This is a genomic window from Hyunsoonleella rubra, assembly GCF_042684665.1.
Lineage (GTDB): Bacteria > Bacteroidota > Bacteroidia > Flavobacteriales > Flavobacteriaceae > Jejuia > Jejuia rubra.
This window is the reverse complement of sequence record NZ_JBHULY010000039.1, coordinates 403,700-461,370: the sequence shown is the minus strand read 5'-3', so window position 1 is coordinate 461,370 and position 57,671 is coordinate 403,700. Positions and strand designations below refer to the sequence as shown.

General features: G+C 38.8%; 42 protein-coding genes (2 of these 42 running past the window's edge). 26 read left to right on the top strand and 16 right to left on the bottom strand.

The annotated features are described in order from the left end of the window. A protein-coding gene (gene cas9 / locus ACFSR8_RS16345) for a type II CRISPR RNA-guided endonuclease Cas9 (protein ID WP_380294003.1) crosses the window boundary here: on the bottom strand, nt 1–140 show its start. Its footprint begins 4,171 nt before the window's first position; 140 of the gene's 4,311 nt are visible here — the first part of the coding sequence; it begins with the start codon at nt 138–140; its stop codon lies beyond the left edge, outside the window. A 451-nt stretch (nt 141–591) separates the two neighbouring features. Beyond that, entirely contained in the window at nt 592–1,212 is a 621-nt protein-coding gene (locus tag ACFSR8_RS16340; protein WP_380294001.1) for an L-threonylcarbamoyladenylate synthase, read from the bottom strand. A 72-nt stretch (nt 1,213–1,284) separates the two neighbouring features. On the opposite strand from ACFSR8_RS16340, the gene ACFSR8_RS16335 reads away from it, so the two are divergent. Genes ACFSR8_RS16335 through ACFSR8_RS16325 form a run of 3 tightly spaced genes read left to right on the top strand, consistent with a single transcriptional unit; the run spans nt 1,285 to nt 4,130 of the window. Next, nucleotides 1,285–2,163, top strand: a complete 879-nt coding sequence (locus ACFSR8_RS16335) for an alpha/beta hydrolase fold domain-containing protein (RefSeq protein WP_380293999.1) — start codon at nt 1,285–1,287, stop codon at nt 2,161–2,163. A gap of 39 nt (nt 2,164–2,202) precedes the next feature. Then, nucleotides 2,203–3,168, top strand: coding sequence for a retropepsin-like aspartic protease (locus ACFSR8_RS16330; protein ID WP_380293997.1), 966 nt, complete (start codon nt 2,203–2,205; stop codon nt 3,166–3,168). Then, on the top strand, nt 3,165–4,130 hold the full coding sequence (locus ACFSR8_RS16325; RefSeq protein WP_380293995.1) for a glycogen-binding domain-containing protein: 966 nt from the start codon (nt 3,165–3,167) through the stop codon (nt 4,128–4,130). Before ACFSR8_RS16330 ends, ACFSR8_RS16325 begins: the two co-directional genes overlap by 4 nt. A gap of 10 nt (nt 4,131–4,140) precedes the next feature. On the opposite strand, the gene ACFSR8_RS16320 is transcribed toward ACFSR8_RS16325, so the two are convergent. Both ACFSR8_RS16320 and ACFSR8_RS16315 read right to left on the bottom strand, forming a co-directional pair. Next, entirely contained in the window at nt 4,141–4,818 is a 678-nt protein-coding gene (locus tag ACFSR8_RS16320) for a hypothetical protein (RefSeq protein WP_380293993.1), read from the bottom strand. Between the two features lie 136 nt (nt 4,819–4,954). Next, nucleotides 4,955–7,303, bottom strand: coding sequence for an ATP-dependent helicase (locus tag ACFSR8_RS16315; RefSeq protein WP_380293991.1), 2,349 nt, complete (start codon nt 7,301–7,303; stop codon nt 4,955–4,957). A 129-nt stretch (nt 7,304–7,432) separates the two neighbouring features. On the opposite strand from ACFSR8_RS16315, the gene ACFSR8_RS16310 reads away from it, so the two are divergent. Both ACFSR8_RS16310 and ACFSR8_RS16305 read left to right on the top strand, forming a co-directional pair. Then, nucleotides 7,433–9,001 (top strand): FMN-binding glutamate synthase family protein, encoded by a 1,569-nt coding sequence (locus tag ACFSR8_RS16310; RefSeq protein ID WP_380293989.1) that lies wholly within the window; start codon nt 7,433–7,435, stop codon nt 8,999–9,001. Nucleotides 9,002–9,006: 5 nt separating this feature from the next. Then, entirely contained in the window at nt 9,007–9,528 is a 522-nt protein-coding gene (locus ACFSR8_RS16305; RefSeq protein WP_380293987.1) for a DUF7935 family protein, read from the top strand. A 64-nt stretch (nt 9,529–9,592) separates the two neighbouring features. Here the strand turns inward: ACFSR8_RS16305 and ACFSR8_RS16300 are convergent, their stop codons facing one another. Further along, nucleotides 9,593–10,507, bottom strand: coding sequence for a patatin-like phospholipase family protein (locus tag ACFSR8_RS16300; RefSeq protein WP_380293985.1), 915 nt, complete (start codon nt 10,505–10,507; stop codon nt 9,593–9,595). Nucleotides 10,508–10,689: 182 nt separating this feature from the next. Between ACFSR8_RS16300 and ACFSR8_RS16295 the strand changes: the two genes are divergently transcribed. Beyond that, nucleotides 10,690–16,797, top strand: coding sequence for a PKD domain-containing protein (locus ACFSR8_RS16295; protein ID WP_380293983.1), 6,108 nt, complete (start codon nt 10,690–10,692; stop codon nt 16,795–16,797). Nucleotides 16,798–16,802: 5 nt separating this feature from the next. Then, nucleotides 16,803–17,807, top strand: a complete 1,005-nt coding sequence (locus tag ACFSR8_RS16290) for a PorP/SprF family type IX secretion system membrane protein (protein ID WP_380293981.1) — start codon at nt 16,803–16,805, stop codon at nt 17,805–17,807. Between the two features lie 90 nt (nt 17,808–17,897). Here ACFSR8_RS16290 and ACFSR8_RS16285 read toward each other — a convergent pair whose 3' ends face one another. After that, nucleotides 17,898–19,883: a M1 family metallopeptidase gene (locus tag ACFSR8_RS16285; RefSeq protein WP_380293979.1), complete on the bottom strand. Its 1,986-nt coding sequence runs from the start codon at nt 19,881–19,883 to the stop codon at nt 17,898–17,900. A gap of 71 nt (nt 19,884–19,954) precedes the next feature. On the opposite strand from ACFSR8_RS16285, the gene recG reads away from it, so the two are divergent. Continuing rightward, the gene (recG, locus tag ACFSR8_RS16280; protein WP_380293977.1) at nt 19,955–22,057 is read left to right on the top strand and encodes an ATP-dependent DNA helicase RecG; all 2,103 of its coding nucleotides are present in this window, start codon (nt 19,955–19,957) and stop codon (nt 22,055–22,057) included. Between the two features lie 403 nt (nt 22,058–22,460). On the opposite strand, the gene rpsA is transcribed toward recG, so the two are convergent. Then, on the bottom strand, nt 22,461–24,305 hold the full coding sequence (gene rpsA / locus ACFSR8_RS16275; RefSeq protein WP_380293975.1) for a 30S ribosomal protein S1: 1,845 nt from the start codon (nt 24,303–24,305) through the stop codon (nt 22,461–22,463). Between the two features lie 690 nt (nt 24,306–24,995). Between rpsA and ACFSR8_RS16270 the strand changes: the two genes are divergently transcribed. Then, complete coding sequence (locus ACFSR8_RS16270) at nt 24,996–25,373, top strand: LysM peptidoglycan-binding domain-containing protein (RefSeq protein WP_380293973.1); 378 nt, start codon at nt 24,996–24,998, stop codon at nt 25,371–25,373. Between the two features lie 54 nt (nt 25,374–25,427). Here the strand turns inward: ACFSR8_RS16270 and cmk are convergent, their stop codons facing one another. From cmk to ACFSR8_RS16250, 4 genes are all read right to left on the bottom strand, one after another. After that, on the bottom strand, nt 25,428–26,123 hold the full coding sequence (cmk, locus tag ACFSR8_RS16265) for a (d)CMP kinase (RefSeq protein ID WP_380294060.1): 696 nt from the start codon (nt 26,121–26,123) through the stop codon (nt 25,428–25,430). Nucleotides 26,124–26,251: 128 nt separating this feature from the next. Then, entirely contained in the window at nt 26,252–27,271 is a 1,020-nt protein-coding gene (gene porQ, locus ACFSR8_RS16260) for a type IX secretion system protein PorQ (protein WP_380293971.1), read from the bottom strand. 246 nt (nt 27,272–27,517) lie between these two features. Further along, nucleotides 27,518–29,968, bottom strand: coding sequence for an endopeptidase La (gene lon / locus ACFSR8_RS16255; protein ID WP_380293969.1), 2,451 nt, complete (start codon nt 29,966–29,968; stop codon nt 27,518–27,520). A gap of 173 nt (nt 29,969–30,141) precedes the next feature. Beyond that, entirely contained in the window at nt 30,142–30,813 is a 672-nt protein-coding gene (locus tag ACFSR8_RS16250) for a rhomboid family intramembrane serine protease (protein ID WP_380293967.1), read from the bottom strand. A gap of 63 nt (nt 30,814–30,876) precedes the next feature. Between ACFSR8_RS16250 and ACFSR8_RS16245 the strand changes: the two genes are divergently transcribed. After that, on the top strand, nt 30,877–31,767 hold the full coding sequence (locus ACFSR8_RS16245; RefSeq protein ID WP_380293965.1) for a lysophospholipid acyltransferase family protein: 891 nt from the start codon (nt 30,877–30,879) through the stop codon (nt 31,765–31,767). A gap of 64 nt (nt 31,768–31,831) precedes the next feature. Here the strand turns inward: ACFSR8_RS16245 and glmM are convergent, their stop codons facing one another. Continuing rightward, nucleotides 31,832–33,220: a phosphoglucosamine mutase gene (glmM, locus tag ACFSR8_RS16240; RefSeq protein WP_380293963.1), complete on the bottom strand. Its 1,389-nt coding sequence runs from the start codon at nt 33,218–33,220 to the stop codon at nt 31,832–31,834. Nucleotides 33,221–33,300: 80 nt separating this feature from the next. On the opposite strand from glmM, the gene ACFSR8_RS16235 reads away from it, so the two are divergent. From ACFSR8_RS16235 to ACFSR8_RS16200, 8 genes are all read left to right on the top strand, one after another. Beyond that, nucleotides 33,301–33,897 carry an acyl carrier protein phosphodiesterase gene (locus ACFSR8_RS16235; protein ID WP_380293961.1) on the top strand — a complete coding sequence of 199 codons (597 nt, stop codon included), beginning with the start codon at nt 33,301–33,303 and terminating at the stop codon, nt 33,895–33,897. Then, nucleotides 33,894–35,597 (top strand): gamma-glutamyltransferase, encoded by a 1,704-nt coding sequence (ggt, locus tag ACFSR8_RS16230; RefSeq protein ID WP_380293959.1) that lies wholly within the window; start codon nt 33,894–33,896, stop codon nt 35,595–35,597. The genes ACFSR8_RS16235 and ggt overlap by 4 nt, the downstream gene beginning before the upstream one ends. Nucleotides 35,598–35,666: 69 nt before the next feature. Further along, nucleotides 35,667–36,365 carry a hypothetical protein gene (locus ACFSR8_RS16225; protein WP_380293957.1) on the top strand — a complete coding sequence of 233 codons (699 nt, stop codon included), beginning with the start codon at nt 35,667–35,669 and terminating at the stop codon, nt 36,363–36,365. 128 nt (nt 36,366–36,493) lie between these two features. After that, nucleotides 36,494–39,328 carry an excinuclease ABC subunit UvrA gene (uvrA, locus tag ACFSR8_RS16220; protein WP_380293955.1) on the top strand — a complete coding sequence of 945 codons (2,835 nt, stop codon included), beginning with the start codon at nt 36,494–36,496 and terminating at the stop codon, nt 39,326–39,328. A gap of 13 nt (nt 39,329–39,341) precedes the next feature. After that, the gene (locus tag ACFSR8_RS16215; protein ID WP_380293953.1) at nt 39,342–40,031 is read left to right on the top strand and encodes an LOG family protein; all 690 of its coding nucleotides are present in this window, start codon (nt 39,342–39,344) and stop codon (nt 40,029–40,031) included. Between the two features lie 113 nt (nt 40,032–40,144). After that, on the top strand, nt 40,145–42,976 hold the full coding sequence (locus ACFSR8_RS16210) for a metalloprotease (protein ID WP_380293951.1): 2,832 nt from the start codon (nt 40,145–40,147) through the stop codon (nt 42,974–42,976). 155 nt (nt 42,977–43,131) lie between these two features. Continuing rightward, nucleotides 43,132–45,543: an alpha-ketoacid dehydrogenase subunit alpha/beta gene (locus ACFSR8_RS16205; protein WP_380293949.1), complete on the top strand. Its 2,412-nt coding sequence runs from the start codon at nt 43,132–43,134 to the stop codon at nt 45,541–45,543. A gap of 71 nt (nt 45,544–45,614) precedes the next feature. Then, nucleotides 45,615–46,094, top strand: coding sequence for a hypothetical protein (locus ACFSR8_RS16200; protein WP_380293947.1), 480 nt, complete (start codon nt 45,615–45,617; stop codon nt 46,092–46,094). A gap of 33 nt (nt 46,095–46,127) precedes the next feature. Here the strand turns inward: ACFSR8_RS16200 and ACFSR8_RS16195 are convergent, their stop codons facing one another. From ACFSR8_RS16195 to ACFSR8_RS16185, 3 genes are all read right to left on the bottom strand, one after another. Further along, the gene (locus ACFSR8_RS16195) at nt 46,128–47,033 is read right to left on the bottom strand and encodes a TIGR01777 family oxidoreductase (RefSeq protein WP_380293945.1); all 906 of its coding nucleotides are present in this window, start codon (nt 47,031–47,033) and stop codon (nt 46,128–46,130) included. 150 nt (nt 47,034–47,183) lie between these two features. After that, a complete protein-coding gene (mnmD, locus tag ACFSR8_RS16190) occupies nt 47,184–47,897 on the bottom strand; it encodes a tRNA (5-methylaminomethyl-2-thiouridine)(34)-methyltransferase MnmD (RefSeq protein ID WP_380293944.1) in 714 nt (237 codons plus the stop codon). Nucleotides 47,898–47,899: 2 nt separating this feature from the next. Continuing rightward, nucleotides 47,900–48,400 (bottom strand): DUF4920 domain-containing protein, encoded by a 501-nt coding sequence (locus tag ACFSR8_RS16185; RefSeq protein ID WP_380293942.1) that lies wholly within the window; start codon nt 48,398–48,400, stop codon nt 47,900–47,902. A 92-nt stretch (nt 48,401–48,492) separates the two neighbouring features. Here ACFSR8_RS16185 and ACFSR8_RS16180 point away from each other — a divergent pair, with 92 nt between their 5' ends. After that, nucleotides 48,493–49,560 (top strand): branched-chain amino acid aminotransferase, encoded by a 1,068-nt coding sequence (locus ACFSR8_RS16180; RefSeq protein WP_380293940.1) that lies wholly within the window; start codon nt 48,493–48,495, stop codon nt 49,558–49,560. An 84-nt stretch (nt 49,561–49,644) separates the two neighbouring features. Here the strand turns inward: ACFSR8_RS16180 and ACFSR8_RS16175 are convergent, their stop codons facing one another. Next, nucleotides 49,645–50,031 carry a pyrophosphohydrolase domain-containing protein gene (locus ACFSR8_RS16175; protein WP_380293938.1) on the bottom strand — a complete coding sequence of 129 codons (387 nt, stop codon included), beginning with the start codon at nt 50,029–50,031 and terminating at the stop codon, nt 49,645–49,647. A gap of 307 nt (nt 50,032–50,338) precedes the next feature. Here ACFSR8_RS16175 and ACFSR8_RS16170 point away from each other — a divergent pair, with 307 nt between their 5' ends. The 7 genes from ACFSR8_RS16170 to ACFSR8_RS16140 form a co-directional block, all read left to right on the top strand. Further along, the gene (locus ACFSR8_RS16170; protein WP_380293936.1) at nt 50,339–51,430 is read left to right on the top strand and encodes a hypothetical protein; all 1,092 of its coding nucleotides are present in this window, start codon (nt 50,339–50,341) and stop codon (nt 51,428–51,430) included. A 288-nt stretch (nt 51,431–51,718) separates the two neighbouring features. After that, nucleotides 51,719–52,282 (top strand): hypothetical protein, encoded by a 564-nt coding sequence (locus tag ACFSR8_RS16165; RefSeq protein WP_380293934.1) that lies wholly within the window; start codon nt 51,719–51,721, stop codon nt 52,280–52,282. Between the two features lie 333 nt (nt 52,283–52,615). Next, a complete protein-coding gene (locus tag ACFSR8_RS16160) occupies nt 52,616–54,136 on the top strand; it encodes a tetratricopeptide repeat-containing sensor histidine kinase (RefSeq protein WP_380293932.1) in 1,521 nt (506 codons plus the stop codon). Beyond that, nucleotides 54,133–54,756 carry a response regulator transcription factor gene (locus ACFSR8_RS16155; RefSeq protein ID WP_380293930.1) on the top strand — a complete coding sequence of 208 codons (624 nt, stop codon included), beginning with the start codon at nt 54,133–54,135 and terminating at the stop codon, nt 54,754–54,756. The genes ACFSR8_RS16160 and ACFSR8_RS16155 overlap by 4 nt, the downstream gene beginning before the upstream one ends. A 79-nt stretch (nt 54,757–54,835) precedes the next feature. Beyond that, nucleotides 54,836–55,552, top strand: coding sequence for a hypothetical protein (locus ACFSR8_RS16150; RefSeq protein WP_380293928.1), 717 nt, complete (start codon nt 54,836–54,838; stop codon nt 55,550–55,552). Nucleotides 55,553–55,721: 169 nt separating this feature from the next. Continuing rightward, nucleotides 55,722–57,059 (top strand): DUF5723 family protein, encoded by a 1,338-nt coding sequence (locus tag ACFSR8_RS16145; protein ID WP_380293926.1) that lies wholly within the window; start codon nt 55,722–55,724, stop codon nt 57,057–57,059. Nucleotides 57,060–57,261: 202 nt separating this feature from the next. After that, on the top strand, nt 57,262–57,671 hold the 5' end (the start) of the coding sequence (locus tag ACFSR8_RS16140; protein ID WP_380293924.1) for a T9SS type A sorting domain-containing protein. The gene runs 1,750 nt beyond the window's last position; the window shows 410 of its 2,160 coding nt (coding positions 1–410); it begins with the start codon at nt 57,262–57,264; its stop codon lies beyond the right edge, outside the window.

The following is a 57,671-nucleotide window of genomic DNA, read 5'->3' as shown; positions in this document are numbered from 1 at the left end:
CGTGTTGGCGAACTATAGCCTCCTTGTCCTTTCACCATCCCAGATGAAAATGTAACAACTCCTTTATTGGAAATTTGGTCATCATTTCTAATTGCCCATCCTAATGATGAACTTCCTAAATCTAATCCTAATTTTGACATATTATATTTTTTCTTATTTTTACAATTCTGAAAGACAATTCACAACAAGGCTTAAAAGCCACAGAAAATTCTAAACGACTGCTTCGGTAGTCGTTATGTTTTAGCATCATCTTTATTTTTTAGTAACATCTCACTGGCAAACAATCAAAAACATTTAAAACGACGTTTGTTTGTTCAAACGTCGTTTTCTTTTTAATGGCTAATGATTCTTATAAGGAGAACTTAAATGTAGGAAAAAATAATAAAAAATTGTACGTGTTTCTAAATAAATACAGACTTTTCTTCTGCGCTAGGGATTGCAACGGCATCCTTTTTTGCCCGAAAAAACAATAACTGAAAAAACAAATAACATGCAACTTTTATTGATGCAATCTGGATTTGATAAAGATTAATGCAAAAAAGATATAGTGAAAAGCCCGACCCCGAGTACTCGGGGTAGCGCCCAAAAAAATTAAAAAATCTCCAAGCTACCCTTTCCTTCCCTAAGAACAATGGGTTCGTCCTCGGATAAATCAATAACCGTAGAAGGTTCATTTCCCCCGTAACCTCCGTCAATCACCAAATCCACAAGGTTGTCCCATTTTTCTAAAATCAATTCCGGGTCTGTAGTATATTCCAAAATTTCATCTTCATCATGAATGGAAGTAGAAATGATTGGGTTGCCAAGTTGTTTTACGATATCTAGCGCAATATTGTTATTGGGCACCCGGATACCTACTGTCTTTCGCTTCTTGAAAGGGTTAGGCAATGATTTAGAACCTGGAAGGATAAACGTGTATGGTCCCGGCAATGCCCTTTTCAAAATTTTAAACACCGATGTATCTATTTGCTTTACATAATCGCTGAGATTGCTTAAATCGTGGCACACAAACGAAAAGTTAGCCTTCTCCAACTTTACGCCTTTAATCCTTGCCACTTTTTCCAGAGCCTTAATGTTAGTAATATCACAGCCCAACCCATAAACCGTGTCCGTTGGATATATAATGACACCGCCTTTTTTCAGCACCTGTACAACGCGATCTATTTCACGTGGATTTGGGTTTTCCTCATATATCCTAACAAATTCGGCCATAATATGTATATTGCTCCTGTGTTTACAAATTAAGTATTTATTTTAATGCCTTGGTCATAAATTTTTGAACTTATGGATTTTTTAAAGCGTTTTATTTTAAGTATTATCTTTTTAGTTGTTTTTGTTGGGTGTAATGAGGATAATTTTGTCGAAGCGGTCATTGACACTCCAATAGAGGTACTGGACGCCTCAGTGCCTTACGAGGCAAAGGACGTTTCTTATGGGGATCATGAACGCCAGAAATTTGACTTGTACCTGCCTGCAAATAGAAATGCAAACACCAAGATTATGATTTTGATCCACGGTGGTGGCTGGACATCCGGAGACAAAAGTTCTATGGAACTCATAAGGCAATTGTTTCAGCAGAACATTCCAAATCTTGCAATCGTAAACATGAATTACAGACTGGCAGACGAAAACACCAGACCCTACCCGATGCAGATTGAGGACATTACCAGTTTGGTCAACTTCTTGAAAGAAAGTAAGGTCAACTACACGATTTCAGAAGACATTGGTTTCACAGGGACAAGTGCTGGGGCTCATTTATCATTACTATGGAGTTATGCCTTTGACACCAATAGCAAAGTAGACATGGTCTGCAGTATCGTAGGGCCAACAAATCTTAAAGACCCTGCATATTTGAACAACTCCGATCCAGCACTTGCGGAACTGCTGGATTTGTACCTTACGGATACCTCTCTTGAGTTTTTAGAAGAGGTCAGTCCTTTGCATCAAGCTACGGCCACAGCTCCCCCGACGATTTTGTTTTACGGAGGCCAGGACCCTTTAATCCCAACAACCCAAGGTACGGATTTGAGAGATAAACTGGAATTGCTCGGGGTAACCCATGAATTTACCCTTTATCCAAATGCCGGACACGGTTGGGACGATGCAGTTTTGCTTTTGGATACTTGGACAAAACTAAAAGCCTTTACCGAAACGTATTTGTAATAGCATGTAACATTTTGAGGCTCAGGTAGTCTATAAGATATGAGACAGCCAATTTTAACCATAACCCTTTTCTTTCTTTACGTTTGCAACACTTTTGCCAATGGGGGCTACAACCCTCCTATTCTATTTTCAAAGGCTGAGATTCTTAATGAAAATACCACCAGAATTCCTTTCAAATTGGTGGATCATTTAATGGTTGTGGAAGCCGAACTATTGGATCAAAAAGGCAATTTTATTATCGATACGGGCTCAGAAGCCATGATTTTGAATAGAGTCCATTTTGGGAGGCTTTATGATTTCCAACGAAATTCCAGCAAAACTTCCGGCGTAAACCAAGTTTTGGACCATTCCTACAGAAGATATGTCAAGGAATTTGATTTGAACGGTTTTGTCTATCATGACAAGGTTTCTGACGTTATCGATTTATCCCACATTGAATCTAGTAAAAAGATTAAATTATTAGGTATAATTGGCTATAATATCCTAAAGGATTACGAAGTTTTCATCGATTTGTATTTGAACCAAATCACGCTGACTAAAGTGGATAAATTCGGTAACAAGCTGAACGACAAAGTGTATTTGGAAAAAATCGTGGACAGCATCGATTTCACATTAAAAAAACATACCATTGTGGTCAACGGCTTTATCAACAATCAAAAGGTGAAACTGGGAATTGACACTGGGGCGGAATTCAATCAAATCAATAAAAGCGTCAACAGAAAGGCGAGACGTTACTTTATTCCAAAGAAAAGATTAAAACTACAGGGCGTAAGCGGTAAAAGCATTCATGTTTTGGCAGGGAAATTGCATCGTGTTAAATTAAATGATAACATTTATTTTGGGCCGATGTTTACCGTGCTAACAAATCTCAATGCCATGAACGAAGCTTTTGGAACGCAACTGGATGGCATTTTAGGCTATGAATTTTTTGCACAAAAACGGACCATAATCAATTATCAAAAAGAAAAATTGTATTTTATCACCTATCCGTTAAGTACGCAATGAAGCAATTATCGGCATATTTCTTTTTAATTTTCTCTTTTGTAATCTTAAATTTTCAGGCGCAGAGCCAAGATTTTAAAGGCTATAAAATCGAAAACGACACCGTTGTTTTTAGGTTTGATGTAAGGGATTATTCCAAATTCACAAAAGAAAAGACCGGTCAGATTTTAGAATTTGCCGATTTGGATATCGTAAACGTGGCAGTTTCAGGTGACTTCAATTTATGGTCGCGGGACCATTGGCAAATGCAAAAGGTTTCCGATTCGCTTTTCGAACTGAAAAAAAGCATCCACGATTTTAACGATGAATTTTCGTGGGAATTTAAATATGTCATCAATAACGCCTATTGGGCGGAACCTTCCAAATACGACCCCAATTCTTCCAAGGCCCTAAAAAATGGAAAACGGTTGCGTGGTATTTATAATCTGAAAATGTACACGGCCTATCCAGATGAGGATGGAAATGCGACTTTTAAATTAAAAGGCTATAAAGATGCCAAAAAAGTGATTGTTGCTGGCTCATTTAACAAATGGAACGAGCATTTATTTAAAATGAATAAAACGGATGATGGCTGGGAACTGACATTGCAAATGAAGCCTGACCGATATCAATACCGTTATATCGTGGACGGCCAGTGGATGGAAGACCCTCATAACCCCAATAAAACTAGGAATGAGTTCCACGAGTATAATTCCGTTTTAGACATTAAACAATACACAACCTTTAAGTTAAAAGGTTACACAAACGCTGAAAAAGTAATACTGGCAGGCTCGTTCAATGGGTGGAACGAGCGCCAACTGGAAATGGAAAGAAAAGAATACGGTTGGAAATACACTCTTCCCCTTTCAGGAGGCAAGCACCACTATAAGTTTATCGTAGATGGCAAATGGATAGTGGATCCTGATAACCCTGTAAAGGAATATGATGGTGATGGGCATGTTAATTCAGTAAGGATGGTAAAATGATTTCCTTTCTTTATCGCATTCTGTTGCCTTGTCGATTACCAAATTGACCACCTCCACCTCTGTTTGGCCCACCTTGAGACGAATTACTAGAGGGCATTCTCGGGTTCAAAGTTTCCTTAATCCGCTTTTGATATTTTAGCCATCTGGCATATTGTTTTTTATTGAGGTACTCCAAAAGCTTATTGTTTAGGATTTCCTCTTGACGCATCACCTCCATACGAACTGGCCTGATTTTTTTCCGGCTTTCTAGCATGGCAGTTCGCATGGGATTATCTTCATTGGGTTGAGACATTCCACTTTGACCACCGTCCATCATATTTTGAATACGCAGGGCCATGGCTATGTTCTTTGCAGTATTCATATAAATATTCAAGGTATCGAAATTGTAGGTATTCATAAATCTAAGTTCCTCTATTTTGGAATTATAATTAATGACGGCCTGTTTTACCTTGATTTCTAAGTTTTTATTCTTTTTAATTTTAATCTTTTTCACAACCTCGGCTTCATCATAATAAAAAATCCCAGCCTGTTTATAAGCATCAAAATCAGGGGTTTGACGCTCCTGAAAACCCTGACCTCCTCTTTGTCCGCCACCTTGGCCTCGACCTCCCTGCATGCCGTTACCCGGAGGTTGAGCGTACAAAGCCGTTGACAAAAACACAAAGATGAGCAGCATGAAAGGTTTCATAAGCTATTCCTTAAAAATGACATGATTAATAGGTTTTGGTTGTTATTGAAATTAAAGGTTTAATGTATTTGATGCTTATTTTATAAAAAACTGGCGGTAATGGACAGAAAAAGCAATCCTTTGTCCGAAAACGGATTTATCCAATCACCTCTAATTTAGCAAAGCGCAACAATAATTTTTTATTCCCTCCAGTTTCAAACTTTATTTCCGCTTTGGTATCTGCTCCAGAGCCTTCTATTTTAAGGACTTCACCTTTTCCAAAACGGATATGCTTAACGATATTACCCACTGCCAATTTGCTATCAAAAAGATTGGCCGATCCGTTACTGCTTTTTGAAACAGGCTTCAAATTTTTAGGAGCTGTAGCTTGAAAATTTTCTGGAGTTTTTCTGGGCGTACCCTTCTTCGGTTGCAATTGCTTTGCAGGTTTATAACGAATCTTATTGGGCGAAACCTTGTTGGGTTCCACATCCCCAAAAATACTGGCATCCAACATGGGGTTGTATCGGCGTTCTTCTATCGGCGTCACAATATCCAAATATTGCTCGTCGATTTCTTCAATAAAACGGCTCGGCTCGGCATCAATTAGTTTTCCCCAACGGTAGCGAGACAAAGCATAAGTTAAATAGGCCTGTTTCTCGGCTCGGGTCAAGGCAACATAAAATAAGCGACGTTCCTCCTCCAATTCGCTTCGCGTATTCATGCTCATGGCACTTGGGAACAAATCTTCCTCCAATCCCACGATAAACACATATGGAAATTCCAAACCTTTCGCCAAATGGATAGTCATTAACGCTACATGGTCGCTATCCCCTTTATCATTGTCCAAATCTGAAGCCAAAGCTACATCTTCCAGAAATTCAGCTAAAGAACCTGTGGCATCCGCGATTTCCTTTTGCCCTTCCACAAAATCCTTCATACCATTGAGCAGTTCTTCGATGTTTTCCATTCGGGCTGCACCTTCGGGCGTACCGTCTTTATTGAATTCACGAATCAATCCGCTACTTTTTGTGACGTGCTCAGCCAATTCAAACACATCCGCATTTTGGTTCATCACTTGATAGCTTTCAATCAATGTGGCGAAGTTTTCGAGCCTGGCTTTCGTACCGGAATTGATTTTAATCTCAACTTTATCCAGGTTTTTAATCACATCAAAAATACTGCGATCCAAACCGTTGGCCGCCACAACCAATTTGTCAACCGTAGTTTGCCCAATGCCACGTGGCGGAAAGTTAATGACGCGTTTTAAAGCTTCTTCATCAGCAGGGTTAATAACCAAACGCAAATAGGACAACACATCCTTGATTTCCTTGCGCTGATAAAAGGACAGGCCTCCATAAATACGGTACTTGATATCCCGTTTCCTTAAGGCATCCTCAATGGCACGGGATTGTGCATTGGTACGGTACAGAACAGCAAACTCACTATTGGGCACATGCTCCTGCATTTTGGTCTCAAAAATGGTACTTGCTACGTAGCGCCCTTCGTCCCCATCGGTGAGCGAACGATTCACCTTGATTTTTGCTCCTTCGTCATTGGCCGTCCAAACCACTTTATCCAACTTGGTTTGGTTTTTATCAATAATGGAATTGGCCGCGTTGACGATATTTTTGGTGGAGCGGTAATTTTGTTCCAAACGGAATACCTTCACATCATCATAATCCTTTTGGAAATTCAAAATATTATTGATGTTTGCACCCCTAAACGCATAGATACTCTGGGCATCATCACCTACCACGCAAATATTTTGAAACTTATCAGAAAGCGCACGAACGATCAAATATTGAGAATGGTTGGTGTCTTGATACTCATCCACCAAAATATATTTAAATCGATTTTGGTATTTGGCCAAAGCATCTGGAAAGCGGGTCAACAATTCATTGGTTTTCAATAATAAATCATCAAAATCCATGGCGCCCGCCTTAAAACAACGGTCCACATAGGCTTTGTAGATATCGCCCATCCGCGGTCTTCTCGCCATGGTGTCGGCTTCAATCAATTCTGGGTTTTGAAAATAGGCACGCACTGTAATCAAACTATTTTTATAGGACGAAATTCTGGAACGAATCTGTTTATATTTATAAATATCCTTATCCAAATTCATTTCCTTGATGATAGATGCAATTAGCCTATCGGAATCCTGCGTGTCATAAATGGTGAAGTTGCTGGGATAGCCCAACCGATCTGCTTCAATCCGAAGAATTTTGGCAAACACGGAATGAAACGTCCCCATCCAAAGGTTTTTGGCCTCACTATCGCCCACTATGGCCGCGATACGTGATTTCATTTCCCGTGCCGCTTTATTGGTAAATGTTAAGGCCAAAATGTTAAAGGGGTCAATCCCCTTGCTCATCATGTAAGCAATACGAAAGGTAAGCACGCGTGTTTTACCCGAACCCGCCCCTGCAATCACTATCATTGGGCCTTCAATCTGAATGGTGGGTTCTAACTGCGCGCTGTTTAATTGGTCTAAATATGATTTCAAATTTCAATCTTTTTCAATAAGTGAAAATAACCAATGTTTGTGGCTTATCGGGTTAGAATTATCAATAATTATAAACAATTCAGAATTATATTTTTTGAATATCTTTAGGCGTACTTTCAAATTCAAAATATGGACAACGTTCTAGAGTTTTTATCCTCTATGCCTTGGTGGCTATGGATCATTATTGCATTGGCAATCATTACACTTAGAGATATTTTCCAAAAAAAACACACTATAATCCACAATTTCCCTTTGGTGGGGCATTTAAGGTATTGGTTGGAAAGTATTGGCCCGGAAATGCGCCAGTATTTTGTAGCTAATAACAGAGAGGAACTTCCATTTAATCGCATTGAACGCAGTTGGGTGTATGCCTCTTCTAAAAAAGAAAACAATTATGAGGGTTTTGGTACGGATAGGGATATTTACGAGCATCAGCACATTTTTATCAATAATGCGATGATGCCTTTTAAGTTGAAAAAAGGACACCCGAACGTAACAGACAGCACCTTTTTACCATGTGCAAAAGTGATCGGGACTTACAATAAACGCAAGAGACCTTACAGGCCGGCTTCTATCATTAATGTTTCAGCAATGAGTTTTGGCTCGTTGTCTGCAAAGGCTGTAGAATCGATGAACAAAGGTGTAGCCTTAGTGGATGCCTACCATAATACAGGTGAAGGTGGACTGTCGCCATATCACAGTAATGGTGGAGATGTGGTATTTCATTTCGGAACGGGTTATTTTGGCGTGCGTTCTGAGGATGGTAATTTTTCCATGAAAAAGATGGTAAAATTGGTAGAAGACAATCCTTTTGTTAGAGCCATTGAAGTTAAATTGTCCCAAGGCGCAAAGCCCGGTAAAGGTGGTGTCCTTCCAGGAAAAAAAATTACTAAGGAAATTGCTGGAATTCGTGGTGTCGAAGTAGGAAAAACAGTGTTGTCCCCTCCTACCCATAAGGCGTTTTCCAATGTGCCAGAAATGCTGGATTTTATTGAAGATATTGCCGAAAACACCGGGCTACCGGTTGGTATTAAAGCAGCCATTGGCAAATTAGACCAATGGGAGGAGCTGGCAGATCTAATGTTGAAAACTGGTAAAGGTCCAGATTTTATTACCATAGATGGCGGTGAAGGTGGTACTGGGGCTGCGCCTCCGAGTTTTGCAGATCACGTGTCATTGCCCTGGGTATATGGCTTTGCGGATATTTACAAGCTATTCAAAACAAAGGGGCTTTGCGAACGCGTGGTATTTATCGGTAGTGGCAAACTGGGTTTTCCAGCAAAGGCGGCCATGGCTTTTGCAATGGGTGTGGACTGTATTAACGTGGCACGTGAGGCCATGCTGAGTATCGGTTGTATCCAAGCACAAATATGTCATACAAACCGCTGTCCGACTGGAATTGCCACACAAAGCAAGTGGTTGCAAAATGGCATTGATCCTTCTTTAAAATCGGTGCGATTGGCACAATATTTTAAAACCTTTAGAAAAGAATTGATTGAAATTACCCATGCTGCCGGATATGAACATCCGTGTCAGTTTAAAATGAGCGATATTGAAATGAATGTAGATGACCATAATTTATCAAAGGAGTTGGATAAAACCTACATGTATAATAAGTCTCCCGTCCCTTTTGAAAGTATGCAACATTTGAAAGATTGCGTATATTTGGGAGGTATCCCTAAAACCAAAAACATATAAAACATATGGAGCCGAGCAGAATCATCGAGATATTTTTATATGCCCTTCCAGCTTTGATCACGGGTATTGTTGCCTATCATTTTTTTAGAATGCACACCCAAAATGAAGATGGTCGCCGTAGGTTTTTGTTGAAAAAGGACATACAAGCTACTTCTCTTCCACTTCGCCTTCAGGCTTATGAGCGTTTGACGCTTTTCTTAGAAAGGATTTCTCCAAATAAATTGCTCATAAGAGTAGCTCCAACATCTTCTGATAAAGATAGTTACGAAGCATTATTGATACAAAGTATTCAACAAGAAATGGAACACAATTTAACTCAGCAAATCTACGTTTCAGAAAAGTGCTGGAGTGTGATTAGTACTGCAAAAAGTGCTACGGTGCAACTGATTAGAAAAGCCAACCTTTCGGAAAAAACAGATTCAGCCGACAAACTCCGTGAAGTACTTTTGACCGAAATGATGGAACGCCCCTCACCTAGCGATGCGGCACTTTCTATATTGAAGGAAGAGGTTCGGGAATTGTGGTGATGAGAAGTCAAAAGGTTTGTAGTTTTAAGCATGCCCAAACCATGACCATCAACTAAAAACAATCCTATTTATCCAACCGCAACTCATTGGAATCCGCCTGTCCACTCTTTTGCTTGGCATAATCCCAGCCTTGTTGCCACCAGGACCTCATCAGTTTCTTGTTGAAAATCAATGAGTTCTCTGTAAGTTTTGATGGAGTATAGTATAGATTTAATTGTACGTTTCTGTTTTTAGCGGCAAGTTTTCCAATAGTGACATCGTTACGTTCTAGTTGGTCCGATAGATGCCCGAAAAGGTTAATCATCAGCGAAAATGGATTTTTCCCTAAGACCTTATTGTATTCCATGGTTTCGGCCTCTAAAACAATGGCATCTACTTCCGTAGCACCTCTTAAAATCGCCTCCCGAATAGGGACTACGCAACCTAAACCACCATCGGCATATTCAAAACCTTCCCGTTTCGCCAAGGACATAAACGGAATATAATTGCACGAAATCCAAATCCAATCGCAGAACTCCTCGTAGGTATAATCTTTGATAGACTTATACTCTACCCTATTTTTTGAAAGGTTGGATACCGTAACCACAACATCGTCCTTGGTCGTTCTTATAAAATCGTATTCCTTGCGGGTGAAATACTTTTTAATATGCTTTTTCAGCGCTTTACTTTCACCAAAAGTCCTTTTAAACTTAATAAACTGCCAAAGCACATTCAAGAAATCAATGGAAACAAATTCCCGCTTTCCTTTTTTCCGTAAAACGAAAGGATTGACACTAAAGATATCATGCTGTTGCACATTAGTATAGGCATGGTAAATCTTATCAATTTCGCCTGCAGCAAGGTGCGGCACCAACAAACTTCCTGTGGAAGTGCCCAAAAAAATGTCGTAATCACGCCCCTCAACTTCCATCAAGTATTGGGCAACCCCTCCTGCGTAGGCACCTTTACTTCCTCCTCCTGATATGACTAGGGCTTTCATAATTCAAATTAGTTCATAAATATAACAATTATGGGTTTACCTTATGGATGATAAACATCATTTTGAAATCTATACCCAATACTAGGTATTTTATAGAAAAAAATCCACATTAGCACGAAATTTAGTTTAATAGGTTATAAAGAATATCTATTTTAGATGCTGCTATTAACCTATTCCTGACTATGCCAAAAAGATTATTTCGTGTTGCGCTTTATTCCGCCTTGATAATCGCATCCATCTTCGCCGTAAATCATGTTGAACACAATTTAGCGAGTACCTTAAAGGAACATGTTGCTTTAAACTTAAGGAGCAAGATAAACCTCCTTTTGCCACCATCGGCATCTATTTCTGGGACTACTGGCGTTTGCATCAATAGTACACCCAATCCTCAAATAACGTTTACTGGAAGTGCTGGGTCGGCGCCATATACCTTTACTTATACAATAAACGGTGGTGCACAACAAACCATTTCAACGGCAGGAAGTAACACTACTGTAAATCTACCTGTTAGTACGGCAACAGCGGGCACGTTTACCTATCAATTGATTTCTGTTGAGGATAATGCATCAGAAACCGCGAACGTATCTGGAACAGCAACCGTAAACGTTCACGATTTGCCAACTGTAGATTTTACTTTTAATAATGACAATGCCTGCTCCGGAACACCTGTAAACTTTACAACTAATGTTACAGGAGCCAGTCCTTTTACCTATAGTTGGAATTTTGGTGACGGCAATTCATCAAACAATAATAACCCCACTCATGTTTTTGACGCGTTGGGCTGTGCCACTCAAACCTTTAATGTAACACTTACGGTTACTGATACTAACGGATGTGTATCGGCTATTACCAAAACGATTGATGTAAGGCAAAAACCAAGGCTGGAGTTTTTTGATGCTGATAACCAGTTTGACCCTTTTAATAATTGTGGTAATAATACTTTGGATCCATCTTATACCATTAATGTTAGAATGGGAAGCAATACATCTACGTGCATTGGCTCCTTTGATATCGACTGGGGTGATGGAAGCCCAATTGAAACGGGAGTCACTTTCCCTGCATCGCACACTTATACGCAACTTGGTTCTTTCAATATGGATATTACGGGTAGAGGCACCAATTGCGATAACACCATGCGGTATCTCATCAAAAACTCAAGCAACCCAACGGGGGCCATAGTAAACCCTGGAAATACGGTAAATCTATGTCTTCCGGTTAATGCAATTGACTTTGCCATTGGGTCATGGGCTACCAATCCGCCAGACACTGTCTATTTTGTGGATTATGGCGATGGTACGACAGAAACTTATACTCAAGGAGAATTAGAATCCTCAACACATTTTGACCCTGCTGACCCCATAAATTCCGAAGATTTCCCAATACCTCATACCTATACAGAAACGAGTTGCCCAAATAGTTATACTGTTTTTTTGAACATACTCACTTCCTGTGGACAAACGAATTTAACGGCAGGCCCTATCATTATTCTGAGAAAACCGCAAGTAGCTTTTGAAGACCCACCAAATAGTTGTGTCAATACCCCGGTTCAATTTAATAATACATCGCTTGATGGATATTCTAATAATTGCTCCGTAAATGATGGCTATTTTTGGGATTTTGGGGATGGCAATACCTCCACCCAAAGAAACCCAATACATACTTACACTTCAACAGGAAATTTTGATGTAGAATTATACGCCGTAAATTCTTGTGGTGAAACAGAGCGAATTATTAAAACCATCTGTATTGAACCGGAATTGGTGGCCGATTTCACTTTAAGTTCTGATAACGGCTGTACTCCACTAGGTATTGATGCAACAAACACCACCGATTTAACGGATAGCTGTGGTGGCGTAACATATCTATGGGAAGTAGCTTATACTTCAGGCTTTTGTGGGACAACTTTTGGGCAATGGAACTTTACCAACGGTACGGATCAAAACTCAGCTTCGCCTTCTTTTGAATTTATAAGTGCAGGAACATATACGCTTACCTTGACCACGACTAATACTTGTGGGACTGATTCCAAGTCAGAAACCGTAGAAGTAAAACGACCTCCTACTGTTGCTATTAATTCAATTGCAGATTTTTGTGGCACAGCTTCAATTGATCCAGTTGCCAATGTGGACACCTGCGCGCCTGCTTCGGAAACTGTCACTTATGAATGGCTTTTTCCTGGTGGGACCCCAGCCACTGCAAACACTCTAAATCCTGGAACAATTGCCTACAGTACTCCGGGAAATTATACGGTGACCCTAAACGTCATGACAAGTTGCGGGACAACAACGGATACAGAAGATTTCACAATAAACGAAATTCCATCCATCACCAATACGGACTTGACCCAAACCATTTGCTCTGGGACGTCTACTGTTGAAACCGTTTTAAACTCAACCATAAGTGGTACAACCTATTCTTGGACGGCTACTGCTCCTGCTGGTGTTTCAGGATATATTGCAAACGGAACTACGAGCACGATTCCCGCCCAGACCATATTTAATTCGAATACAACTTCTGAGGATGTTACCTACACCATCACACCATTTAATGGCAATTGTGCTGGCGCACCAGTTAATTTAGTAATTACTGTTGATCCTGCACCAGAATTCACAAGTCAGCCTCAATCCGAGACCATTTGTGAAAATGGCCCGATCAATGATTTATCAGTCACCGTAAACGGACCAGGAACACCGACCTATCAATGGTATAGTAATACGGTGAACAATACAACATCAGGAACAGCTATTGGTGGTGAAACAAATGCAACGTATTCACCACCAAATACTCCTGTTGGGGTGACTTATTATTATGTGATTGCGAGGTTTACCTCCGGAGCTGGCTGCGATGAAATTATTTCGGATGTTGCCCGTATTGAAATAGTGGACGGTATTCAAATCGATAACCAACCACTTCCTACGCAAAGCATTTGTGTTGGCGGAGATATCAATAATGATTTAACCGTGACACATTCTGGAGGAACGGGGACAGTGTCATACCAGTGGTATTCGAATAACACTAATGCAAATACGGGAGGCACTTTAATTCCCGGAGCCACTAATATCAACTATATGCCTCCAACCTTTACAGTTGCGGGAAGCTATTACTACTATGTTGAAGTTTCAATCAGTGGAAGCGGTTGTACTCCCGTTACCAGTGAAGTTGCTGAAGTTATTGTTGTGGATGATCCAATTATTACTTCACAACCTTTGACTACCCAAACCATCTGCCAAGGTACAACGCCTCAGGATTTGGAAGTAGTGGTTTCAGGAGGTATTGGGAGCACTTATGACTATCAATGGTACAGCAATACAACCAATAACAGCACCGGGGGCACTGCGATTTCAGGTGCCACAAACGCGGTTTATACACCTCCAACGGGAACCGTTGGCACTCAGTACTATTATGTTGTCATCTCGCAAACGGATCCAGGTTGTGGTGTCACTAGTACGGTTTCGGAAGTAATTGTCAACCCCGCTCCTACGATTACCAACCAACCTATTTCAGAAACGATTTGTTTTGGCGAAAGCTTCAATACGCTGTCTATTTCAACAGCTAATGGCGTAGGTGCCCCGTCATATCAGTGGTATAGCAACACTATGAATGACACTTCTTCTGGCACAGTAATTAGTGGTGAAACAGGAACGAGTTACACTCCACCTTCTGGTACCATAGGAACAGTTTATTACTATGTAATTATAACATACTCCTCAGGAGGATGCACCCAAATTATTTCCGAAGTAGCTGAAAACACTGTAAATGAAACGCCAAATATCAGCAATAAAACAGATGTGATTTGTAGTGGCACTTCTTTTGATATTAGTCCAACCAGTTCAGGCGTAGACATTGCCCCAGCAGGCACAACTTACACTTGGACAGCTCCCACTATAAGTCCTGCAGGAGCCGTTACCGGCTCATCGCAAGAAAACACACCTCAAACTTCAATATCCCAAACATTGGTGAACAATACCACTAATCCAGCAACTGTAACTTATATGGTTACACCGACTTTAGGGGCCTGTGTTGGAGCAACTTTTGAAGTCGAAATCACAGTAAACCCTTCAATCAGCATTACTTCAATCCAAAACAATAGTTTGTGCTATTTAGATAGCGGAGGTTCGTTAGAAATCACCATATCTGGAGGTGTTCCGTTTTCATCCGGAAACCCTTATCAAATTAATTGGACCGGCCCTTCAGGCTATACCAGTACCAACGAGGATATTTTCAATTTGGCACCCGGTGATTATACCGTCTCGATTTTGGACGATGGCGGTTGCCCATTTTCAGAAACATTTACAATAACGGAACCGGACGAGCTTATTTTTAGTTCAGTCGATTTTGATGCCGAAACCATTTCCTGTTTTGGAGCAAACGATGGCTCCATTAGTATCGAGGTTACGGGAGGCACGACACCCTACACCTATAATTGGACAAGAAACGGAACGGCCTACAGCAGTGATGAAGACCTGACCAATTTAGGGCCTGGTTTATATGAAATCACAGTGGTAGATGCCAATAATTGTACGCCAATTATCCAAAGTTTTGATATAGTTGAACCTCCCGAATTGCAGGTTACCCTTGACAGCAAGGTTGATGTGATTTGTTTTGGGGAAGCCACCGGCGAAATAAATATTAATATCATTGGAGGAAGACCTTTTGAAACTTCCCCTAGTGTTTTTGATTATACCTATAGTTGGACGGGGCCAAATAGTTTTGCGAGTACAACTCAAAACTTAACGGGGTTGATCGCAGGAACATATAATGTTACAGTCACGGATAGATCAAATTGTTCGGCCATGTTGGAAGTAGTTGTCAATCAATCCGATGAAATCATTATTGACACTACCGCTACGGAAATTGAATGTTATGGGGATAACGACGCTTCTATAACCATCAATTCTATTACCGGAGGCAATGCGCCCTATGATGTGGCTTGGAGTAATTTGGGTTCAGGAATATCTCAAACCAATCTGTCACCCGGAACATATGTTATTACAGTAACGGATGCCACCAATTGCGTAAAAGAAGCCACCGTGATAATTGCTGAGCCTCCAATCTTTAGAATTACCCCTGAGGTTCAAAACGTCTCATGTTTTGGAGCAAATGACGCTCGAATTATTTTAAATTTAGAAGGTGGCATTGACCCTGTTAATTTAAATTGGGATGATGATCCAACCGCTGGTGTGGAACGCAACAACATCGGCCCAGGCACGTACACGGTGACAATTACGGACGGAAAGCCCTGTGTCATTACAGAAACCTTTATCATTACAGAACCCGCACCTTTGGATATTTCCGGGACAAAAACTGATGCTTTGGATTGTGATGATGCCAATACTGGTAGTATTAATGCTATTGTCACTGGGGGGACTTTGCCCTTCACTTATCAATGGTCTAATGGGGCAACTACTGAGGATTTAAGTAATATTCCTCCAGGTGATTATACCCTAAATGTTACCGACGCCAATAACTGTACTATTTCAAAAAACTTTACCATCAATAGGTTTGAACCTCTGGAAATTGAAGTGGATATTATTACCGATTTCGATTGCTCTGCAAAAACGGTTGACCAGTCATTTGTGGCCAGACCCAGAGGAGGCGTTCCGCCTTATCAAATCAATTGGTCTAGTGGAAACATAAGTGGCGTGAATAATGAGGTAATGCAAACGGATATCAACGGCCTAGTGATTATTGATGTTACGGATAGTCTAGGTTGCACTACTTCATTGTCGTACAATGTCGATATTCCAGAGCTTGGCGATCCTGATTTCGATATAAGTTCCTTTGCATTCACCAATTTTGGATTTTATTCCATTGAAGACCCTATTCAATTTACAAATTTAGCTACCGGTGATTTTGTTGGTGTGTCGTGGGATTTTGGTGATGGCAGTATTTCGAATGAAGAAAACCCGATACATATCTATCAAAATGAAGGAACATATAATGTAACGCAAACAGTGGTCTATCCTTTTGATTGCGTGTACACAAGAACCATCACTTTGGTAATTCAAAAAGGCTATAACCTGATTGTGCCAAATGCCTTTACCCCAAATAGCGACAGCTTAAACGAACGATTTGCCCCAGCTCAAATAGCGTTGTCCAATATGAAATTTGAAATTTACGACACTTGGGGTAGTATGATTTACTCCGAAGAAGGCAATAGTTTAAGGGGCTGGGACGGAAAAATTAAAGACTCTGAAGCCGAAAACGGAAACTACTATTACACTTTCTCAGGCGAGACGTTTTACGGCAGGACCATAACGAATAAAGGTGTTGTGGTACTAATAAAATAGAAGAAATGAAAGCGAAATTATTTTTCATCACACTACTGGTTTGCTTTTGTTTCAAAGCAAAAGCGCAAGACCCAATTTTTACTCAATATTTTATGGTGCCAGAAACTTTGAATCCCGGATTTTCAGGGTTTGAGCAAGCTACCTATTTTGGAGTGATGCACCGCACGCAATGGCCCCATTTGGATTTGCAGGTGGATACCCAATATGCCTTTTTGAATACCTGGTTGGAATCATCGCGAGATGGCATGGGTGTTGGTTTTAGTATTTTGAATCAGCATGAAACCAGTACCAATTACAACCATTTTCAGTTTAACGGAAACTTTGCGTACATCGTTTCCTTGGCCAACGATTGGTATTTTAGGCCAGCTATAGAAGTGGGTTACGGTATGAAATCATTTAACTTTAGAAATCTGTTGCTTGCGGACCAAATTAATATCAATGCCGGAACCATTAGTGCTGCTTCAGGCGATCCTTTAGCATCGAATGCAAATAATAGGATTGTTTTTTTTGATTTTACGGCAGGATTTGTTTTTGATAAGAAAAACAGAAGAAACAATACCGATTTATGGCTGGGTGCGGCTGTTAAGCATTTAAATCAGCCGAATATTTCATTTATAGATAATGCCAACGTGCCTCTGGATATCCTATATACCATTCACGGCAATTATAGATTTGAATATTACGACCATAACGACATGATTTTGTCCCTAAACTACATGCAGCAAGGCCAATTCAACCGTTTGGATTTGGCTGCAACTATAAAGCTTCACAAGTTGTTTTTGGGAGCCATGGCCGTCACAAATCCTGCAAAAAACAGTGGCAACAGCCATTTACTAACATCTGTAAATGCATTGGTAGGCTTGGAGTTTGAACGTCTTCGCTTTGGGTTTTCCTATGATTTTAATACCTCAAACATTGGACGTACCGACGGGGTTTATGAATTATCCATCACATATTTAGCGGATTGTTTGATTTGTAGAAGCCCGACGAATAATGAGCGACGTAAATAGACACAAATTTCACGTACTAGCACGAATTACTTTAGCCTTGGGATTCCTCCCCTATTTTAGGGGAGGTGCCGAATGCGGAGGGGTAAAATACTAGTCTGCCTCCAAAAGCGACCTAGCAAACTTCTTAAACCGCCAGTTATGATGGGTGGTAGCCTGTTCTAAATTTGCCTTACATTCTTCATTGCAAGCTTGTATCTGATGTAAATATTGAAAGGCGCTTTGGCGCACCTCAAAACCATACTTCGGACTGGTATAATCCGTCAATTCATGAAAGTATTTTGCTTTGCTTTCGGGTTCGTAATCTTCAGTAATTAAAGCTAGAGTCAACCAAAGCATACGTACATTTTTATCGTTAAAGCCGATGATGTCTTTGGTTTGTTCTAAATACTTAATTCTGTCTTCGGGAAAGTTTTTCCATAGATTGAACAATGTGGTTTCGACAGTGATATAGGATTTGTCGTTTAGGAGGGATTCGTAATCCATTTTGAGTTCTTGGGGAATTTCCCTTAAAGTCCGCGCGATGGCTTGTCGGGGCTTGATGCCTTTAATTTCAGTGATTTCTCTTGAGATGCCTCCGGGCATCCTCCGGATAATCTCTGATATCAAGTCATTATTCTTATTATTTAACACGAAATCCTTGCAAGCATTTGCATCTTGCTCACAATCTAATTGTAAAAATCCTTTATAATCTATGGAAGTCAAATAGAAAAACTCTTCCATTTCATGATAATGCAATTCTGATGAAACCAACCATTTATTTATAAAATTAGTCAAATCCTCCCCACTACTCTTTTCAACTGCACTAATAAAATCATCAGTATCCACATTTTGAAACTGATGCTTCAACAGATAATTTTTAACAGCAGTTCTAAAGGCCTCATCCCCTACTTTTTCGCGCAATAGATGCAACACCCAACAGCCTTTTTTATAAAACGTGGTGCTACTGGATTTTGGGTTTAGTAACGATGTACTTTGTCCCGCTTTATCTTGCGCCAATAATTCTTGGGCGTATTCGTAAAGTCGCCAATAGTAATAGTCCTCCCCAAAAATGTCCTTTTCAGCTAAAAGGGCGTAGTAGGTCGCAAAGCCTTCCTGCAGCCAATGATGGGTTCCCGAGGTGGCCGTTACCAAATTCCCAAACCACTGATGGGCCAATTCGTGGGCATTGATATTAACAAAATTGCGATCCACAAATCCAATGGAATCCACCACAAAACTATCGGAATAAATATTTAGGGTGGTGTTTTCCATCCCGGCATATAAAAAGTCCTTTACCGGCACCATCTTATAGTTTTGCCATGGATAAGGCACTCCGATTTCTTCTTCCAAAAAATCGAACATCTGTTTGGTGTAACGATAAGTAGGTTCAAACTTTGATGAATCTTGGGGATAATAATACATTTCCAAAGGAATGCCACTTTTGGAATATTCGACCTTCTTTTTGTATTTCCCAATAGCCAAGGCCACCAAATAACTAGGCATGGGCTGTTCCATATCGTAATGCCAAGTGATGGTGGAATCGTTGATTTGTTTATTTGTTAGGTTACCGTTGGCGATTACCTCGTAATTTTTATCGAAAGTTATGGATAAATCGAACTCAATTTTTTCATTCATATCGTCTATAGATGGCAACCAGTTACTTGTGTACTTACCTTGACCTTGGGTCCAGACTTGTTGATTACCATTATTATAATCCCAATCAATGAAGTAGAGGGCTTTTTTGGGAGAACAAGAATAGTTTAAATTTAGTTCGAACACCTGCCCTTTTTTGAATTTATTATAAACGATTATATGTTTTGAGTTGTTTTGATATTTTATTCCTTGATATTCTGTATGGATGTGAGGTTGTACTTCTAAAAGTTGTTTACTAATTACTTTTATGTTTTGAGCATCCAAATAAATGGAATCCACATCTTTCATGATTTCAAAAGTGCATTCATAACTTCCATAAACTTTGTTTTGTGAAACATCAAAACCAATATCGGAGTGAATTCTTAAAAAATCAACATATTCCGTTTGTTGCGAAGAGCAAAGAAAAAAAGACAAAATCAGAGATATAAAGAAAATTTTTTTCATACAGAATCACCACAATTTTCAGACCAAAATAGCACTTTTAATCTTAATTGAAATACCCTAAATTCGCCAATATGAGCGTGAACCTCCAAACCCCTAGTGATTATTTAAAAGGTGTCGGCCCCAATCGGGCGGATCTGTTGCGGAAGGAGCTCAATATCCATACGTATCAGGACATTTTAAATTTATTTCCCAATCGCTATATTGACAGAACTCGGTTTTACAAAATAAATCAGCTCCAACAAAATACCGCCGAGGTGCAAATCATTGGAAAAATTACGGGTTTTAGGGAAGTGGGGCAAAAGCGGGGGAAACGTCTTGTGGCTACTTTTCAAGATGAAACTGGCACTATGGAATTGGTTTGGTTTCGGGGACAGAAATGGATTCGGGAGCGTTTAAAATTGAACACGCCTTATGTGGTTTTCGGAAAGACACAGTTATTTGGTGGGAAATTCAATATGCCACATCCCGACATCGAGACTTTGGATGAACACAAAAAAGGGCTCAGTTCAGGGATACAGCCACTCTACCCTTCTACAGAAAAATTAAGCAACAAAGGGATTAGCAATCGCGTCGTTAGTAAAATTGTCCAGCAATTGTTTTTAGAAACCAAAGGCAAGTTTGTTGAAACCCTATCCGATCCTTTGCTTTCAGAATTAAAATTGATTTCGAAGAGCGAGGCTTTGCTCAATATTCATTTTCCAAAAAGTCAGGAGCTGTTGGCCAAGGCGCAATTCAGATTAAAATTTGAAGAGCTGTTCTATATCCAGTTACAATTGATTCTGAAGAATCTCGTCCATAAATCGAAAATAAAAGGATTTCAATTTGACATCGTTGGTGAGTATTTCAACACCTTTTTTTCCACTCATTTACCCTTCGATTTGACCAATGCACAGAAACGTGTTTTAAAAGAAATACGCGCCGATTTGGGAAGCAATGCCCAAATGAACCGTCTATTGCAGGGCGATGTTGGTTCTGGAAAGACCATTGTGGCCTTCATGTCAATGCTCATAGCACTTGACAATGGTTTTCAAGCCTGCTTAATGGCTCCGACTGAAATTTTGTCAGTCCAACACTATAACGGATTACTAGAATGGTGTAATAAATTGAATATAAGTATTTTATTGTTGACTGGTTCAACTAAAACTTCAGAACGAAAAGAAATTCATAAATCACTTGAAAATGGCGATTTAAACATCTTGGTTGGGACTCATGCCCTGATTGAAGATAAGGTGAAATTTAAAAATTTGGGATTGGCAATTATCGATGAACAACATCGTTTTGGAGTCAAACAAAGAAGTAAGTTGTGGCACAAAAACACCTTTCCGCCGAATGTGTTGGTGATGACGGCCACCCCTATTCCACGAACACTTGCTATGTCTGTTTACGGCGATTTAGATATTTCTGTGATTGATGAATTACCTCCAGGGCGAAAATCCATTAAAACGGTGCATCGCTATGATTCAAATCGCTTGAAAGTCTTCCGATTTATTAAAGACGAAATCAAAAAAGGCCGTCAGGTCTATATCGTTTACCCGTTAATTCAGGAAAGCGAGGCCTTGGACTATAAGGATTTGATGGACGGTTATGCGAGTATTGAACGGGATTTTCCAAAACCGGATTACCAGATTTCCATTGTCCATGGTAAAATGAAACCCGGGGATAAGGATTATGAAATGCAACGCTTTATCAAAGGTGAAACACAAATTATGGTAGCGACTACCGTTATTGAAGTAGGTGTAAATGTACCAAATGCCTCCGTAATGATTATTGAAAGTGCCGAACGTTTTGGGCTGTCCCAACTGCATCAATTACGTGGACGTGTGGGACGTGGTGCTGAGCAGAGTTATTGTATTTTAATGACGAGCCATAAATTGAGCAACGACAGCAAAACCCGACTGGAAACCATGGTGCGCACCAATGATGGCTTTGAAATTGCTGAAGTAGATTTAAAACTCCGAGGCCCTGGAGATATTATGGGCACACAACAAAGTGGTGTGCTAAACCTGAGAATTGCTGATATTGTTAAGGATAAAGCTATTTTACAGCAAGCAAGATTCTATGCGAAGAAAGTTTTGCATGCAGACCCATCTCTTAGGAATTCTGAAAATGAAGTGATTTTAAATACGTATGCTCAATTGGTTAAGTTTAAGAATATTTGGAATTATATTTCGTGATTTAGTACGTAATATGCTGTCATTCAAGCGAAGTCAGAAACCCACTATCATCGATAAGTTTTAAATCTCGCAAAGGCGCAAAAACGCAAAGTACTATGATTTAGATGACATTATAATGAAATTAAGAAGCGCAGTTTTGGAATAATAGTCAATTTTCGGGAACTAATTCAAATATTTCTGGATTATAATAATCTATTGGAATAAAAAAAAACACTACAACAATATACTTTCTAAAACTGTCCAACGTATCGGAAAACCCTTTGCGACTTTGCGACTTTGCGCGAAAATATATTTCGGGCTGAAGTCCTAAAACGTCTTGGAAATATTTCACAAAAAAAAGCGACCACACTTCGAGAACCTCAGTGACCGGTCGCTTTTCAAATATCAATAATGGTAAAAAGAATTACTTCTTAGCTTTCTTTCCGTCCATTTTATCCTTAAGAGCTTGTAAAGCATCGTTGGCATCACCTAAAGTTGGTTTTGCTTCTGCAGCAGCGCTAGCCGCCTTTTTAGCAGCCGCTTTTACGTTAGCTGCCTCTTCAGCTTTGTGTATTGCAGCATGAGACGCTACAACACGTTTAAACTCTTTATTAAATTCAATAATTTTGAATTCTGCTTCCTCACCTTTTTTCAACTTGCTTCCATCTTCTTTTTCAAGGTGACGGGTTGGAATAAAGGCAGTGATGTCCTCATTAAACTTCACGGTAGCACCTTTGTCAACTATTTCGGTTACAGGAGCAGTATGTGTGGTGTTCAATGCGAATTCAGTTTCGTACTTGTCCCAAGGGTTATCAGTGGTTTGTTTGTGCCCTAAGCTTAACTTACGACCTTCAACATCCAATTCAAGAACGATAACATCTAATTTATCACCAACGGCGCAGAACTCCGATGGGTGCTTGATTTTCTTCGTCCAAGACAAATCAGAAATGTAAATCAATCCGTCAATACCTTCTTCCAATTCTACAAACACACCAAAGTTGGTAAAGTTACGCACAATACCAGTGTGCTTAGACCCTAATGGGTACTTAGCGGTAATATCCGTCCATGGATCTGGCGTCAATTGCTTGATACCCAAAGACATTTTTCTGTCCTCTCTGTCCAGCGTTAGGATTTGAGCTTCAATCTCGTCTCCAACGGAAACAAAATCCTGGGCAGAACGCAAGTGGGTTGACCAAGACATTTCAGAAACGTGGATCAATCCTTCAACACCTTCGGCAACTTCGATAAATGCGCCGTAATCAGCGATTACAACTACTTTACCTTTTACCTTATCACCAATCTTCACCTCTTCTCCAAGAGCCTCCCATGGGTGCTTGCTCAATTGCTTAAGACCCAATTGGATTCTTGATTTATCCTCATCAAAATCAAGGATTACCACATTTAATTTCTGGTCTAACTCAACAATCTCATTTGGATGGTTGATTCTGGACCATGATAAATCCGTAATGTGAACCAATCCATCAACACCTCCAAGGTCAATAAATACACCGTAAGACGTGATGTTTTTCACCACACCTTCCAATACTTGACCTTTTTCAAGCTGACTGATGATTTCTTTCTTTTGCTCCTCAATATCCGCTTCGATTAGCGCTTTATGGGAAACCACTACGTTTTTAAATTCATGGTTGATTTTCACCACCTTGAATTCCATAGTTTTATTGACGTACTGGTCGTAATCCCTAATAGGCTTAACGTCAATTTGAGAACCAGGCAGGAACGCCTCGATACCGAATACGTCCACAATCATACCACCTTTAGTTCTGCACTTAACGAAACCATTAACGATTTCACCAGTTTCGTGAGCTTTGTTTACTCTGTCCCATGCCTTAATCACACGTGCCTTTCTGTGAGACAATACCAATTGACCCGTAGCATCTTCGCGTACGTCAATTAATACCTCAACTTTGTCACCAACCTTTAAGTCTGGATTGTAACGGAATTCATTAAGTGAAATCACGCCTTCAGATTTAGCGTTGATGTCAATAATCGCATCCCTGTCAGTGATGTGGATTACAGTACCCTCAACAACTTCGTCATCTAAAGTGTCAACAAAATTCTCCGCTACTAATTTTTCAAATTCCTGTAGTTGTTTGTCGTCCACCTCGTCAATACCCTCTTGGTAATTGTGCCAGTTGAACTCTTTCAGGAATTTTTCAGGATTTTTTTGAGCTTCAGAAACCTCTGGAGCTTCAACAGAAGTAGCCTCAACCGTTACTTGGTCTTCAGCTTGTTTTTCGTTTTCAGCCATGTGCTGATAAAAATTTGTATTCCGTATGTCTCGAAAAGTCAACCGCTTAACACACAGAAGTGTTATAAAAATAGTTTTCTAATTCCTCTTTATCTCTTCGATACTGCGCTAAAAAGGAGTGCAAAAATATACATTTTCAAGTAATTAGCCTAATATTTTGCAAAACTTCGAGTGATGCGCCAAAAGGAGCATTGTAACGAGAAGTTGGGCGCTTCCCTGCGCTCATACCCACAAGGTTTTTGGAAACCTTGCAGGATCGCTTCGGGTCGGGCTTTCACTACTCAATCTTTTTTAAAACGTCATTGCGAAGGAGGTACGACTGTGGCAATCTCCTAAATTCTATTTCATCATAAACTTTAGTCCTAGTTATTTTAAACAAGGATTTCAAACATACCGTTTGGTTGCTGAGCGTAGTCGAAGTACAATCCCTAACACGGGCCAGCCAGCAAAAGCCAGTGCATTACTATGAATTTTTCCCATTTGCAAAACCATTTCATCAAAGCGCTTTGCGATTTAGCGCCCCTGCCTGCCGGCAGGCAGGTTTGCAAGAAAATTATAATAGTGACTTTATAAGATGTTACGTGTCCAACTTCAGAAGTAAAATTCTTAATAAACGATTAACCCAACGGACGGATTTATTTGCTATATTGTCCTTTCGTTATTAACTTTAAATTAAAACTTAACAACATCATGGTAAAAGCTAAATATCAAGCAGTTTTGGATTTAGGTCAAAAATTGAACATCCAAAACGGAGACGTTAGTGAAGAAAATGGAACACTTAAGGTAAAAGGTACCGCAAACACACAATACGAAAAAGACCTGCTTTGGGACAAAATCAAAGAAATAGGTGGTGAAAACCCTTCAGATATCATGGCCAATATTGAAGTAGCCGACACAAGTGTATATCACAGGCACACAGTACAAAGTGGCGAAACGCTTGGAAAAATTGCCAAGCAATACTACGGCAACGCCTCAAAGTATCAGGATATTTTTAAGGCCAATTCCGATATCTTAAAAAACCCAGACTTGATTTATCCAGATCAGGAATTAATTATTCCTAACCTATAATTAGAAGGGCTTAGTAGTATAACAAAGAGGCTGTCTTAAAAAGGCAGTCTTTTTTTATTCTATTCCTTCTAAAGTGATACGAACCAAAGCTAGAATTTTTTGATACTGCGCTTCCAAGGTTAAGTCTGAATTGTCAATTTCAATGGCGTCTTCGGCTTTTACCAAAGGAGAGTCCTCCCTATGCGTGTCGATATAATCCCGTTCGGTAACGTTTTTAAGTACTGACTCATAAGTGATATTATCACCCCTATCCACAAGTTCTTTATAACGTCTTTCGGCTCTTTTTTCTGCGGAAGCCGTCATGAAAATTTTCAGTGCTGCATTGGGAAATACCACTGTGCCAATATCCCGGCCGTCCATCACAACGCCTTTATCCTTACCTAATTGCTTTTGAATTTTGACCAGCTTTTCTCGTACTTTGGATACCTCAGCAATTTTGCTCACAAAACTAGAAACCTCTAAAGTTCGAATCTGTTTTTCGACATTCTTTCCGTTAAGATAGGTTTCAGCAAAGCCAAGGGCTTCATTAAATTTAAAACTTATATCAATCTGATCCAATCGGTAAATAAGGGCTTCTTTATTGAAGTCTTCTTTTGATATCAGCCCCTCTTCTATCGCATAAAGCGTTATGGCCCGGTACATCGCACCAGAATCGACATAAACATATCCCAGATGTTTCGCTATCTGTTTGGCAACTGTACTTTTTCCTGTTGAGGAATAACCGTCTATGGCAATGGTGATCTTTTTCATCATTTAATTTGAAGTGCCTAAAGTACTTAAAGTGCACTAAAGTGAAAAACTCAAGCCAATTTAATTACATCTAGAATGTTTTAATTTTAATATAACTGAAAACTGCTACTGATTACTGATCGCACATATTATTGTAAATCAATTTGTAGACCAAAAAAATTGGAGTTGGTAGCACTCGTATATTTGGCATGTGTATAGCTGAAACGCATTCTATTTAACTTAAGAGAAAACCCTGCTGAAAGTCCAGAAAAATTACGTTGGTCAATAATCCTCAGCTCCTCTGCGCGTCTAAAATTATACCCTATTCGGATATTAAAACCACTTTCCGGAAATAGCTCAGCGGCTATTATCGTATGGCGGATTACCTGTCCTAAAAATCCAATTTTTTCTTCACTTTGATTGCCGGATAAATCGCTAGTAGTTCTGGCAGGATTTGGTCTGGCGATGGGCCATTCCTGAAGGTTCTCAAAGGTAAGATGCCACCTTAAAGGCACATGCTCCAAGGTTTGGGACATTCCGAATGCCACTTCAAATGGTAAGGGCTCGTGGGTTCCCGCATAAGTTGTAATCTGTGTGCCAGCATTTCTAACTACCAAGGCGGCCTTAAAATCAATGTCTTCATCAATATATAACAAGCCTAAGTCAACAGCCGCCCCAAAGGAATTGTATATCTCTAATTTTGAAGTAATCAACTTTAAGTTTCCTCCGAAATAAAAATCCGAATAACCAATTTGAAGCGCGTAGCCCACGGACAAAGCTGTTTCACTACCAGTAAATGTACCTGTGGAAATTCCATTTTCGTCATAACCGTCAAAAGACCCATAGTTGATGTAAGTGACACCAGCATGAAAGGTTTGGGTGCGCCTATCCACAGTGTGCGCAAAGGATGCCGTACCATAACTTATACCTCCTAAATAACTGGAATAATTTAAGGCTAGTTGGTTATCCATTTCAACATTTATTGTAGCGGGGTTGAATAAGGCCTGCGTAACATCATAATCAACATTAGTAAAGACCTTTCCACCTAAAGCAGCCTGTCTCGGTGAGGACACCAAATTAAGAAACTGGTATGTAGCCTCCCCTCCCACTTGCGCATTAGCAAGTACACCAATCAACATAAAAAAACCAGTGATAATTTTCCTTAGCATATTTACGGCGCAAAGTAAATGAAAAATTTATTTTTGGTTCACACCAACTTAAATTAATTTTTCATTAAAATTCCCTCCCGATATCTATCGGGATTCGCTGAAAAAACAACTTCAATTGAAACCTTGAAGTATACTTCAAGGCGTAATTCTTCGAACTAATCTATCTTAAAACGAATACAAGTTTCGTTTATTTTACAGCATGAAAAAACCTCGACAAAAGCCGAGGTTTACCAGTGCAATCTATAGTTATATTTTTTTCGGGTTTTTTACTTTTTGCTTTGTAACGGCGATGTCAATTACTTCGCTCATATCAGTGACATAATGGAACGTCAGCCCTTTTAAATACTCAGGTTTTATTTCCTCAATATCACGACGGTTATCCTCGCAAAGCAGAATTTCTTTAATGCGGGCACGCTTGGCCGCCAAAATCTTTTCCTTGATACCACCTACAGGAAGTACTTTTCCCCTAAGGGTGATTTCACCTGTCATGGCCAAGCTCTTTTTCACTTTTCGTTGTGTGAATAACGATACCAATGATGTCAACATCGTCACGCCGGCACTCGGCCCGTCCTTTGGTGTGGCACCTTCCGGAACGTGAATGTGCACATTGTATTTGTCAAAAGCTTCTGGGTCTATTTCAAAATTATCGGCATTCGATTTGATAAATTCCATCGCGATGGTAGCGGATTCCTTCATCACTTTTCCTAAATTACCAGTAATGGAAAGATTGCCTTTTCCTTTGGACAAAATAGATTCTATAAATAAGATATCTCCTCCAACGCTTGTCCACGCCAAGCCTGTAACCACACCTGCAACGTTATTGTTTTCGTATTTATCACGCTCCAGTTTGGGGCCGCCCAGTACTTCTACAATATCATCATTGGTGACTTTAATATTGTAATCCTCTTCCATAGCAATATTTTTGGCCGCATAACGTACCATTTTTGCTATTTGCTTCTCCAAGCCACGCACGCCGGATTCACGGGTATAACCTTCAACAATTTTCTCCAATTGGGGTTTGCCAATTTTTAGATGCGAAGCATTCAAACCATGTTCTTTTAACTGCTTAGGCAATAAATGACGTTTGGCTATCTCCACTTTTTCTTCAATAGTATAACCCGTAACGTTGATGATTTCCATACGATCGCGTAAGGCTGGCTGAATGGTAGCCAGGCTATTGGATGTAGCAATAAACATCACTTTGGAAAGGTCATAACCCATTTCCAAAAAGTTGTCGTAAAACTCATTGTTTTGTTCCGGGTCCAAGACTTCAAGCATCGCTGAAGACGGATCACCTTGATGTGAATTGGACAACTTATCAATTTCATCCAACACAAAAACAGGATTGGAAGTCCCAGCTTTCTTCAAACTTTGAATAATTCTACCCGGCATGGCTCCGATATACGTTTTACGATGGCCACGTATTTCAGCTTCATCCCTCAAACCGCCCAAGGACATCCGGACATACTCTCTCCCAAGTGCTTCGGCAATGGATTTCCCTAAAGAAGTTTTACCAACCCCTGGAGGGCCGTACAAACATAAAATTGGGGACTTCATATCATTTCGCAACTTTAAAACAGCCAGATATTCGACGATGCGCCGTTTTACATCATCCAGACCGTAATGATCCCTATCCAAAATTTTCTTGGCTCTTTTTAAATCGAAAAGATCAGTGCTGTATTCGTTCCACGGCAAATCCAAAATTAATTCCAAATAATTGCGCTGAATGGAATACTCAGATACCTGCGGATTCATACGTTGCAACTTCCCGATTTCCTTTTCAAAATGTTTGGTAACCTTCTCATCCCAAAGCTTTTCTTCGGCTTTAGCCCTCATCTCTTCAATTTCAGCATCATGACTCACACCGCCCAATTCCTCTTGAATGGTCTTCATTTGCTGATGCAGGAAATACTCCCGTTGTTGCTGGCTCATATCCATTTGTACTTTCGTTTGGATATCGTTTTTAAGTTCCAACTTTTGAAACTCCACATTCATATGTTTTAAAGTGGCCAGTGCGCGACTTTGCAAATCGTGGTTTTCTAAAAGCGCCTGTTTGTCTGAAACAGAAAGATTCATATTTGAGGATACAAAATTCACCAAAAATGAATTGCTCTCGATATTCTTTATAGCGAAGGACGCCTCACTTGGGATATTTGGATTCTCTTTGATAATTTCAAGCGACAAATCCTTGATGGAGTCAATAATGGCACTAAATTCCTTATCATTTGATTCAGGTCTTGACTCTGCCAAATCACTAATTGTCGCATTCATATAAGGGGTTTCGGTGATAACTTCTGTCACCTGAAAACGTTTTTTCCCTTGGATAATAACCGTTACGTTGCCATCGGGCATTTTCAACACCCGAAGAATTCGGGCCACAGTTCCAGTTGTGTAAATATCCTTAACTGAAGGATCCTCAACCGAACCATCTTTCTGTGCCACAACTCCAATGACCTTGCTCCCTTTGTTGGCCTCCTTTATCAGTTTTACGGATTTATCCCTCCCGGCAGTAATCGGAATTACTACCCCTGGGAACAACACTGTATTCCGTAAGGATAAAATGGGAAGAGTTTCTGGCAGTTCCTCATTATTCATCTCTTCCTCATCCTCCGGAGTCATCAACGGAATTAATTCTGAATTTTCATCAAATTCCTGCAATGACAAACTGTCAAATGTGGTAAAATTGGATTTCTTCATATCTGTATTCAGGTCATTCTGTCATTTAAACAGTTTAAACCCTTTTAAAAGTTCTATATTAAAAATTTCAAACATCTAATTATCAATATATTATAAAGTTTGTAGATGCTTAACCATAGTATTATTTTCAATAGTTGTGCCAAGGAGATTAAAATGACGGCTATTTCAAATGGTTAAATCTTCCCCGACCGCCTCAAAACAAACAGCAATAAAATAGGCAGTGCCAAAACCCCAACCATCAAAATATCCGTTTTAAAGAGGTGAGGCACCAAAATTAAAGTAATAAGATATCCTCCAACAGCCCCTCCAAAATGGGCATCATGGCCAATATTGCCAATACGTTTTTTCATACCGTAAATGGAGTACAACAAATAAGCAATACCTAAAATATAGCCGGGAATACCCAAGTCGATGTCCCCTATTCGTGGTGGTAAAAACAGAAAGTAGTAAGGTTGCTGCGGATTTAATAAAATAGCAGAGTATAACACACCCGTAACGGCACCACTCGCCCCAACGGCACTGTAATGGTACTCATTCTTATGAAAATATAAAGACAACATGTTTCCCGCCAATAAACTTCCTATATAAATTATGAAAAAAGAGTACTGCCCCACCTCATAAAGTACCTGATCGGCAAAGAGATAAAGCGCAAACATATTAAAAAAGAGATGTGTAGTATCGGCGTGCAAAAACCCAGAACTGAACATTCGAATCTGTTCCCCACGCCTAATGGCACCGATATTAAACTTGTACTTTTCAAAAAAGCCAAAATCACCAAAACCCTTGTAGGATACAATAACATTAGCGGCAATAATAACGATAGTAATGATATCTAATTTACCCATGAGTTTAAAACATCTAAAATCAAAATTAATATATCTTTGCGCCTACAAATCTAAAACTATTAAATGCAATTCTTAGCGTATATACTTCTTTATCCTCTATTATATTTAATTTCAATACTTCCTTTTAGAGTTTTATATTTTGTTTCAGACATACTATACATTTTGATATATCGCATTTTTGGATATCGAAAAAAAGTAGTTGTCAGTAATTTGAATTTGGTTTTTCCGGAAAAATCTCCTGACGAAATCAAACGCATTACCAAGGTGTTTTACCACCACTTGTGCGATATGATTTTGGAGTCTGTTAAGTCCATGACGATTTCTGAAAGCGAGATGAAAAAGCGTTTTCGCTTTACAAATGTAGAAGTGGTTCAAGATATTGAAAATCAGAACAGAAGCATGATATTAATGTGCGCCCACTATGGTAGTTGGGAATGGATTTTTATACTTCAGGCTTATGTAAAATCCAGAGGCAATGCCGTTTACAAGCGCTTGGCCAACAAATATTTTGACAGGTTAGTAAAGCGTATTAGGGCCAGGTATAATAGCTATTTAGTTACCACCAAAGATATTATCCCAACATTGATCAAAGAAAAGCGGGAGGGCATAATATCCATTAACGGGTTTGTTTCCGACCAATCGCCAAAGTTGGACAAAGCCTTCCACTGGAATGAATTTATGGGCGTCAACGTCCCAGTTCATACAGGGGCTGAAATGCTCGCCAAAAAACTTAATATGGCGGTGGTGTTCTTTAAGGTGAAAAAGGTAAAACGCGGGTTTTATGAAACAACTTTTGAAACCATAACCCTCAACCCTAAAGAATACGAAAATTATCAAATCACGGATATCTTTTTAAAGTTGGTAGAAGATCAAATTCATGAAGCTCCAGAATACTACCTATGGACCCATAAGCGATGGAAGCACCGAGGTCAAGAGCCAAAGTCGGTTGGCTAGTATTTATATTATTTGTTTTCCTAGCTTGTTTAACTAATTATTCTATTGGACAGAAAAAGGTAGCCTAATTCCCGGCAACCTCCCCAATCTCGGCAATAAATTGATCCGCAAGGGCATCCGCCTCATCTTGTGATTTAGCCTCAGTATAAATTCTAATGATAGGTTCGGTATTGCTTTTTCTAAGATGTGCCCAGCTTTCAGAAAAGTCAATTTTTACACCGTCAATGGTTGTCAATTGTTCATTTTGGTAACGTTCTTCCATGGTTTTTAAAATGCCATCCACGTCCAAACCGGGAGTTAATTCTATTTTCTTTTTACTCATAAAGTAATTGGGATAGGTTTTGCGTAGTTCGCTAACTTTTATGCCCTTGTCTGCCAACAGACTTAAAAACAAGGCTATCCCTACCAAAGCGTCACGACCGTAGTGTAAATCGGGATAAATAATACCGCCATTACCTTCACCTCCGATAACCACCTTATTCTTTTTCATCAGCTTAACCACGTTTACTTCGCCTACAGCTGAAGCCTCGTACATGCCACCATGTTTTTCGGTAACATCCCTCAGTGCACGGGTAGAACTCATGTTACTAACGGTATTTCCAGGAGTTCTGCTCAAAACATAATCCGCACAGGCCACCAACGTATATTCCTCGCCAAACATTTCCCCGTTTTCGTCCATAAAAGCCAAACGATCCACATCGGGATCTACTACAATACCGAAATCTGCTTTATGCTTTTTAACAGCATCCGATAAATCAGTTAAATGCTCTTTCAATGGTTCAGGGTTGTGAGGAAAATGACCATTGGGTTCGCAATACAATTTTATCACATCTACGCCCAAGCGTTCCAACAACAGCGGAATAACAATACCTCCTGTGGAATTAACCCCATCAACAACAACTTTAAAACGTTCGGCCTCAATAGCCTTTACGTTTACCAAAGGCAAATCCAACACTTCAATGATATGCAAATCAAAATAAGCTTTGTTCTTCGTGATTTTGCCTAAACTATCAACGTCGGCAAATTCGATAGTATTTCCTTCGGCCAACTCTAAGATTTTGGCACCTTCTTCTGCATCTAAAAACTCTCCTTTTTCATTCAATAATTTTAGGGCGTTCCATTGTTTAGGGTTATGACTTGCTGTTAAAATAATTCCTCCGTCGGCATGTTCCATCGGCACTGCTACTTCAACAGTGGGCGTCGTTGAAAGCCCTAAATCAACAACATGAATTCCCTGACCGACTAGGGTATTCATCACCAAACTTTGAATCATCTTTCCAGAAATACGTGCATCTCGTCCAACAACAACTTTGTAGTTTTCCTTTACGCGGTTCAGTTTTAACCAAGCCCCATAGGCCGCCGCAAATTTTACTGCATCAATCGGGGTAAGGTTCTCCCCCACTTCGCCGCCAATAGTACCTCGAATTCCTGATATGGATTTTATAAGTGTCATAATTGTGTTTTTTCAAATTGATGCCCAAATATACAATTAGAAAATCGGATTTCTTGAAGTGGATTTCGTAAATTTCACCAATGAATTACTTAGCGCATATTTATTTATCCGGAGATAATGATTTGGTGAAGATTGGCAATTTTATGGCGGATAGCATCAAGGGGAAAAACTATAAGAATTATGAAAAGGATGTGCAAATTGGTATTTTGCTGCACAGAAATATTGATACGTTTACGGATGCCCATCCCACGGTAAGACAGAGCACAAAGCGCCTGCATGAAAAATATAGTCATTATTCCGGCGTCATCGTTGATATTCTTTATGACTATTTTTTGGCCAATAATTGGAGCAGGTATTGCAGTGTCCCTTTAGAAGACTATACTGAAGATTTTTACGCTTCCGTAACTGAAAATTTTGAAATCCTACCGATGAGAATTCAGAAAATGATGCCATATATGATGACAGATAATTGGCTATTGAGCTACGCCTCCCTAGATGGTATTGCTCGTGTTTTAGAGGGTATGAACAGACGAACCAAGCATCGCTCTGGCATGAATAGGGCCATTGAAGATCTGGAACTGTTTTATACGGAATTTGAAGCCGAATTCACCTCTTTTTTTGATGAACTGATTCAATTTTCAAAAGATAAATTGTTGGAACTGCGCAAGAATTCATGAAATCATATCGGATTTATTTTTTAGCCATTCTTGGATTGTTGGCATCATGCAAAAACAATCCCGAACCTGAAAATGAAGCACCAAACTACGGTCTGATAGCCAAAAATGCTATGGTAGTTTCTGCACGAAAAGAAGCTTCCCAAATTGGTGTCGCTATTTTAAAGCAAGGCGGCAATGTGTTTGATGCCATGGTAGCAACGCATTTGGCACTTGCCGTGGCCTATCCATATGCAGGTAATTTGGGCGGCGGTGGATTTATGGTGTATCGCAAGGCAAATGGCGAAATCGGTTCGTTGGATTTTAGGGAAAAGGCACCACTTAGGGCTACAAGGGATATGTATTTGGATGACAACGGTGAGGTAATTCCAAACAAAAGTTGGCTGGGCGCATTGGCCACCGGTGTACCGGGTTCTGTTGCTGGTATTTTTGAGGTGCACGAAAAATTGGGGTCATTGCCTTTGGAAACTATTTTTGAGCCGATTCTCAGTTTGGCTCATAAAGGTGTTGTGGTTACCGAAAAACAAGCCAAAACCATCAAGGAATACCAGCCATTATTTCATGAGGTGAATTTAAATACTATCCCTTTTGATAAAAATTGGAAAGCAGGCGACACCATCAAATACCCTGTTTTAGCTTCAACTTTGGAGCGTATTTTGGAATTTGGAAAGGACGAGTTTTATAAAGGTGAAACAGCCAAAAAATTGGTAGGGTTTATTCAGAATAATGGAGGTATCATCACCTTAAAAGATTTAGAAAAATACGAAGCTAAATGGCGAAAACCGATCACGTTTACTTATGACGATTTAAATATTATTTCCATGGGACCCCCTTCTTCCGGAGGTGTTTGTATGGCTCAAATTCTAAAAATGGTCGAACCGTTTCATCTGGATGAAAATGACCATAATTCCTTAAGAACCATTCAGGCTGTAGTTGAAGCGGAGCGCCGTGCGTATGCCGACAGAAGCTTTTATTTGGGTGACCCAGATTTTAATAAAATCCCCATTGAAACCCTTATCAACGATAAATACTTAACAGGACGAATGAGTGATTTTTCTTTTGAAAAAGCCACTCCTTCAAGTGAATTTTCCCATGGTAATATTGAAGTCATCGAAAGCAATGAAACCACACACTATTCCATTGTAGATCAATTTGGTAACGCAATCGCTGTGACCACCACATTAAACGGTGCATACGGCTCAAAATTGTACTGCCCTGAATTAGGGTTCTTTTTGAATAATGAAATGGATGATTTTAGTAGCAAGCCCGGCGTGCCAAATATGTTCGGTTTGATTGGTGCTGAGGCCAATAGTATAGCGCCAGAAAAACGCATGTTGAGTTCCATGACCCCTACCATTGTCGAAAAAAATGGAGAATTCTTTATGTCACTGGGTACTCCCGGAGGGGCTACCATTATCACATCAGTTTTACAAACTATTCTAAACGTTCACGAATTTGGAATGACCATGCAGGAAGCTGTGGATGCACCCCGTTTTCATCACCAATGGCTACCCGACGAAGTCGTAATGGAACCAAATTCATTTGATACATCTTTGATAGAGCAACTTAAAACACTTGGATATAATGTGCGGGAAGGGGAATCTATTATTCTGGGAAAAGTGGACGGAATCCGTGTTTTGAATGATAAATCTTACGAAGGAGGGGCAGATCGTCGAGGTGACGATACGGCTATCGGTTTTTAACGGCTTTTTTTCACCAAACCAATGTTATTTAATACTTTAGCCGACAGACCCCCTCAATCTACATAAACAATGAAGCTTAAAAAGCCCATAAAACTACTTCTTGGTGTAGCGGTATTCGTTACGCTTCCTAGCCTACTGCTTTTTGGTTTCCTATATTTTAAGCATCATCAAGAATTACCTTCAGGGAGTACGGGTGAAGGCGCTGATAATCTGGCCACGAAAATGCTGGTAACTTTGAATTATGAAGCTTTCACAAGTACAGATTGTATTGAATGGACCTTCAAAAACAAACGTCATTACAAATGGGAAAGAACCAAAGGTACTTGTGATGTGCTTTGGAAAGAATATAAGATCAAGCTAAATCTGAAAAATCACGCTGATAGCAAAGCTTACGTACACGGATTTACTATTGAAGGTGAAATGGGATCTGATTTGGTGGAACAGGCCAAATGCTATTTTGAAAAGGATGTATTCTGGCTGATAGCGCCTTTTAAAGTGTTCGATCAAGGTGTTGAAAGAAAATTGGCCACTTTGGAAAATGGTGAAAAAGGGCTGTTGGTAAATTATAATCCCGATGATACCTATGTTTGGACTTTCGATGCTTCCGGCAAACCAAAAAGCTTCTACATGTGGGATTCCAAAACCCCAATTGACGGACTTGAAGTATCTTGGAGCGATTGGCAAATAGCCGAAACAGGAGTAAAACTACCAACCTTTCACAAATTCATTTTCTTTGGTATGGAAATTTCGGATATTAAAACGTATTAAGATATTCGATTGACCAATAGTTCTATCACTTTTTAACGCTTTTATAACACCAACCCTACTTCGTTTTTAAGCCCAAAAAACGTAACTTCGCAACTTTGCCTGACTCAAACGGTCAGATTCATATTGCTATGAGCCATTTCGAAGAACAAATCGAGGTTAAAGGTGCCAGAGTCCATAACCTAAAGAATATTGACGTTTCCATTCCAAGGGAAAAATTGGTGGTCATTACTGGGCTATCCGGTAGTGGCAAATCTTCTTTGGCTTTTGATACCATTTATGCTGAGGGTCAACGCCGTTATATTGAAACATTTTCGGCATATGCCCGTCAGTTTTTAGGTGGATTGGAACGCCCAGATGTCGATAAAATAGATGGCCTATCACCTGTTATCGCTATTGAGCAAAAGACTACCAGCAAATCCCCTCGCTCTACTGTCGGTACCATCACTGAAATTTATGATTTTATGCGCTTGTTGTTTGCCAGAGCCAGTGATGCTTACAGTTACAATACGGGTGACAAAATGGTAAGTTACAGTGATGAGCAAATCAAGGATTTAATTACCGCTGATTTTAAGGGGAAACGCATCAATGTTCTAGCGCCAATTATACGCTCCAGAAAAGGGCATTACAGAGAACTTTTTGAACAGATTGCCAAACAGGGATTTGTAAAGGTACGTACCGATGGAGAAGTACGGGATTTGGTAAAAGGCATGAAGCTAGATCGCTACAAAACCCACGATATTGAAATTGTAATTGACCGATTGGTGGTCAATGATACTCCCGATACTGACAAAAGGTTAAGCGAAACCATCAAAACTGGGATGTATCATGGCGATGATGTGTTGATGGTGATTGATCAGGATACCAATAAAGCGCGGTTTTTTAGTAGAAATTTGATGTGTCCTTCTTCTGGGATTTCCTATCCAAACCCAGAACCGAACAATTTCTCGTTCAACTCTCCAAAAGGGGCATGTTCTAACTGTAATGGTATTGGTCAGTTGTATCAAGTCAACGTCAACAAGATTGTACCGGATGAATCCCTTTCTATAGCCAACGGTGCTTTAGCCCCCCATGGTCCAGAAAAAAAGAGCTGGATTTTCAAACAGTTTGAAACCATTGCACAACGCTTCGATTTCAAACTGACCGACCCATACAAATCTATTCCAGAGGAAGCAAAAGAGATGATTCTTTTCGGTGGAAAAGAAAAGTTTTCAGTGGAAAGCAAAACTTTGGGTGTCACCAGAAATTATAATATCGACTTTGAAGGCGTAGCGAATTTTATTGAAAACCAATATAAAACTGCGGATTCCACGTCTTTAAAACGCTGGGCAAAGACATATATGGATAAAATTGATTGCCCAGTTTGCGAAGGCTCGCGTTTAAAGAAAGAATCCCTCTATTTCAAAATAAACAATAAAAATATTGCAGAGCTTGCCCATACCGACATTATTGAATTGGCCGAATGGTTTAACGATCTGCACAACCATCTTTCAGAAACGCAATTCAAAATTGCAGAGGAAATTCTGAAGGAAATCAAGGCCCGCTTACAGTTTTTGCTTGATGTTGGCTTGGATTATTTAACACTTGGCAGAAGTTCAAAATCACTTTCTGGTGGTGAGGCACAACGCATTCGCTTGGCCACGCAGATTGGTTCGCAATTGGTTGGTGTGCTGTATATTTTAGACGAGCCCAGCATCGGCCTGCATCAGCGTGACAATGAAAAGTTGATTAATTCTTTGGTTTCCTTGAGGGATATTGGCAATTCGGTAATTGTTGTGGAGCATGACAAAGATATGATTGAACGTGCCGATTATGTTGTGGATATTGGCCCCAAAGCCGGTAAACACGGTGGCGAAATCATTAGTATTGGTAACCCGAGCGAATTGAAAACCCATCACACCCTTACAGCCGACTATTTGAATGGGACAAAGGAAATTGAAATCCCTAAGGAACGCAGAGAGGGTAATGGCAAGTTTTTGGAGCTTAAAGGGTGTACGGGAAACAATCTTAAAAATGTATCCGTTAAATTTCCTTTAGGAAAAATGATAGGAGTTACAGGCGTTTCGGGAAGCGGTAAATCCACCTTGATTAACGAAACCCTCTACCCTATTTTGAATGCGTACTACTTTAATGGCGTTAAAAAGCCAATGCCTTACAAAAGTATTAAAGGCCTGGAGCACATCGATAAAGTAATCGATATTAACCAGTCCCCAATAGGACGCACACCACGAAGCAACCCAGTGACTTATACGGGTACTTTTAGTGAAATACGAGCTCTTTTTGCTAAAATCCCTGAGGCTATGATTCGAGGTTATAAAGCTGGTCGATTTAGCTTTAATGTTGCTGGCGGGCGTTGTGAAACCTGCAAAGGAGGTGGCTTGCGCGTAATTGAAATGAATTTTTTACCCGATGTGTATGTCGAATGTGAAACCTGTCAGGGCAAACGTTTCAATAGGGAAACCTTGGAAATTCGTTATAAAGGCAAAAATATCAGTGATGTTTTGAATATGACCATCAATGAGGCCGTTGAATTTTTTGAGCATATCCCCAAGATTTATAAAAAGCTGAAAACCATTCAAGATGTGGGCCTCGGCTATATTACTTTAGGGCAGCAAAGTACAACGCTTTCAGGGGGCGAGGCACAGCGCATCAAACTAGCCACAGAATTGAGCAAACGAGATACGGGAAATACTTTTTATATTTTGGACGAACCTACAACGGGGCTACATTTTGAGGACATCCGTGTATTGATGTTGGTACTAAATAAATTAGTAAACAAAGGCAATACCGTGCTCATAATCGAACATAATTTGGACGTCATCAAAACCGTAGACCATATTATAGATATCGGCTATGAAGGTGGCAAAGGAGGCGGGCAAATTGTGGCTGAAGGCACACCTGAAGATCTAATAAAGCACAAAAAAAGTTACACTGCTAAGTTTTTGAAAAAAGAATTACATTCGTAAAAATTGAATTGAAATGAGAAAAGAACAACGTCATAAGAGTTGGAACGAGATCAAAACCAACGATTCTTGGGCCATTTTTAAGATTATGGGCGAATTCGTTACTGGATTCGAAAGAATGAGCAAAATAGGGCCATGTGTATCCATTTTTGGCTCTGCTCGTACCAAACCTGGCCATAAATATTATCAGTTAACAGAAAGAGTGGCCAAAAAAATCGTTGAAGCTGGGTACGGTGTCATTACCGGTGGAGGCCCCGGGATTATGGAAGCTGGAAATAAAGGTGCTCATTTAGGTGGCGGTACATCAGTGGGTCTTAACATTGACCTGCCCTTTGAACAACACGACAATCCATATATAGACTCTGACAAGAATCTGGATTTTGACTATTTTTTTGTTAGGAAAGTAATGTTCGTCAAGTATTCCCAAGGTTTCGTGGTGATGCCCGGTGGATTTGGCACATTAGATGAATTTTTTGAGGCGATGACACTTATTCAAACCCATAAAATAGAACAATTCCCAATCATTCTAGTAGGTAAGGAATTTTGGAAGGGCCTAGTGGACTGGATAAAATCTACTCTTTTAGAACAATATCAAAATATTAGTCCGAAAGATTTGGATCTCATTCATTTAGTAGACACAGAGGATGAAGTGATTGAGATTCTAGACGCTTTCTACAATGGTTCGGCATTGAGCCCAAATTTCTAATTAGAAATACCGCAATTATCTGACTGTTAAACACGTTTTATTAAAACGGACGCTATATTTCATTATATTGCGTCGCCTTAAACGAATATGAACCCAAGCAAATAGTAACAAATTTGAAGCTTCGCTATTTAGTTACCATAATAACACTTCTCAATCTGCTCATTGGTTTTGGTCAAAATCGAATGGACGTGAGTGCTTATTTCAATATGGAAAAGAAGCTCATCGCGATTTCGCAAACCATTGAATATCACAATACTTCAGACGACACCCTATCCACGATTTATTTGAACGACTGGAGCAATAGTTTTTCTAATAAAAATACCCCTTTGGCAAAACGTTTAGCCGACGAATACGTTAATAAGTTCCATTTGGCAAAAAATGAAGATAGAGGCTATTCGGAAATAGGATACATCAAACAAGATGGAGACAGTTTGCACTTTAGCAGACTTCCAAAACAAGTGGATGTTATTGAAGTCCATCTTAAAACACCTTTATCTCCGGGCAGTTCATACACCATAGATTTAAAATATACTGTGAAGCTCCCCAGTGATCAATTTACCAGTTACGGCTTTACAAAAGATGGTGATTTGAATTTGAAGTATTGGTATATAACCCCAGCAGTATATAATACTGAATGGCAGTATTATAGTAATAAAAACCTAAATGATTTATTTATACCAAAAGCTGATGTTAATCTCGAAATTTCTTATCCAAAAAACTATACTGTTACATCGGAGTTAAATGAAGTTAAATCAGTAGAATTTGATGATAGAATCGTTAAAGTTTTTGAAGGTAAAGACCGGAACAACAATAAATTATTTTTGAATAAAACGGCTGAATTCAAATCTATTAAGAGCGATAAGGTTGAGTTGGTTACCAACATGAAGGATTTCGACCTTAAACTTGTTGAAAAAGTTTTAATTACGGATAGGGTCATCAATTTTATGTATGAAAATCTTGGTGAGTACCCTCATGAAAAACTATTGTTGACAAAAATTGACAATGACAAAGATCCTGTGTATGGCCTAAACTTTTTACCAAACTTTTTGCAACCCTATCCTGATAGTTTTGAGTACGAAATGATGCTATTGAAGGTAGCGTTGCACAACTATCTCAAAAACATTCTTATTGTAAATCCTAGAGAGGATCATTGGATTTTGGATAGCATTCAAATTTATTTCTTGATGAAATATGTTGAAATGAACTACCCTGATATGAAATTTTTTGGGGTGCTGTCCAACATTTGGGGCCTACGAGCTTTTCATGCCGCCGATCTTCATTACAATGATAAATACTCCCTGGCATACATGCTTATGGCACGAGCAAATAGAGACCAGCCCGTTGCAATGGCGAAGGACTCCTTGATGAAATTCAACAGTAATATTGCAAGCAAATATAAAGCTGGCGTTGGGTTAAGATACTTGGACGATTTCATAAACAAAGATATCCTTGAAACCACTCTAAAGGATTTCTTAAGGGCATACAAGCTTAAAACTGTAACCACCAAAGACTTTGAAACCTTATTGAAATCAAGAACAGAAAAGGATGTTGACTGGTTTTTTACGGATTATCTCCAAACACGAAAAAAGATAGACTTTAAAATAAAAGAAGTCTCAAAAACCAATGATTCCATTGCGCTGGTTATCAAAAATAAGCGGGACAATAGTATGCCCGTTTCCTTATATACGCTGAAGAACGACAGCATTCTCTCAAAGTATTGGGTTGAGGACATTCAAGACGAAAAAAGAGTTGCAATTCCAAATAACGGGGCCGATAAGTTTATTTTAAACTACAACAATGCCGCTCCTGAGTTTAATTTAAGGGATAATTACAAATCCGATAAAGGCTTCTTTTTCAACAACAAACCCTTTCAGTTTAGACTTTTAAAAGATATTGAAGACCCCAACTTCAACCAAGTATTTTTGATGCCAATTGTAGAGTTCAATAATATTTATGATGGTTTGAATTTAGGGATTAAACTATATAACGGCACACTTTTACGCCGAAATTTTAAATATAAAATCCAACCGCAGTACTCGCTTAATTCCAAGCAGCTTACCGGTTCCACTTCGTTATCGATGACCCATAATTTTGAAAACAGGAACCTTTATGCGCTCAACTACGGCATTGGAGTCTCGTATAGGTCTTATGCCCAAGATTTATTTTTTAGAAGAATCTCACCCAGCCTGACCTTTTTGTTTCGTGACGACAATGACTTTCGCTCTAATATTAGAAAGGCCTTAAGATTTAGATTTTTAGACATCCACAGGGATGAAGACGTTCTAAATATTTCTGACAACGACGAACCCAATTATAGTGTGTTTAATGCTCGTTATATCAATTCAAATGATAATTTATTGGTATTTAGTAAGTGGTATGCAGATTTTCAATTAGCCAAAAACTTTAGCAAGGTTGCCTTTAATTATGAATTTCGGAAGTTGTTCCAAAGCAATCGTCAATTGAATTTAAGATTCTTCGCTGGATTGTTTATCGAAAATAATACAGAAGCCGATTCGGATTATTTCAGCTTTGCATTGGACCGCCCAACGGATTATTTATTCGATTACAATTACCTTGGAAGATCGGAAGACACAGGTATTTTTAGCCAGCAGTATATCGATGCGGAAGGTGGGTTTAAATCAAAATTAGAAGTACCTTTTGCAAATCAATGGATGACTACGGCTAATGTTAGTACCAGTATTTGGCGATATATATTGGCCTACGGGGATTTTGGCCTTGTGAAAAATAAGTTTAAATCACCAAAGTTTGTTTACGACTCAGGTATCCGAATTGATTTGGTTACGGACTATTTTGAGGTGTACTTTCCAATATATTCCAACTTAGGTTGGGAAATTGCCCAACCTGGGTATGACCAAAAAATCAGGTTTAAATTCACTGTGGACCCCGAGGTACTTCTTGGGCTATTCAGAAGGCGTTGGTTTTAAATTATTATATGTTTTATCCCATTTTTTTTGAATTTTCCATAATATTTTCAAAACAAAGCCTAAGTTATTTTAAAATCGTAAGGTTTTAAATTACTTCATATTTTGCAATAAAGTTGAAAAAGCCTTAAATTTGCATGCATTTTCAACCACCTAACATGGAACCTACCTCAGACCTAAAAAACAAAATTTCATTCGACGATTTTAAAGCAGAAGTATTAAACGATTATAAAATCGCTGTGCAAAGTCGTGAATGTAGTTTGCTGGGCCGAAGGGAGGTTTTAACCGGAAAAGCCAAGTTCGGCATTTTTGGTGATGGCAAGGAAGTACCACAGTTAGCAATGGCCAAAGCTTTTAAGAAAGGGGATTGGCGATCGGGCTACTATCGAGACCAAACTTTTATGATGGCCATTGGAGAACTTACTGTGGAACAGTTTTTTGCCGGCCTTTACGCCAATACCGATTTAAAACTGGAGCCCATGTCGGCAGGCCGTCAAATGGGTGGACATTTTGTAACACATAGTATTGACGAAAACGGTAATTGGAAGGACCTTACCAAACAATACAATTCCAGCTCAGACATCTCACCTACTGCTGGGCAAATGCCACGACTTTTAGGATTGGCTCAAGCTTCCAAAGTATACAAGGAACTAAAAAATGTTAATGCCAGTAAGTTTTCTGTAAATGGTAATGAAGTGGCATGGGGCACTATAGGAAATGCAAGTACCAGTGAGGGTTTATTTTTGGAAACGATCAATGCAGCAGGGGTACTTCAAATTCCGTTAGTGATCAGTATTTGGGATGACGAGTATGGTATTTCGGTTCACGCCAAATACCAAACTACTAAAGAGAATATTTCAGAAATACTTAAAGGTTTTCAAAGAGATAAGGATAATAAAGGCTTTGAAATATTGCGCGTTAAAGGTTGGGATTATCCCAATATTATGGAAACCTATTTGGAAGCTGGTGCCATTGCCCGCGAGGAACACGTACCTGTTTTAATCCATGTTACGGAATTAACACAGCCGCAAGGGCATTCTACTTCGGGGTCTCATGAACGCTATAAAAGTGGTGAGCGCCTACGTTGGGAATCTGAATTTGATTGCAACAAAAAAATGCGTGAGTGGATAATAGAAAGTGGAATTGCAACAAACGAAACCCTAACCAATATTGAGCGCACTATCAAGCGCGAGGTCAAGCAGAGCAAAACAAAAGCTTGGAATACGTTTTTGGCGCCTATAAAAAAGAACCGAAACGAATTGGTTTCGTTATTGAGTGATCTTTCTTCTAAAAGTTCAAATGGGGTTTTCATATCCAAACTTAAAGATGCATTGGTTACCATAAACGAGCCAACTCGTAAAGATATATTAACTCATGCCAGAAAGGCCTTAAGATATGTTATTGGAGATGCATCCAATGAAAGTACTGCACTGCGAGAATGGATTGATGCCTATTTCCAAGAGATACAACCAAAATTTAGTTCGCACTTGTATTGCGAAACGGATAAATCAGCACGACATGTCACCGAAGTGCAACCTATTTACGATGACAATGCAGAATTAGTAGACGGCAGAATTATCATTAGGGATAATTTTGACGCCCTTTTTCAAAAACATCCCGAACTGATGGTTTTTGGTGAAGATACTGGGAATATTGGCGACGTTAACCAAGGTTTGGAAGGACTACAAGCTAAGTACGGAGAAACCAGAATTGCAGATGCTGGAATCAGGGAAGCTACGATAATAGGACAAGGTATTGGATTGGCACTTAGAGGTTTACGGCCTATTGCTGAAATCCAATATTTGGATTATATTTTATACGCCTTAAACGTTATAAGTGACGATTTGGCTACATTGCACTACCGCACAAAAGGACGTCAAAAAGCTCCTCTGATTATTAGAACGCGCGGGCACCGATTGGAAGGTATTTGGCACTCCGGATCGCAAATGGGAGGGCTTTTAAATTTAATCCGAGGGGTTTATGTTTTAGTGCCCAGAAACATGACCAAAGCCGCAGGCTTTTACAATACGCTGTTGCTGAGTGACGAGCCAGCATTAATTGTCGAGTGCTTAAATGGTTATCGATTGAAAGAGCGCCGACCAATGAATATGGGGAATTTTAAAACCCCCGTGGGTATTGTCGAAACCGTTAAGGAAGGCCCTGACATTACGTTGGTTTCCTATGGCTCTACGTTGCGTCTAGTGGAACAGGCCTCAAAAGAACTTTTAGCTGTTGGGATTGATACCGAAATTATTGACATCCAATCCTTGGTGCCGTTGGACATCCATCATGATATTGTGAAAAGTATTGCAAAAACCAATCGGGTAATGGTCATAGACGAGGATGTTCCTGGAGGTGCATCCGCCTATATTATGGATCATATTTTAAATGAGCAAAATGCGTTTCAATATATGGATAGCGCACCAAAAACCGTAACGGCCAAAGCCCATAGACCGGCTTACGGAAATGACGGGGATTACTTTTCTAAACCTTCGGCTGAAGATATTTTTGAGGCGGTTTATGAAGTGATGCACGAATTAAACCCTACTGATTTTCCTAAATTGAGATAAATTTATTCAGAACAATAATACATCAAAAACCATAACTTAAGTTGTGGTTTTTGTTTTTAGAAAAAGCGACAATGAAAGCTGTAAACCTCGTTGAAATAAAAAAAGAACTGAAGCAACTTTCAACAACCGAATTGGAGGCGCTTTGCCTGCGGTTGGCAAGGTTTAAAAAAGAAAACAAGGAATTGCTCACCTATTTATTATTTGAAAGCCATGACGAAAACGGATATGCTGAAAGCGTTAAAACATTTATAGACGAAGAATTTGAAACAATTAATACAGATAGCTTTTATTACATCCGAAAAAGCGTTCGAAAGATTTTACGGAACATAAAAAAGTTTATTCGATATTCTCAAAAAAAAGAAACCGAAGTCGAGCTCCTACTCTATTTCTGCAAGAAGTTGAAAGAATTTAAGCCAAGTATAAAACGAAGTACTCAATTGCAAAACATGTATCAGCGTCAATTGCTGCTAGCCAAAAAAGGCATTGAAAAACTACATGAGGATTTAAGGTATGATTTCAATTTAATGATAGAAGAAATGGGTCTGGAGTAACTTATTTTTCAGGGGTTTATGCCCTTTGAAACCCTAAACCAGCAAATCCTCCAAAGCAGGCTTCAGGTGATGAAACTTAAATACAAACCCTTTGCTTTCAATTTTTTTAGAACTCACGCGCTGACTTTCAAATAGGATAATATGCATTTCGCCCAAAACCAATTTCATAAAAAACTTTGGGATGTTTGGCAGAAATAGAGGTCGGTTTAGGACATTAGCTATGGTTTTGGTCATTTCACTATTGGATACTGGATTTGGCCCAACGCCATTGTAAACACCTGAAAGTTTTTCCTCCAATAGGAAAACAAATAGCCTGGCCAAATCTTCAATATGTATCCAGGATTGCCACTGCTTACCATTTCCAAAAGCCGCACCAATTCCATATTTGATAGGTTTTGCCATCTCTTTTAATGCCCCTCCTTTTTCGGAAAGCACCAATCCGATTCTCACTTTTGAAATGCTAATATTCAATTGGGAAAACCCATCAACTGCCTTCTCCCAAGCCTTTGTGACCTGTCCCAAAAATGAGTCGCTTATTTCTTTGTGTGTCTGATCGTAATAATTAGTTACTGAAGTCGGGTATATACCGATAGCACTAGCGGAAACAATCTGTTTAATCTGATGCGATTCCCCTTTTAAAGCATTAATCAGTAATTGGGTACTCTCCACTCGACTACCTAAAACCTTTTTTTTATAACTGGGGGTCCATCGTTTGGAAATTGTCGCACCTGCTAAATGAATGATAGCATCAACACCATCAAAACATGCAGTATCAAGTTCCCCTGAGTTTGGGTTCCAATAAAATCCACGATAGTTTTCATTATCAGAGACCTTAGATTTTCTGGTGGTTAAATAGTTTATTTGATACCCTTTGGAGTGGCAAAGTTTCACAATCTTCTGCCCAATCATTCCGGTTGCTCCTGTAATTAATATCCGCATATTCTTTTTTATTAAAAATAAGAAAAGCTTAGGGGTATTGCTAAAGATTTAAGCTTGATTTAACAGAAAAATGATGTTTGACAATGGGCCAATGACCGAAAACCATAACATAAACCCATCCGCAACCGGCTGCCCAATGAATACTTGGCACTACTTACTGCTCCTTAACATTTCGCGTTTCCCGGGAGGACCAGGCAGTTTTTCAACCTGAAAACCAGCGGACTGCATGGCACGCCTCACGCTCCCTTTGGCAGAATAGGTAACCAAAATACCACTCTTTTTAAGCGCATCGTACATTTTTTTGAAAATAGATTCCGTCCATAGCTCTGGTTGTACCCTTGCACCAAAAGCATCAAAATAAATTAGGTGAAACTTATCAAAATCGGCAATCGCGTCAAACATTTTATGTTGTTTTTCAATTTTAAAATGACTGCCCAATTGATGTGAAGATTCCCATGATATTTGGTGCATTTCTTCAAAAAGAGCACTTCTATCTTCTATATTCAATTCTGAAGGATAATTTAAAAGTTTGATTTCGTCCAATGCCACGGGGTAACCCTCAACCCCTACATAATCAATATTGAGGTTTAGTTTTTCTGCCTCCAACAAGGTAATAAAGGCGTTCAAACCGGTACCGAAACCTATTTCTAGAATTGAAATTTTATTGCCAGATTCTGAAACGATCCCGTCCCGATGGCTATCGGGAGCTATCGGGACAGAATGACAAAAATGATGCAACCCATGTTTAATAAACACGTGATACGCCTCCTGAATGGCCCCATGCTTGGAATGATAGCTTTCATCCCAATCTGGCAAATGAATGGTGGTGGAACCGTCCGCCGTCTTAATAATTTTACGCTTCAAAATTACTGAGCAATTAAAACACCATCGGCTTCAAATGAATACGTGCGTTTCGAATCTTTAATCAGCGAGATATCCTCAGAAGATTTGCCAGCGTCTTCTGCATAGTGCTTTAGTTCATTAACTGAGACTTCAGTAACATAAGCCAATCCATTCACAATAACTTCCTTGCCGGCGATATCTTTCGGAACAAAAAAACCATAGTCCTTAAACTTTACCATCATTTCCGTATCATTGGGTAACTCTAAGGTCATCCAGCAGCCTTTTGCTTGACAAACACCTGTAACTTTAGCTTTAACTTTTGAAGGCACACTATCTCCTGCTTTCATAATTAAATAATGGGGATACATCGAATTTGAATCAATGGCATCACTGTCCACAATGGTCTTTCCGAATGAAACATATTCAACTTCCGTAGACACAATTTTTTCATTATCTGAATTTTTATGCTTTTTGCAAGATATCAAGGCAAAAATGGCGATAATTCCCAAAAGGATTCTTTTCATAAGTTAATGGCTAGAATTTTAAAGTATTTATGTAAAGATACCTCATTTTTTGAAAATGAATTTTATAAATTTGTAGGCTAAATTAACGAGATATGAGTACTATAATCAAGGACATCGAGGTTATAAAAACAAAATCCACAAAAATACATGATGTAGATTTTGACGATTTGAAATTCGGAAGCGTATTTTCAGATCATATGCTGGTGTGCGATTATAAGGATGGGAAGTGGCATGCGCCTAAAATTATGCCTTATCAGCCCTTGACTTTAGATCCATCAGCCAAGATTTTCCACTATGGGCAATCCGTTTTTGAAGGAATGAAAGCCTATAAAGATGATAATGGTGCTGTCTGGTTATTTAGACCTGAGGATAATGCTAGGCGATTGAATATTTCTGCCGAACGATTGGCCATTCCAGAATTACCAGAAGGGTATTTTATGGACGGGCTAAAAGCTTTGTTAGAACTGGATAAGGATTGGATCCCGCAAAAGGATGGAAGCTCTTTGTATATCCGACCCTTTATTTTTGCCTCGGGTAATGGATTCCATGCCTCGCCTGCTGATGAATATAAATTCATTATTTGTACAGCACCTTCAGGCTCCTACTTTTCAGGTGAAGTAAAAGTATTGATTGAAGAGACCTATTCACGTTCAGCGGATGGCGGTGTTGGTTTTGCAAAAGCAGGTGGTAATTATGCAGGACAGTTTTATCCAACTCAGTTGGCTAAGAAGAAGGGCTATCAGCAAGTGATTTGGACGGACGACCATGAACATAAGTACATAGAAGAAGCTGGTGCGATGAATGTTTTTGTGCGCATTAATGATACCCTGATTACAGGTCCAACGAGCGATAGAATTTTGGACGGGATTACGAGAAAAAGCATCATTCAATTGGCGGAAAGCGAAAACATTCCTGTGGAAGTTAGAAAATTAACTGTTACGGAAGTGGTAAAGGCAGCCAAAAATGGTACGTTGAAGGAGATGTTTGGAGCCGGAACTGCGGCTGTAGTTTCTCCCATAGCCGCTTTTGGTTATAAGGGCTCTGATTATGATTTGCCGAAAATTGAGAATCCGTACGCCGACTACCTTAAAAAGCGAATTACAGATATTCAAACGAATAAAGCCGAAGACCCATTTGGATGGCGGTTTAAAGTAATATAACAAAGACACGAATTTCACGAATTAGCACTAATCTTTGCTTTCAATTTAATAATTTGTGAAAATTAGTGAAATTCGTGTCCCATATCATTTGCTCAAAATTCCCTCAATATTGGGCTTAAAATAATTTGGGCCTTTCAGCACTTTCCCATCCTCACGGTAAATTGGTTGCCCGTCCTCCCCTAGTTTGCTCATATTGGAACGTTGTATTTCATCAAATACCTCTTCTATTTTATGCTGTAGCCCATGTTCTATGATTGTACCACATAAAATATATAGCATATCTCCCAAAGCATCTGCCACTTCAATTAAATCATTGTTATTGGCCGCCTCTAAATATTCCTCATTTTCTTCACGCATTAACTTGTAACGCAACTGATTTTTAGCCAGACCCAAGTCCGCTTTTGGCGTTTCCCTGTGACCTATTTTAAACGCCGTATGAAATGCTTTTACTGCATCAATTTTATTCTTCATTTGTTCCGTTTTCTTTAAATTCGCATAAAAATAATCATATGTTCAGCAAAGGTCAAATCATTTTTGGAATTATCTTTTTTATCGCCTTTGCAATAGTTATTGGCTATACTTATCGTAAAGACTTAAAACTGCACAAAAAATTCTACAAGGGCAGTATTTGGATACTGTTGGCCTTCATTGGATTTATTTTGATGGTTAGTGCTATAAAATTCTTTTTTCAGTAATATCCCACTTCAAAATTGCGTTTAATCGTTTATTTTGTTTTATTTGTCGGTAAAATATACTATTAACCTTAATTATTTTACTTATGAAAACCCTAAAATTATACGTGTATGCGATTATGGCTTTGTCTATTATGAATTACTCATGTTCATCAGATTCTGATTCTGGAAGCGGTTCTGGCAATGAAGAATTGGCCAATCAACAAAACCAAACAGAGGAAACTCCTATTGAAACATCAGCACTTGAAAGCGGTGTGGAAATACAAGGGGCAACAAAAAACAACGGTACCCCACCAGCACCAAACAGCAATCTCAATTTGACATTGGATTCTCCCGTTGCCGAAGCACAACAAAAATCTGGTTTTAATTTAAAGTTTTCTACTACTGAAGCTGATGTGGCCGGTGCTTATCTTCAATTTAAAGATTTAGACGGCAATACGGCAGGCAATTACTTTGATGTGGCCTCTTCAAACTTTGTTGCTGATAAAAAGGCCAATATCAAAGGAAGTGCAACTTCAAAGGGAGGTTTGTTCTCAAAAGGAAGTAGTTTAGAAGATGGGGACTATGAAATTGATGTTGATTTTGGTGATGATATCCCTGCAGGACAGTTTTGCGCAGATTTATGCATTTACAACAGCCAAGAACAAATAAGCCAAATTGTTACTGTTTGTGTTGAAGTTGAAGCTTGGGGAGGTAATGCATCCCTAGTGGGTGAATGGGAAATTATAGACAGTACAGATGATGATGAGTTGGAAACAATCAATTGTAATAATGGCGAAAACGTTGAAGTGTTTTATTATCAAACTATTTCAGAAAGCAATTCATTAAAAATAGAAAGCGATGGCGATTATATATACTCAGATAACGAAGAATTCAAATTTCTAGACTACCAAGCAACGAGCGATAATTGTAGCGCCACCTATAATGATGAAGTTTTTAATTATAGTATCAAGGAAAGTGGGAAATGGTCTTTTAATGAGTCTGACAACACTTTAACCCTTGTCTTATTTAAATATGAGGATTTAATTACGCCTGCTGATAGTTATGACGAACCCAATGGTGAGTTAATTTTGGAAAAAGCTGCGGTATCTTTTGTCAATGGCAATTTGATAATTACAGAAACATATTCAGATGGGAGCCAAACATATACTGACGTTTACACCTTGAGAAGAAAATAAAACATATCTTATTTCGAAAATAAAAAAATCCTCAAAAAATGGGGATTTTTTTATTCCCTACTTTAACAAATTGAGGGTATTCCTTCCGAAGTTCCTCACTATATGCTGGGATTTTATAATCTCATCATAAACCTTTACTTCGGATTTTTTTGCCGTTGGTCTATAAATTATAATTCCGATTTAATTTCTTTTTACTTTAAAAGTGGATATATACCCAGTAACGGGTATTTTTTTAGGTTTTCTTTTTTTTGAAGTTTGCCTCTAAATAACCAAATAAAACCAAAAGTCATGATTAACAACATTTCAAAATTAGGCATGATAGTTTTAGCCTTTTCAATAGTTTTTATTGTTAGCTGTAAAGAAAATCAAAAACAATCTGTTTCTTCAGAGGATGAAAAAAAATGTCATATATGTGATAGGAACCTAAGTAAGTGTGAGAAAAAACTAGAAAAATGCAAGGACAAACTAAAATGGTACAAAAAAACTCTTGAAAGGTTAGATTCTTTAACCATTGACAAGTCTATGGAATCTGTCGGCCTAGATCAATCTTACATTTATGGTAAAAATGTTTATTTGTTTGTTCGCGCACCTCTTGATGTTACCAAAAGCGATATAACAGTTCTTGCTAAAACAGGGGATTTTATCGAATTAAAGGTTGAAACACAAGCAAAGTGCTCTGAAGACAGCGAAATGCATCTAGTTGAATTTGGACCTGTAATGTTGGACAAAAAATATCGAAGAGTTAAAGTAAAAAGCCATATTAAATGTAAAGTTGGAGTTACCGATAAAATTAGAAACTCAGTTGTTGTAGGTACCGATGATGAAAGCATACTGAAGAAGGGTGAACAATAATTGACTTGTTACACAGTTTTGAAAAAATCAATTTTAGTCTTTTTATTTTTCTCTTGCATCAAATCGCTTTGTTACTCTCAACAAAGCGATTCTACTTTTTTTTATCTTAGTAAAAACTACGAGTCCAAAAGGCTTTTTTCTAAAGTATTAAACACCCATGATAAAAATGAAAAAGAGTGGCTAAGACTTATCTATCGGATAAAGAAAAGTTACAAAGATTCTATTCTGATATCTATAGGGAAAATAGATATTAAGGAACGAAGTAATTCAATAAGAATAGCTAGGTTTAACTATTTAAAAGGCATTTACTATAATAAAATTGATAATGATTCGATGAAATTTAAGGCATATTTAAGTGCCCTAAAAATTGCCGAAAATACTGATGACACTATTACTGTTTTAAAAAGCCTAGAAAAGCTATCACAAACTTATGACTATGAAAACAAAAATCCTTACAATAAACATTTTTTAGATATTCTAAATAAAAAAGCGCGTATTTATGGCAAGAAATCTTTTGAAATCAAACATAAATTTCTAGTGGGAAACTACCATTTACTAAACGAAGATGCTCAAAATTCACTACTGGTTTACAAAGAAGCACTAAACTTTAATTTCGATAAGGGTGATAGTTTATTATTACCTAATATATATAATAATATTGGTGTTATATTTTCAGAATTTTTAAATAAACCAGACTCAGCTCTTTTTTATTATAGGAAACAATCTCAGTTTTTAAAAAACAATGGCAAGCTCTTTGTAAACTACTTGAATATTGGCAGTGCTTTTCAAAATTTGAACGAAAATAATCAAGCCTTGAAGTACTATTTAAAGGCTGATAGCATAAAACTACAATCAGAAATAGTTTCCAAAAAAAGTTTTGTAAAAGAAAATTTATCAAAAATTAATTTCAAACTTAAAAATTATAAAAAAGCTTATGAATACTTGTTAGTCTATAACGCCTTAGTAGACAGCTTAAAAACAAAAGAACAAAAAACATCAATAGTAAAAATAAAAGAACAATACGATAACGAAAAACTACGCGCTGATAACCTTGAAGTAGAGTCCAAACGTAAGCAAAGTCAAAACTGGCTAATAGGAGCAATAGCATTCATCCTGTTCGGGGGTATCACCGCCTTCCTCCTCCAAAAAAACACACGCAAAAAACAAAAACTGGCCGAACAGGAGAAAGTTTTGGAGAGCCAAAAATTGGCCACAGTGCTTAAAGAACAGGAACTCGTAAGCATCGATGCCATGATCGAGGGCCAGGAAAAAGAACGCCAACGTATCGCGGACGATCTGCATGACGATCTTGGTGGGTTGATGGCAACCGTAAAACTGCACTTTAACGCCCTGAAGGATAAACAATCCCCAGAACTATTTGACAAAACCACTACCCTTTTGGACGATGCATATCAAAAAATACGATCCATTGCGCATGCCAAAAACTCTGGTGTAATTGCCAAACAAGGACTGTTAATTGCCGTTCAAAATATGGCCGATAAAATTTCTGCCTCAAACAAAATCACGGTGGATGTCGTAGATCATGGATTGGAACAACGCTTGGAGAACAGCTTGGAATTGACCATTTTTAGAATTATACAAGAACTGATTACTAACGTGATAAAACATGCCGAAGCCACAGAGTCCACAATACACCTGACTAATCACGATGAAACTTTGAATATTATGGTAGAAGACAATGGTAAAGGCTTTAACCCGAGTCAAGTTACTACCAAAAACAAAGGTATGGGCATCAGTAGTATTGATAAACGCATTGAACACCTTAATGGTAGCATGACCATAGAATCTGATCTTGGAACGGGCACAACTATTATAATTGATATTCCTATATGATACGACTCGCAATTGCAGAAGACCACCAATCCCTAATTGATGGCATTAAATTATTGTTGGACTATGAGGACGGAATTTCCATTGTGGGTACTGCCAATGACGGGGAAGCCCTAATGGAGATTGTAGAAAAAAAACAACCCAATTTGGTACTAATGGATATAAGAATGCCAAAACTGGATGGCATCGAAGCTACCAAACGCTTAAAAAAAGCCCATCCAAACATCAAGATTCTAGCTTTTACCATGTTTGACCAAACGGAGGCCATTCAGCAAATGCTGGAAGCTGGAGCCTCTGGTTACATCCTTAAAAATTCATCACTTGAGGAAGTGCATAAAGCTATTATATCAGTACACAGTGGAGACACTTATTTTGATGCCAACATCAATACAAATAATTTAGAAACCTCTTCTAACAACAAAACCAAGGGTACCCTGACCAAAAGGCAAATTGAGATTTTAGAATTGATTGCGCAGGGCAAAACCTCCCGTGAAATTGCAGATACGCTTTTTATAGGGATTCACACTGTGGATACACATCGTAAAAACATGGCAAGAATTTTGGGGCTACAAGGTAAGGGTGAATTGTTGCGCTATGCCTTGGATAGAAAGTATAAATTTTAGAATTTACCCAATATTGGGTATGTTATAGCACCTCTGATTTTAAGAGTTTTGGACTAATTAATCAATACATCCAATACTCATGCAAAATTTATATCACAAAATAGGATTTGGTATTTCATTTTTTATTCTTTTCAATTTAACTGCTCAGGAAAAAACCATGTTAATTCCGGATAACAGTGATTTAATAACCGTTCAAAAAAAAGACGGCAACCCCGAGGACTTATCGGTAGAAAATGCAAAATCAAAATATGGCGTCATTAATGAAAACGTTTCCTTTGGTTTAAGCCTGGGCTATAATATTAGTACCGAGACTATTCAAACGGCACAAATTTCTCCAATTGACAATACACTAATTGTTGATGAAGCACAAAAAGGGAGTTTTGTGCTTTCAACTGTGATTTCCGTCCCCTTACTGTATAAAGAGAAGACATTTCGGTATTTAGACAAAGATGGACAGGAAATAGGTCAATTGCATACAACATCGGGCTTGAGTTTAATTGGGATTGTAAATTTGGTCACGCTTAGTGAGGCCCAAACGGGAAGCATTTTTAATCAAAAAATTAGTGGCGGACTAGGCATCTCATACAACTTCGATAGAAACGTGGCTATTGGTTTGGCCTATGAACTGATTTCATACAGAAAGCCAAAGGATTTCCTGCTAAACCTAAAAGACTCAGAAATTATGGAAAATGGCACATCTATAAGTAGCATTGACACATCGGACAACACTTATTATTTTGATAGATATGCAGGGACATTGTCATTAAAATTAATTTATAAGCTTACTAAAAAATGATTGATGATCAAACTTGGGATAATTCAGAAAAATGGTAAATGCACAAACCTGCAACCATTCATCGATAAACTTTTCGACCAAAGCACTAAAAATACCCAATAATAGGTATTCCGATTGTGCACAGGCTTTTCATATATTTGGGAGCTATTTTATAATAAATTCTCACCATATGAAAAATTTGAATCAATTATTTCTTGTTTTATTTACTTTGGCTCTTGGAAACTCCATTTCCTTCTCCCAAAGTTATGTAGGTTTAACAGCCGATAATTATGCTGGTGTTCACGGCCTAACATTTAACCCATCCAATGCAGTGGATTCTAGATACAAGGCTGATATCAACCTAATATCTGTCAGTGCTTTTGGCGGTAGCGATTATTTCGGTATTAACTTAAACGATATTATCAATGCTGATGATGGTTTTGATTTTGAAACCGATGTGGAAAAAATGCCAACTAATGCTAATAACTTCTTTGTAAATGCTGATGTTTTAGGGCCTTCGTTTATGTTTAACATTTCTCCTAAAAGCAGTATTGGTATAGTGAGTCGCGTAAGGGCCGTATTTAACATTCACAACATCAGCGGGGAGCTATACGAAAACCTTTCCGATAGTTTTGATACCAATGAAGATTTCAGCTTCAATTCCAAAGATTTAACCGGTACAATCCATGCTTGGGCAGAAATTAGTTTGGTGTACGGACGTATTTTAATGGATACCGAAAAACATTTCCTTAAGGGAGGTGTATCCCTCAAATACCTGCAAGGAGCTGGTGGAGTTTTCGTCAACAGCCCTAGTTTTACTGGAGATTACAATGCTACTAACGAGACCTTGGCTACTACTGGTACATTATCCTATGGTACAAGCCAGGATTTTGATAATGACGATATTGAATTTAAAAACCTCACTTCTGGATTTGGAGCAGATATTGGTTTTACCTACGAATTTCGCCCTCACAAAGTGAAAGATTCGTTAACACAAAGAAGCCAAAATAAGTACAAATTCAAATTTGGTGCGGCAATAACGGATATAGGGTCTATAGACTATAAAGAAAGTACCATTACTGCATACAATTTAAATGCCACGGCAGATGCATCGACCTTTAATGAAGATGAGGACGTTGAGCAATTTTTGGACGACAATTATACCTTTACCGAAAGTATGGCTTCACAAAAAATCAAGCTTCCAACGGCTTTACGACTTTTGATGGATTACCAAATTAAGAACAAATTGTACTTAAGCGTTCAAGGCAATTTATCATTAACTGACAAAAATGTCGTGGGTACAAATAGTATCATAAATACCGTTACCATTTCACCAAGGTTAGAAACCAAATGGTTCAGTATCTTTTCCCCTGTAAGCTTTAGAGAATATGGCGATTTGGCTTGGGGTGCAGGCCTTCGCTTAGGTCCTTTGATGGTGGGTTCAGGTTCAGTTTTTACCAATTTGATTTCGGACACAGCACAAACCACAGATGTTTTCTTCGGATTGAAAATACCACTTTATCAATAAATCTAAGATTTATAATTATTTGGAATAGTGACTCAGTAATTTAAAAAGGCCGAATACAATTTTGTACATCGGCGTTTTACCATTCATCGACAAACTTTTCGACGAAAAGCATAAAAATACCCAGAAATGGGTATTTTTTTTTGTCGCATATTTAAGTAGGTTTGAGAAGCTATTAACAATAATTCTTAAAATCCCTCTGGTTATGAAGCGATTATTACTCCTCCTATCCCTTAACTTTATTCTAAACTCTAGCCTAAATGCCCAAGTGCCACAAATTGAGCGGGATGCTTTGGTTGCTTTTTACAATGCTACTTACGGCGCCAATTGGACTAATAATACTAATTGGAACACCTCTAATCCTGTTTCAACCTGGTATGGCATTACCGTGGAGAACAACCATGTAACACAAATCAATTTAAGCAACAACAATATTTGGCCTAATTTACCCCCAGAAATAGGAAATTTACAAGAGTTGGTCACTCTGAATATTCCTGACGAAGTTAGCTTCTTTAGTTCAACATCAACTATCCCTGCCGAAATTGGGAACCTCAGCAAACTAGAGTACCTCGATTTGCGCAGTTGGGGGTTATCGGGTGAAATTCCAAAGGAATT

Coding starts and splice junctions, on each gene's coding strand:
- glmM (WP_380293963.1), bottom strand. CDS start 33,220: ATGACACTTATAAAATCCATATCAGGAATTCGAGGTACTATTGGCGGC.
- ACFSR8_RS16335 (WP_380293999.1), top strand. CDS start 1,285: ATGGATTTTTTAAAGCGTTTTATTTTAAGTATTATCTTTTTAGTTGTT.
- ACFSR8_RS16330 (WP_380293997.1), top strand. CDS start 2,203: ATGAGACAGCCAATTTTAACCATAACCCTTTTCTTTCTTTACGTTTGC.
- ACFSR8_RS16155 (WP_380293930.1), top strand. CDS start 54,133: ATGATACGACTCGCAATTGCAGAAGACCACCAATCCCTAATTGATGGC.
- ACFSR8_RS16175 (WP_380293938.1), bottom strand. CDS start 50,031: ATGAAGAATAAAATTGATGCAGTAAAAGCATTTCATACGGCGTTTAAA.
- rpsA (WP_380293975.1), bottom strand. CDS start 24,305: ATGGCTGAAAACGAAAAACAAGCTGAAGACCAAGTAACGGTTGAGGCT.
- ACFSR8_RS16340 (WP_380294001.1), bottom strand. CDS start 1,212: ATGGCCGAATTTGTTAGGATATATGAGGAAAACCCAAATCCACGTGAA.
- ggt (WP_380293959.1), top strand. CDS start 33,894: ATGAAATCATATCGGATTTATTTTTTAGCCATTCTTGGATTGTTGGCA.
- ACFSR8_RS16225 (WP_380293957.1), top strand. CDS start 35,667: ATGAAGCTTAAAAAGCCCATAAAACTACTTCTTGGTGTAGCGGTATTC.
- ACFSR8_RS16245 (WP_380293965.1), top strand. CDS start 30,877: ATGCAATTCTTAGCGTATATACTTCTTTATCCTCTATTATATTTAATT.
- cmk (WP_380294060.1), bottom strand. CDS start 26,123: ATGAAAAAGATCACCATTGCCATAGACGGTTATTCCTCAACAGGAAAA.
- ACFSR8_RS16170 (WP_380293936.1), top strand. CDS start 50,339: ATGAAAACCCTAAAATTATACGTGTATGCGATTATGGCTTTGTCTATT.
- ACFSR8_RS16215 (WP_380293953.1), top strand. CDS start 39,342: ATGAGAAAAGAACAACGTCATAAGAGTTGGAACGAGATCAAAACCAAC.
- ACFSR8_RS16150 (WP_380293928.1), top strand. CDS start 54,836: ATGCAAAATTTATATCACAAAATAGGATTTGGTATTTCATTTTTTATT.
- ACFSR8_RS16320 (WP_380293993.1), bottom strand. CDS start 4,818: ATGAAACCTTTCATGCTGCTCATCTTTGTGTTTTTGTCAACGGCTTTG.
- ACFSR8_RS16305 (WP_380293987.1), top strand. CDS start 9,007: ATGGAGCCGAGCAGAATCATCGAGATATTTTTATATGCCCTTCCAGCT.
- ACFSR8_RS16205 (WP_380293949.1), top strand. CDS start 43,132: ATGGAACCTACCTCAGACCTAAAAAACAAAATTTCATTCGACGATTTT.
- ACFSR8_RS16270 (WP_380293973.1), top strand. CDS start 24,996: ATGGTAAAAGCTAAATATCAAGCAGTTTTGGATTTAGGTCAAAAATTG.
- porQ (WP_380293971.1), bottom strand. CDS start 27,271: ATGCTAAGGAAAATTATCACTGGTTTTTTTATGTTGATTGGTGTACTT.
- uvrA (WP_380293955.1), top strand. CDS start 36,494: ATGAGCCATTTCGAAGAACAAATCGAGGTTAAAGGTGCCAGAGTCCAT.
- ACFSR8_RS16195 (WP_380293945.1), bottom strand. CDS start 47,033: ATGCGGATATTAATTACAGGAGCAACCGGAATGATTGGGCAGAAGATT.
- ACFSR8_RS16300 (WP_380293985.1), bottom strand. CDS start 10,507: ATGAAAGCCCTAGTCATATCAGGAGGAGGAAGTAAAGGTGCCTACGCA.
- ACFSR8_RS16200 (WP_380293947.1), top strand. CDS start 45,615: ATGAAAGCTGTAAACCTCGTTGAAATAAAAAAAGAACTGAAGCAACTT.
- ACFSR8_RS16145 (WP_380293926.1), top strand. CDS start 55,722: ATGAAAAATTTGAATCAATTATTTCTTGTTTTATTTACTTTGGCTCTT.
- recG (WP_380293977.1), top strand. CDS start 19,955: ATGAGCGTGAACCTCCAAACCCCTAGTGATTATTTAAAAGGTGTCGGC.
- lon (WP_380293969.1), bottom strand. CDS start 29,968: ATGAAGAAATCCAATTTTACCACATTTGACAGTTTGTCATTGCAGGAA.
- ACFSR8_RS16180 (WP_380293940.1), top strand. CDS start 48,493: ATGAGTACTATAATCAAGGACATCGAGGTTATAAAAACAAAATCCACA.
- ACFSR8_RS16185 (WP_380293942.1), bottom strand. CDS start 48,400: ATGAAAAGAATCCTTTTGGGAATTATCGCCATTTTTGCCTTGATATCT.
- ACFSR8_RS16160 (WP_380293932.1), top strand. CDS start 52,616: ATGAAATTTAAGGCATATTTAAGTGCCCTAAAAATTGCCGAAAATACT.
- ACFSR8_RS16285 (WP_380293979.1), bottom strand. CDS start 19,883: ATGAAAAAAATTTTCTTTATATCTCTGATTTTGTCTTTTTTTCTTTGC.
- ACFSR8_RS16310 (WP_380293989.1), top strand. CDS start 7,433: ATGGACAACGTTCTAGAGTTTTTATCCTCTATGCCTTGGTGGCTATGG.
- ACFSR8_RS16165 (WP_380293934.1), top strand. CDS start 51,719: ATGATTAACAACATTTCAAAATTAGGCATGATAGTTTTAGCCTTTTCA.
- ACFSR8_RS16250 (WP_380293967.1), bottom strand. CDS start 30,813: ATGGGTAAATTAGATATCATTACTATCGTTATTATTGCCGCTAATGTT.
- ACFSR8_RS16295 (WP_380293983.1), top strand. CDS start 10,690: ATGCCAAAAAGATTATTTCGTGTTGCGCTTTATTCCGCCTTGATAATC.
- ACFSR8_RS16290 (WP_380293981.1), top strand. CDS start 16,803: ATGAAAGCGAAATTATTTTTCATCACACTACTGGTTTGCTTTTGTTTC.
- ACFSR8_RS16235 (WP_380293961.1), top strand. CDS start 33,301: ATGAATTACTTAGCGCATATTTATTTATCCGGAGATAATGATTTGGTG.
- ACFSR8_RS16325 (WP_380293995.1), top strand. CDS start 3,165: ATGAAGCAATTATCGGCATATTTCTTTTTAATTTTCTCTTTTGTAATC.